Source organism: Curtobacterium sp. MCBD17_013, assembly GCF_003234565.1.
GTDB lineage: Bacteria > Actinomycetota > Actinomycetes > Actinomycetales > Microbacteriaceae > Curtobacterium.
On record NZ_QKTU01000004.1, the window covers coordinates 227,157 to 269,032 of the forward strand.

General features: G+C 68.1%; 44 protein-coding genes (1 of these 44 only partly in view). 1 reads left to right on the top strand and 43 read right to left on the bottom strand.

The window, feature by feature from the left end:
* From secY to DEI81_RS07350, 40 genes are all read right to left on the bottom strand, one after another.
* Positions 1–603: the 5' end (the start) of a preprotein translocase subunit SecY gene (secY, locus tag DEI81_RS07155; protein WP_111009829.1), read on the bottom strand. 720 nt of this gene lie to the left of the window's left edge; 603 of the gene's 1,323 nt are visible here — the first part of the coding sequence; it begins with the start codon at positions 601–603; the stop codon falls past the left edge of the window.
* A gap of 100 nt (positions 604–703) precedes the next feature.
* Entirely contained in the window at positions 704–1,195 is a 492-nt protein-coding gene (rplO, locus tag DEI81_RS07160) for a 50S ribosomal protein L15 (protein ID WP_111009830.1), read from the bottom strand.
* Entirely contained in the window at positions 1,192–1,380 is a 189-nt protein-coding gene (gene rpmD, locus DEI81_RS07165) for a 50S ribosomal protein L30 (RefSeq protein ID WP_111009831.1), read from the bottom strand. The genes rplO and rpmD overlap by 4 nt, the downstream gene beginning before the upstream one ends.
* Positions 1,380–2,093, bottom strand: coding sequence for a 30S ribosomal protein S5 (rpsE, locus tag DEI81_RS07170; protein ID WP_111009832.1), 714 nt, complete (start codon positions 2,091–2,093; stop codon positions 1,380–1,382). The genes rpmD and rpsE overlap by 1 nt, the downstream gene beginning before the upstream one ends.
* The gene (gene rplR / locus DEI81_RS07175) at positions 2,090–2,461 is read right to left on the bottom strand and encodes a 50S ribosomal protein L18 (protein ID WP_111009833.1); all 372 of its coding nucleotides are present in this window, start codon (positions 2,459–2,461) and stop codon (positions 2,090–2,092) included. Before rplR ends, rpsE begins: the two co-directional genes overlap by 4 nt.
* Positions 2,462–2,463: 2 nt before the next feature.
* A complete protein-coding gene (gene rplF / locus DEI81_RS07180; RefSeq protein ID WP_111009834.1) occupies positions 2,464–3,000 on the bottom strand; it encodes a 50S ribosomal protein L6 in 537 nt (178 codons plus the stop codon).
* 6 nt (positions 3,001–3,006) lie between these two features.
* On the bottom strand, positions 3,007–3,405 hold the full coding sequence (rpsH, locus tag DEI81_RS07185; protein WP_111009835.1) for a 30S ribosomal protein S8: 399 nt from the start codon (positions 3,403–3,405) through the stop codon (positions 3,007–3,009).
* A 152-nt stretch (positions 3,406–3,557) separates the two neighbouring features.
* On the bottom strand, positions 3,558–4,163 hold the full coding sequence (rplE, locus tag DEI81_RS07190) for a 50S ribosomal protein L5 (RefSeq protein WP_111009836.1): 606 nt from the start codon (positions 4,161–4,163) through the stop codon (positions 3,558–3,560).
* Positions 4,163–4,522, bottom strand: a complete 360-nt coding sequence (gene rplX, locus DEI81_RS07195; protein ID WP_111009837.1) for a 50S ribosomal protein L24 — start codon at positions 4,520–4,522, stop codon at positions 4,163–4,165. Before rplX ends, rplE begins: the two co-directional genes overlap by 1 nt.
* Positions 4,523–4,524: 2 nt before the next feature.
* Entirely contained in the window at positions 4,525–4,893 is a 369-nt protein-coding gene (rplN, locus tag DEI81_RS07200) for a 50S ribosomal protein L14 (protein ID WP_066517778.1), read from the bottom strand.
* A gap of 34 nt (positions 4,894–4,927) precedes the next feature.
* Positions 4,928–5,224 (bottom strand): 30S ribosomal protein S17, encoded by a 297-nt coding sequence (gene rpsQ / locus DEI81_RS07205; RefSeq protein ID WP_111009838.1) that lies wholly within the window; start codon positions 5,222–5,224, stop codon positions 4,928–4,930.
* Entirely contained in the window at positions 5,224–5,562 is a 339-nt protein-coding gene (gene rpmC / locus DEI81_RS16660; protein ID WP_111009839.1) for a 50S ribosomal protein L29, read from the bottom strand. Before rpmC ends, rpsQ begins: the two co-directional genes overlap by 1 nt.
* Positions 5,562–5,981: a 50S ribosomal protein L16 gene (rplP, locus tag DEI81_RS07215; protein ID WP_111009840.1), complete on the bottom strand. Its 420-nt coding sequence runs from the start codon at positions 5,979–5,981 to the stop codon at positions 5,562–5,564. Before rplP ends, rpmC begins: the two co-directional genes overlap by 1 nt.
* A 2-nt stretch (positions 5,982–5,983) precedes the next feature.
* Positions 5,984–6,784 (bottom strand): 30S ribosomal protein S3, encoded by an 801-nt coding sequence (rpsC, locus tag DEI81_RS07220; RefSeq protein WP_111009841.1) that lies wholly within the window; start codon positions 6,782–6,784, stop codon positions 5,984–5,986.
* Positions 6,784–7,176, bottom strand: coding sequence for a 50S ribosomal protein L22 (gene rplV / locus DEI81_RS07225; protein ID WP_111009843.1), 393 nt, complete (start codon positions 7,174–7,176; stop codon positions 6,784–6,786). The genes rpsC and rplV overlap by 1 nt, the downstream gene beginning before the upstream one ends.
* Before the next feature lie 26 nt (positions 7,177–7,202).
* Positions 7,203–7,484, bottom strand: a complete 282-nt coding sequence (gene rpsS, locus DEI81_RS07230) for a 30S ribosomal protein S19 (RefSeq protein WP_111009845.1) — start codon at positions 7,482–7,484, stop codon at positions 7,203–7,205.
* A gap of 12 nt (positions 7,485–7,496) precedes the next feature.
* A complete protein-coding gene (gene rplB, locus DEI81_RS07235; RefSeq protein WP_111009847.1) occupies positions 7,497–8,336 on the bottom strand; it encodes a 50S ribosomal protein L2 in 840 nt (279 codons plus the stop codon).
* Between the two features lie 19 nt (positions 8,337–8,355).
* On the bottom strand, positions 8,356–8,655 hold the full coding sequence (rplW, locus tag DEI81_RS07240; protein ID WP_111009849.1) for a 50S ribosomal protein L23: 300 nt from the start codon (positions 8,653–8,655) through the stop codon (positions 8,356–8,358).
* On the bottom strand, positions 8,652–9,311 hold the full coding sequence (rplD, locus tag DEI81_RS07245) for a 50S ribosomal protein L4 (protein ID WP_111009851.1): 660 nt from the start codon (positions 9,309–9,311) through the stop codon (positions 8,652–8,654). The genes rplW and rplD overlap by 4 nt, the downstream gene beginning before the upstream one ends.
* Positions 9,312–9,313: 2 nt before the next feature.
* Positions 9,314–9,967: a 50S ribosomal protein L3 gene (gene rplC / locus DEI81_RS07250; RefSeq protein ID WP_111009852.1), complete on the bottom strand. Its 654-nt coding sequence runs from the start codon at positions 9,965–9,967 to the stop codon at positions 9,314–9,316.
* Between the two features lie 13 nt (positions 9,968–9,980).
* The gene (rpsJ, locus tag DEI81_RS07255) at positions 9,981–10,289 is read right to left on the bottom strand and encodes a 30S ribosomal protein S10 (protein ID WP_111009854.1); all 309 of its coding nucleotides are present in this window, start codon (positions 10,287–10,289) and stop codon (positions 9,981–9,983) included.
* A 524-nt stretch (positions 10,290–10,813) separates the two neighbouring features.
* A complete protein-coding gene (locus tag DEI81_RS07260; RefSeq protein WP_111009856.1) occupies positions 10,814–11,626 on the bottom strand; it encodes a DarT ssDNA thymidine ADP-ribosyltransferase family protein in 813 nt (270 codons plus the stop codon).
* A gap of 57 nt (positions 11,627–11,683) precedes the next feature.
* The gene (locus tag DEI81_RS07265; RefSeq protein WP_111009909.1) at positions 11,684–12,661 is read right to left on the bottom strand and encodes a DNA topoisomerase IB; all 978 of its coding nucleotides are present in this window, start codon (positions 12,659–12,661) and stop codon (positions 11,684–11,686) included.
* Positions 12,662–12,936: 275 nt separating this feature from the next.
* On the bottom strand, positions 12,937–14,127 hold the full coding sequence (tuf, locus tag DEI81_RS07270) for an elongation factor Tu (RefSeq protein ID WP_111009858.1): 1,191 nt from the start codon (positions 14,125–14,127) through the stop codon (positions 12,937–12,939).
* Positions 14,128–14,264: 137 nt separating this feature from the next.
* Entirely contained in the window at positions 14,265–16,379 is a 2,115-nt protein-coding gene (gene fusA, locus DEI81_RS07275; RefSeq protein ID WP_111009860.1) for an elongation factor G, read from the bottom strand.
* 88 nt (positions 16,380–16,467) lie between these two features.
* A complete protein-coding gene (gene rpsG, locus DEI81_RS07280) occupies positions 16,468–16,938 on the bottom strand; it encodes a 30S ribosomal protein S7 (RefSeq protein WP_111009862.1) in 471 nt (156 codons plus the stop codon).
* Positions 16,939–16,943: 5 nt separating this feature from the next.
* Positions 16,944–17,312 carry a 30S ribosomal protein S12 gene (rpsL, locus tag DEI81_RS07285; RefSeq protein WP_111009864.1) on the bottom strand — a complete coding sequence of 123 codons (369 nt, stop codon included), beginning with the start codon at positions 17,310–17,312 and terminating at the stop codon, positions 16,944–16,946.
* Between the two features lie 537 nt (positions 17,313–17,849).
* Positions 17,850–18,305 carry a DUF6121 family protein gene (locus tag DEI81_RS07290; RefSeq protein ID WP_111009866.1) on the bottom strand — a complete coding sequence of 152 codons (456 nt, stop codon included), beginning with the start codon at positions 18,303–18,305 and terminating at the stop codon, positions 17,850–17,852.
* 49 nt (positions 18,306–18,354) lie between these two features.
* Positions 18,355–19,125: a hypothetical protein gene (locus DEI81_RS07295; protein ID WP_111009868.1), complete on the bottom strand. Its 771-nt coding sequence runs from the start codon at positions 19,123–19,125 to the stop codon at positions 18,355–18,357.
* On the bottom strand, positions 19,122–19,922 hold the full coding sequence (locus tag DEI81_RS07300) for a hypothetical protein (RefSeq protein WP_111009870.1): 801 nt from the start codon (positions 19,920–19,922) through the stop codon (positions 19,122–19,124). Before DEI81_RS07300 ends, DEI81_RS07295 begins: the two co-directional genes overlap by 4 nt.
* The gene (gene pilM, locus DEI81_RS07305) at positions 19,919–20,971 is read right to left on the bottom strand and encodes a type IV pilus assembly protein PilM (protein WP_111009871.1); all 1,053 of its coding nucleotides are present in this window, start codon (positions 20,969–20,971) and stop codon (positions 19,919–19,921) included. Before pilM ends, DEI81_RS07300 begins: the two co-directional genes overlap by 4 nt.
* Before the next feature lie 27 nt (positions 20,972–20,998).
* Positions 20,999–21,838: an A24 family peptidase gene (locus DEI81_RS07310; RefSeq protein WP_111009910.1), complete on the bottom strand. Its 840-nt coding sequence runs from the start codon at positions 21,836–21,838 to the stop codon at positions 20,999–21,001.
* Complete coding sequence (locus DEI81_RS07315; RefSeq protein WP_111009872.1) at positions 21,835–23,694, bottom strand: hypothetical protein; 1,860 nt, start codon at positions 23,692–23,694, stop codon at positions 21,835–21,837. Before DEI81_RS07315 ends, DEI81_RS07310 begins: the two co-directional genes overlap by 4 nt.
* Positions 23,691–24,383, bottom strand: a complete 693-nt coding sequence (locus tag DEI81_RS16190; RefSeq protein WP_181435340.1) for a PilW family protein — start codon at positions 24,381–24,383, stop codon at positions 23,691–23,693. The genes DEI81_RS07315 and DEI81_RS16190 overlap by 4 nt, the downstream gene beginning before the upstream one ends.
* Positions 24,380–25,792: a prepilin-type N-terminal cleavage/methylation domain-containing protein gene (locus tag DEI81_RS07325; RefSeq protein WP_111009874.1), complete on the bottom strand. Its 1,413-nt coding sequence runs from the start codon at positions 25,790–25,792 to the stop codon at positions 24,380–24,382. Before DEI81_RS07325 ends, DEI81_RS16190 begins: the two co-directional genes overlap by 4 nt.
* Positions 25,793–25,887: 95 nt before the next feature.
* Positions 25,888–26,388, bottom strand: coding sequence for a type II secretion system protein (locus DEI81_RS16665; RefSeq protein WP_284183582.1), 501 nt, complete (start codon positions 26,386–26,388; stop codon positions 25,888–25,890).
* 192 nt (positions 26,389–26,580) lie between these two features.
* On the bottom strand, positions 26,581–27,804 hold the full coding sequence (locus DEI81_RS07335; RefSeq protein ID WP_111009876.1) for a type II secretion system F family protein: 1,224 nt from the start codon (positions 27,802–27,804) through the stop codon (positions 26,581–26,583).
* Positions 27,804–29,423 carry a PilT/PilU family type 4a pilus ATPase gene (locus DEI81_RS07340; protein WP_111009877.1) on the bottom strand — a complete coding sequence of 540 codons (1,620 nt, stop codon included), beginning with the start codon at positions 29,421–29,423 and terminating at the stop codon, positions 27,804–27,806. Before DEI81_RS07340 ends, DEI81_RS07335 begins: the two co-directional genes overlap by 1 nt.
* A gap of 28 nt (positions 29,424–29,451) precedes the next feature.
* Positions 29,452–31,122 carry a GspE/PulE family protein gene (locus tag DEI81_RS07345; protein WP_111009878.1) on the bottom strand — a complete coding sequence of 557 codons (1,671 nt, stop codon included), beginning with the start codon at positions 31,120–31,122 and terminating at the stop codon, positions 29,452–29,454.
* A gap of 189 nt (positions 31,123–31,311) precedes the next feature.
* On the bottom strand, positions 31,312–32,340 hold the full coding sequence (locus DEI81_RS07350; RefSeq protein WP_111009879.1) for a GNAT family N-acetyltransferase: 1,029 nt from the start codon (positions 32,338–32,340) through the stop codon (positions 31,312–31,314).
* A gap of 79 nt (positions 32,341–32,419) precedes the next feature.
* On the opposite strand from DEI81_RS07350, the gene DEI81_RS07355 reads away from it, so the two are divergent.
* Positions 32,420–32,827: a VOC family protein gene (locus tag DEI81_RS07355; RefSeq protein ID WP_111009880.1), complete on the top strand. Its 408-nt coding sequence runs from the start codon at positions 32,420–32,422 to the stop codon at positions 32,825–32,827.
* Between the two features lie 201 nt (positions 32,828–33,028).
* Here DEI81_RS07355 and rpoC read toward each other — a convergent pair whose 3' ends face one another.
* The 3 genes from rpoC to DEI81_RS07370 form a co-directional block, all read right to left on the bottom strand.
* Positions 33,029–36,910 carry a DNA-directed RNA polymerase subunit beta' gene (rpoC, locus tag DEI81_RS07360; protein WP_111009881.1) on the bottom strand — a complete coding sequence of 1,294 codons (3,882 nt, stop codon included), beginning with the start codon at positions 36,908–36,910 and terminating at the stop codon, positions 33,029–33,031.
* 41 nt (positions 36,911–36,951) lie between these two features.
* Positions 36,952–40,443 (bottom strand): DNA-directed RNA polymerase subunit beta, encoded by a 3,492-nt coding sequence (rpoB, locus tag DEI81_RS07365; protein ID WP_111009882.1) that lies wholly within the window; start codon positions 40,441–40,443, stop codon positions 36,952–36,954.
* Positions 40,444–40,832: 389 nt separating this feature from the next.
* On the bottom strand, positions 40,833–41,804 hold the full coding sequence (locus DEI81_RS07370; protein WP_111009883.1) for an aldo/keto reductase: 972 nt from the start codon (positions 41,802–41,804) through the stop codon (positions 40,833–40,835).
* Positions 41,805–41,876: the final 72 nt, after the last annotated feature.

Below are 41,876 nucleotides of genomic sequence, written 5' to 3' on the forward strand. Positions count from 1 at the left end.
CGCGATGGACGTGAAGATGAGGAGCGACATACCGTTGCCGACGCCGCGCTCGGTGACGAGCTCGCCCATCCACATGATGAGTCCGGTGCCAGCCGTCAGCGTGACCACCATGAGGAGGATCGCGTACCAGCTGTCGTTCGAGATGATCGACGTGCAGGAGGTCGACGCCGAGCTGCCGAAGAGGGCACCCGAACGCGCGACCGTGATGAGCGTCGTCGACTGCAAGACGCCGAGCGCGATCGTGAGGTACCGCGTGTACTGCGTCAGCTTGGCCTGACCCGCCTGGCCCTCCTTGTAGAGGGCGTCGAAGTGCGGGATCACGACGCGCAGCAGCTGCACGATGATCGACGACGTGATGTACGGCATGATGCCGAGCGCGAAGACCGAGAGCTTCAGCAGCGCGCCGCCGGAGAACAGGTTCACGAGCCCGTACAGGCTCCCCTGGGATGAAGCGCTCGCGAGGCACGACTGCACGCTGGCGTAGTCGACGAACGGCGCGGGGATGTAGGACCCCAGGCGGAACAGCGCGATGATCGCGAGGGTGAAGCCGATCTTCTTGCGAAGGTCGGGGGTGCGCAAGATCCGCGCGACCGCTCTGAACACGAGTTCTCCGTACTTCGTTCAGTGCGACCCGAGCATCTCGGATCGCGTCAAGCGATGCCGAACCGGCGGCCCGAGCTGTGCTCGGACCGCCGGTCAGGTACTACTTGGAGACGGTGCCGCCCGCCGCCACGATCTTCTCCTCGGCGGAGCCGGAGACCTTGTCGACCGTGATGTTGAGCGCCACGCTGATGTCGCCCTGGCCGAGGACCTTGACCTTCTCGTTCTTGCGGACCGCACCCTTGGCGACGAGGTCACTCACGGTGACGTCACCGCCCTGCGGGTAGAGCTCGCCGAGCTTGTCGAGGTTCACGACCTGGTACTCCACGCGGAACGGGTTCTTGAACCCGCGGAGCTTCGGGGTGCGCATGTGCAGCGGCATCTGCCCACCCTCGAACCCGGCCTTGACCGAGTAGCGGGCCTTCGTGCCCTTGGTGCCACGTCCGGCCGTCTTGCCCTTCGAGCCCTCACCGCGTCCGACGCGGGTCCGGTCCTTCTTCGAGCCAGCAGCGGGACGGAGGTGGTGGACCTTGAGGACCTGCACGCGGCCCTCGGTGTTGCCGGCCTGTCCGGCCTTGGGCGTTTCGTCGCTCATGCGTTGATCTCCTCGACCTTCACGAGGTGCGCGACCGTCGCGACGTACCCGCGGTTCTGGGCGTTGTCCTCACGCTCGACCGACTGGCCGATGCGCTTGAGGCCCAGGCTGCGCAGGGTCTCGCGCTGGTACTGCTTCTCGCTGATAACGGACTTGATCTGGGTGACCTTGATCTTGCCGGCCATCAGGCACCTGCCTTCTCGGTCGCAGCCGTGCGGGCGGCGGCCTCGGCACGCAGCAGACGACCCGGGACGACCCGGTCGACGTCGAGGCCACGGCGGCTTGCGACCGCACGGGGCTCCTCGAGCTGCTGCAGCGCCGTGACGGTCGCGTGCACGATGTTGATGGTGTTGGACGACCCGAGCGACTTGCTCAGGACGTCGTGGATGCCGGCGCACTCCAGGACGGCGCGCACCGGACCACCGGCGATGACGCCGGTACCGGCAGCGGCCGGGCGGAGGAGCACGACGCCAGCGGCGGCCTCACCCTGCACGGGGTGCGGGATCGTGTTGCCGACGCGCGGGACGCGGAAGAAGTTCTTCTTCGCCTCCTCGACGCCCTTGGAGATCGCGGTCGGGACCTCGCGGGCCTTGCCGTAGCCGACGCCGACGAGTCCGTTGCCGTCACCCACCACGACGAGCGCGGTGAAGCTGAAGCGACGACCACCCTTGACGACCTTCGACACACGGTTGATCGTCACGACGCGCTCGAGGAACTGGCTCTCGGCGGCGCGGTTGTTGCGGTCGCCGCGACCACCCTGCTGGCGGTCACGACCCCCACCACGGCGTCCGCGCTCGGGGCCCGTGTTCTCGCGGTTCGCCGACGCGGAGCCGGCTGCGGTCTCGACCGGCTTCTCGACCGGTGCTTCCTGATTGGTGCTGCTCGCGGTGTCGCTCACAGGTTCAGCCCTCCTTCACGGGCGCCTTCGGCGATCGCGGCGACGCGACCGGCGTACTTGCTGCCACCGCGGTCGAACACGACCGCCTCGACACCCGCGGCCTTCGCGCGCTCGGCGACGAGCTCGCCGACGCGACGCGACTTCGCGGTCTTGTCGCCATCCAGGCTGCGGAGGTCCGCCTCCATGGTCGACGCGCTGGCGACGGTGTGGCCCTTGGTGTCGTCGATGACCTGCACGAACACGTGACGCGACGAGCGGGTGACGACCAGACGCGGACGCGTCTCGGTGCCGGTGATCTTCTTGCGGAGGCGGCTGTGACGGCGCGCCTTGGCGGCCGACTTGCTCGCTCCTCGAGTTCCGAGAGCCATGATCACTTACCTGACTTTCCGGCCTTGCGGCGGACGACCTCGCCGGCGTAGCGAACGCCCTTGCCCTTGTACGGCTCGGGCTTGCGAAGCTTGCGGATGTTTGCGGCGACCTCACCGACGGCCTGCTTGTCGATGCCGTTCACGGTGAGTCGGTTGTTGCCCTCGACGGTGAAGCTGATGCCCGCGGGCGGCTCGACCGTGATGGGGTGCGAGTAGCCGAGTGCGAACTCGACGCTCGTGCCGCGTGCCTGGACGCGGTAGCCGGTCCCGACGACCTCGAGGCCCTTGGAGTAGCCCTGGGTCACGCCGGTGATCTGGTTGGCGATCAGCGTCCGGGTCAGGCCGTGCAGCGAACGCGAGGTGCGCTCGTCGTCCGGGCGGGTGACGAGGATCTGGTTGTCCTCGATCGCGACCGCGATGGGGCTGGCGACGGTGAGCGCGAGCTCACCCTTCGGCCCCTTGACGGCGACGTTCGCGCCGTCGACCGTCACGGTGACGCCGGCGGGGATGTCGATGGGAAGACGTCCGATACGAGACATGGTCGATCACCACACGTAGGCGAGGACTTCCCCACCCACGCCCTTCTGCTCGGCCTCGCGGTCCGTGAGGAGACCGGAGGAGGTCGACAGGATCGCCACGCCGAGGCCACCGAGGACCTGGGGGATCTCCGTCGACTTGGCGTAGACCCGGAGACCGGGCTTGGAGACGCGCTTGATGCCGGCGATGGAGCGCTCGCGCTCGGGGCCGTACTTGAGGTCGATGGTGAGGGTCTGCCCCACGCGGGCATCCTCCACACGCCACTCGCTGATGTAACCCTCGCGCTTGAGGATCTCGGCGATGTGGGTCTTCAGCTTCGAGCTGGGCAGCGAGACGGCGTCGTGGTGCGCCGAGTTCGCGTTGCGCAATCTCGTCAGCATGTCTGCGACCGGATCGGTCATCGTCATGGTTGGTTCATCCTGTTCTCACCCGGTTTCGACACCCGTTCCACGGATGCCGACCTGTGTGATCGGGCGACGTCAGGGCGATTCCCCGACGTCTCGGTGCTCGTGCGGCGGGCCGGAGGGGGCGCCCCTCCGGCCCGGCCGTCCGAACGATCTTAGACCGTCTGCTCGGTGGAACGGAACGGGAAGCCGAGCTGGCGGAGCAGCGCGCGGCCCTCGTCGTCCGTCTTGGCCGTGGTGACGACGGTGATGTCGAAGCCACGGACGCGGTCGATGCGGTCCTGGTCGATCTCGTGGAACACGCTCTGCTCCGTGAGACCGAAGGTGTAGTTGCCGTTGCCGTCGAACTGGCGGTCGCTCAGACCGCGGAAGTCGCGGATGCGAGGCAGTGCCAGCGACAGCAGGCGGTCGAGGAACTCCCACGCGCGGTCACCGCGGAGGGTGACGTGCGCGCCGATGGGCTGGCCCTCGCGCAGCTTGAACTGCGCGATGGACTTGCGGGCCTTCGTGACCTGCGGCTTCTGGCCGGTGATGGCCGTGAGGTCGCGCACCGCACCGTCGATGACCTTCGAGTCACGAGCGGCCTCGCCGACACCGGTGTTCACGACGACCTTGACCAGGCCGGGGACCTGGTGGACGTTCGTGTAGCCGAACTGCTCGGTGAGCGCCGCGGCGATCTCGTTCTTGTACTTCTGCTTCAGCCGCGGCTGGACCTTCTCGCTGGACGCGGCCTCGGCCGGCGCCGTAGTGGTGTCGCTCATCAGAGGTCCTCCCCCGACTTCTTGGCGTAACGGACGCGGACGGTCTTGGTGACGCCGTCCTTCTCGACCGTCTCGGTGCGGTGACCGACACGGGTCGGCTTCTTGGTCTTCGGGTCGACCACGGCCACGTTGGACACGTGGATCGGGGCCTCGTGGGTCTCGATGCCACCGGTCTTCGAGCCGCGCTGGGTCTGACCGACGCGGACGTGCTTCTTGACGAAGTTCACGCCCTCGACGACGACACGCTGCTCGTCGGGGAGCACCTCGATGACCTTGCCCTGCTTGCCGCGGTCGCCGCCGCGCGCCTGCGACGGGCCCGAGATCACCTGGACCAGGTCGCCCTTCTTGATGTTCGCCATGACTAGATGACCTCCGGTGCCAGCGAGATGATCTTCATGAACTTCTTGTCGCGGAGCTCGCGACCGACCGGCCCGAAGATGCGGGTGCCCCGGGGGTCGCCGTCCGCCTTGAGGATCACCGCGGCGTTCTCGTCGAACTTGATGTAGGAGCCGTCCTGACGACGGGTCTCCTTCTTGGTGCGAACGATGACGGCCTTGACGACGTCACCCTTCTTGACGTTGCCGCCCGGGATCGCGTCCTTCACGGTCGCGACGATCACGTCACCGAGGCCGGCATAGCGACGACCCGAGCCACCGAGCACGCGGATGGCCAGGATCTCCTTGGCTCCGGTGTTGTCGGCGACCTTCAGGCGGGATTCCTGCTGAATCACTGCTGTCTCCTATTCCGCAAGTAGGCCCGGGGGCTTACTTGGCCTTCTCGAGGATCTCGACCAGGCGCCAGCGCTTGGTGGCGCTGAGGGGACGGGTCTCGCTGATGAGGACCAGGTCGCCGATGCCGGCGGCGCCCTGCTCGTCGTGGGCCTTCACCTTGGAGGTGCGACGGATGACCTTGCCGTAGAGGGGGTGCTTCACGCGGTCCTCGACCTCGACGACGATCGTCTTGTCCATCTTGTCGCTCGTGACGTAGCCACGACGCGTCTTGCGGTAGCCGCGCGCGGTGGTCGCGGCGTCGACCTCGGTGGCCTGCTTCTCGGTGGCCATCACTTCTCCTCGGTGCTGGTCGATGCAGCGGTGTCGGTCGTCGTGGCCTCGGCCGCGTCGGCCTTCTTGCGGGACGACTTCTTGGTCGTGGTGGTGCTCGCCTCGACCGGGGTCGGGGTGGCACGGATGCCGAGCTCGCGCTCGCGCAGCACCGTGTAGATGCGGGCGATGTCGCGCTTGACGGCACGGAGGCGGCCGTGGCTCTCGAGCTGGCCGGTGGCCGACTGGAAGCGCAGGTTGAACAGCTCTTCCTTGGCCTTCTTCAGCTCGTCAGCGAGACGCTCGTCCTCGAAGGTGTCGAGCTCCGACGGACGGAGCTCCTTGGAACCGATCGCCATTATGCGTCGCCCTCCTCGCGCTTGATGATGCGTGCCTTGAGGGGCAGCTTGTGGATTGCACGGGTCATCGCCTCGCGGGCGATGTCCTCGCTCACGCCGGAGAGCTCGAAGAGCACGCGTCCCGGCTTGACGTTCGCGACCCACCACTCGGGCGAACCCTTACCGGAACCCATGCGGGTCTCGGCGGGCTTCTTCGTGAGCGGACGGTCCGGGTAGATGTTGATCCACACCTTGCCGCCACGCTTGATGTGACGCGTCATGGCGATACGAGCGGACTCGATCTGGCGGTTCGTCACGTAGGCGGGGGTCAGGGCCTGGATACCGAAGTCACCGAACGACACCTTGGTGCCGCCGGTCGCCTGGCCGCGACGCGTGGGGTGGTGCTGCTTGCGGTGCTTGACTCGACGGGGGATAAGCATGGTTACGCCTCAACTCCTGCGCCGGCCGGCGCCTCCTGCGGAGCCTGCTGCTCGCGACGGTCGCCGCGGGGGGCGCCGTCACGGCCGCCACGACCGCCACGGCCGCCGTCACGACGCTCCGGGCGCGACGAACGCTGGTTCGCCTGCTCGCGAGCGAGCTCCTTGTTGGTGATGTCGCCCTTGTAGATCCAGACCTTCACACCGATCCGACCGAAGGTCGTGCGGGCCTCGTAGAAGCCGTAGTCGATGTTGGCGCGGAGCGTGTGCAGGGGCACGCGGCCCTCGCGGTAGAACTCCGAACGGCTCATCTCGGCGCCGCCGAGACGACCCGACACCTGGATCCGGACGCCCTTGGCGCCAGCGCGCTGGGCGCCCTGGAGGCCCTTGCGCATGGCGCGACGGAACGCGACACGAGCGCTGAGCTGCTCCGCGATGCCCTGGGCGACGAGCTGCGCCTCGGTCTCGGGGTTCTTGACCTCGAGGATGTTCAGCTGGATCTGCTTGCCCGTGAGCTTCTCGAGGTCGCCGCGGATGCGCTCGGCCTCGGCGCCACGGCGGCCGATGACGATGCCAGGACGGGCCGTGTGGATGTCCACGCGGACGCGGTCACGGGTGCGCTCGAGCTCGATGCGGGCGACGCCGGCGCGGTCGAGGGACTTGGTCAGCATCTGACGGATGCGGACGTCCTCGGCGACGTAGTCGCTGTACCGCTGGCCCTTCTTGGTGCTGTCCGAGAACCAGTGCGACACGTGATCCGTCGTGATCCCGAGACGGAAGCCGTACGGGTTGACCTTCTGGCCCATTACTTGCTCGCCTTCTTGCTGGTAGCGGCCGCCTCGACCTCGTCCGGCGTCGCGAGGACGACCGTGATGTGGCTGGTGCGCTTGTTGATGCGGAAGGCTCGCCCCTGGGCACGCGGCTGGAACCGCTTCAGGGTCGTGCCCTCGTCGACGAAGACGCGGCTCACGTAGAGGTCGCGCTCGTCGAGGAAGCTGTTCGTCTGGTCCGCCTTGACCCGGGCGTTCGCGATCGCCGAGGCGACCAGCTTGTAGACCGGCTCGGAAGCGCCCTGCGGGGCGAACTTCAGGATGGCGAGGGCCTCGTGGGCCTGCTTGCCGCGGATCAGCTCGATGACGCGACGGGCCTTCTGAGGCGTGACGCGGATGTGTCGCACGCGTGCGATCGACTCCACCATTTCGTTCCTCCTTCAGCGTCCCCGCGTTAGCGGCGACGGCCCTTCTTGTCGTCCTTCACGTGACCACGGAAGGTGCGGGTCGGCGCGAACTCGCCGAGCTTGTGACCGACCATCGACTCGGTGACGAACACCGGGATGTGCTTGCGGCCGTCGTGCACGGCGATCGTGTGCCCGAGCATGTTCGGAACGATCATCGAGCGACGCGACCACGTGCGGATCACGTTCTTCGTGTTGGCCTCGTTCTGGACGACCACCTTGCGAAGCAGGTGCTCGTCGACGAAGGGGCCCTTCTTCAGACTGCGTGGCATCTTCTACAACTCCTACTTGCGCTTCTTACCGGCGGTGCGGCGACGGACGATGAGCTGGTCGCTCGGCTTGTTCGGCTTGCGCGTCCGGCCCTCCGGCTGGCCCCACGGGCTGACCGGGTGGCGACCACCGGAGGTCTTGCCCTCACCACCACCGTGCGGGTGGTCGATCGGGTTCATCGCGACACCACGCACGGTCGGGCGGACGCCCTTCCAGCGCATGCGGCCGGCCTTGCCCCAGTTGATGTTCGACTGCTCGGCGTTGCCGACCTCGCCGATCGTCGCGCGGCAGCGCGCGTCGACGTTGCGGACCTCGCCCGACGGCAGGCGGAGCTGCGCGTAGGGGCCGTCCTTCGCCACGAGGCGCACCGAGGCACCCGCGGAACGGGCGAGCTTGGCGCCACCACCCGGACGGAGCTCGATCGCGTGCACGACCGTACCGACGGGGATGTTGCGGAGCGGCAGGTTGTTGCCCGGCTTGATGTCGGCGCCGGCACCCGACTCGACGACGTCGCCCTGCTTCAGGCGGTTCGGCGCGAGGATGTAGCGCTTGGTGCCGTCCACGAAGTGCAGCAGCGCGATGCGCGCGGTGCGGTTCGGGTCGTACTCGATGTGCGCGACCTTGGCGTCGACGCCGTCCTTGTCGTTCCGACGGAAGTCGATGACCCGGTACTGGCGCTTGTGGCCACCACCGATGTGACGCGTCGTGATCCGGCCGGAGCTGTTGCGGCCACCGGTCTTCGGGAGCGGACGCAGGAGCGACTTCTCCGGGGTCGAACGCGTGATCTCGGCGAAGTCGGCGACGGAGGAGCCGCGACGACCCGGGGTCGTGGGCTTGTAGTTACGAATAGCCATGATGTATCCCTTCCGGTCCTCAGCCGACAGCCGTGAAGATGTCGATCGAACCGGACTTGAGCGTGACGATGGCGCGCTTGGTGTCCTTGCGCTTGCCGATGCCGAACCGCGTACGACGAGTCTTGCCCGGACGGTTCAGGGTGTTGATGCCCGCGACCTTGACGTCGAAGATCTTCTCGATGGCGAGCTTGATCTCGGTCTTGTTCGCGCGCGGGTCCACGAGGAACGTGTACTTGCCCTGGTCGATGAGGCCGTAGCTCTTCTCCGACACGACCGGCGCGATGATGATGTCGCGCGGGTCCTTGTTGAAGCCGCTCATGCGTTGTTCTCCTTCGCGGTCTTCGACGCGACGAAGGCGTCGAGGGCGCTCTTGCTGAAGACCACGTCGTCGCTCACGAGGACGTCGTAGGCGTTCAGCTGGCCGTACGTGAGCGCGTGGACGTTGGGCAGGTTCCGGACGCTCTTGAGCGCGACCTCGTCCGTCGACTCGAGCACGACGAGGACGTGCTTCGACGGGGCGATCTTCGCGAGGAGCGTGCGGACGCTCTTGGTCGAGGGGACCTCGGCGTCGAGGAAGGCCTCGACCGCGTGGATCCGCCCACCGCGAGCGCGGTCCGAGAGCGAACCGAGCAGCGCCTTGGCGATCATCTTCTTGGGGGTGCGCTGCGCGTAGTCGCGCGGCACGGGTCCGTGGACGATCCCACCGCCGGTCATCTGCGGGGCGCGGATCGAGCCCTGACGCGCGCGGCCGGTGCCCTTCTGCTTGAAGGGCTTGCGGCCGGCACCGGAGACCTCGCCGCGGCGCTTGGTCTTGTGGGTGCCCTGACGCGCGGCGGCGAGCTGCGCGACGACGACCTGGTGGATCAGCGGGACGTTGGTCTCGACGTCGAAGATCTCGGCGGGGAGCTCGACCGTGCCGGCCTGGGCGCCCGACGCGTCGAGCACGTCGATCGTGGTTGCAGTCGTGGTGGCCATGCTCACTTACCCTTCACGGCGGTGCGGACGAAGACGATGCGACCGCGAGCACCGGGGACCGCGCCCTTGACGAGCAGCAGGTTCTTCTCGGCGTCCACGGCGTGCACCGTGAGGTTGAGGACGGTGACGCGCTCCCCACCCATGCGACCGGCCATGCGCATGCCCTTGAAGACGCGCGACGGGGTCGACGAAGCACCGATCGAACCGGGCTTGCGGTGGTTGCGGTGCGCACCGTGCGAGGCGGAGACACCCTTGAAGTTGTGGCGCTTCATGACACCGGCGAAGCCCTTGCCCTTGCTGGTGCCGACGACGTCGACCTTCTGGCCGGCCTCGAACATGTCGACGGCGAGCTCCTGGCCGAGCGCGTACTCGCCGGCGTCAGCGGTGCGGATCTCGGTGAGGTGGCGGCGCGGCGTGACACCGGCGGCCTCGAAGTGCCCGGCGGAGGGCTTGTTGACCTTGCGGGGGTCGATCGCGCCAGCGGCGATCTGGACGGCCTGGTAGCCGTCCTTCTCGGCGGTGCGGATCTGGGTCACGACGTTCGGGGTGATCTCGACGACGGTGACGGGGATGAGCTTGTTGTTCTCGTCCCACACCTGGGTCATGCCGAGCTTCTTGCCGAGCAGGCCCTTGACGGTCTTGGTTGCGATGGCCATCGTTGTCGCCCCCTTACAGCTTGATCTCGATGTTGACGTCTGCGGGCAGGTCGAGACGCATGAGCGAGTCGACGGCCTTCGGCGTCGGGTCGATGATGTCGATGACCCGCTTGTGCGTGCGCTTCTCGAAGTGCTCGCGCGAGTCCTTGTACTTGTGGGGAGAACGGATCACGACGACCACGTTCTTCTCGGTGGGGAGCGGCACCGGGCCGACCACGGTCGCACCGGCACGGGTCACCGTGTCGACGATCTTCCGGGCCGACGTGTCGATGACCTCGTGGTCGTACGACTTGAGCCGGATGCGGATCTTCTGTCCCGCCATGTCTCTCTCGTTCCTCTCTGCGCCGCGCACCGCGTGGGCCGCCTGACGCCGCCTGCCTCGTCGGGCAGGCTGTTTGCCTAGATCACCGGCACGTCACCGTCGGGATCACTCCCGCCGGCCATGACCGCTGTTCTCCTGTCAACTGCCCTCCCGGGCCGGTCGAGAACCCACTCCGCAGGAGGGGGATTTCGACCGTTCCGGTCGGACCCGTATCGCCTCCGCGGAGCACACGGGTGTCCCGTGCGTTCCAGGTGTGGAGTCGATGTGGTGTTCTTGCTGCCTGCGGCCCAGGCGCAGCCACCCGGAGGGCGGGGCCTGTGCACTGCCTGGGCAGTGACCCGGCGGACACGTGTGTCCGCGGAATTTGGAACCGGACAAGTCTCGCATGTCCTCCGCACTCGTGCAACCCGGGCGTGTCGCGTGCGATCCACGCCGTCGGGGGGCTCGAGGAGCGGCGGACGGGCGGTCCGGGGCGACCTGGTGACGGGCCTCCCGTCGGGAGTCCGGCGACCGCCCGCCGGACGTCAGACGGTCGGACGGAACCAGGGCGGGAACACCGCGACGCGCGGGGCGTGGCCGCCGGCCTCCGCCAGGACCGAGCGGACGTCGTCGCGGACGCGGTCGTTCGGCACGCCGACGACCGCGACGGCCGAGAACGGCACACGCGGACCCGCCAGCAGCTCGACGCGCTGCAACTCGGGGTCCTGGAGCGAAGCGCGTCGGAGCAGGGTGCCCGCGGCCTCCGGGCCGACGGCCGAGCGCGCCGCGGGGTCCTCCGCGTCGAGATCCGTCACGATGACCGACGCCCCGAACGCGACGGTCGGCACGACCAGCATGACGTAGTCGACCGGACGACTGCGACGTGCCGCGTCGGACCACCGGTCGTCCTCGGCGCCGGTGCGCAGCGACTGCCAGGTCAGGGCCTCCGGGGTGAGCACGAAGGGGACGTGGTCCGCGACGGACCCGCCGTCCGGGGTGGCCGCGGCCGCTCGGGCCGCGCGGACCTCCGCCGCGCTGACGTCGAACTCGGGGACCACCGACGACGCGGCCAGCAGCGCACCCTCGGCGACGATGGCCGCGAGGTTGTCGCGATGGGTCCAGTGGTGCGCGCGCATCGACGCGAACGGGCGGACCTGGGGCTCCGCCGCCACCGGGGCCGCGGTCCGGGTCGCACTCCGGGAGGCCCGGGGCGCGTCCGACGGACCGTCCGACCGGAGCGAGACCGGACGGGCACGCCGCGGGGCGCGGGTCGGTGCGACGACCGGTTCCGCCCGCTGCCGTGGGGTGCAGATGTCACAGAGCTCGACGGGGAAACCGTGGATGCACTCGTCGGTCACGCTGGCCTCTCCGTGCCGACGCCCGAACGGTCGGCACGTGCATCAACGGTACGTCATTCAGTCGCGGTAGAGCAGCGCGCGGACCTCGGACTCCGCAGAGGCCAACCGGGCGGGATCGATCGTCTCGCCGTGGTTGTACGCGTCGATCACGCGCGGGTCGATGTAGCTTTGCCGCGCCACGGTCGGGGTGTTGCCGAGCACGTCGGACGCGGCCTTCACCGCATGCGATATCGCCTTCTTGCGCTTGGCGTCGGACGACTGGGGCCCCGTCTTCGCCAGGTCCACGGCCGCGGCGACCGTACCGTGCAGCGTCCGGAAGTCCTTCGCCGTGAAGTCGTCGCCGGCGCGCTCCTTGACGTACTCGTTGATGAGCTCGGCCGACAGCGGACGCCACTCGGCACCGGGCTCGTCGCGGAACGAGAGCAGTCGCGCGTTCCCGCCCCGACGCTTCATGCCGACGAGCACCCGCGCGAGGTCGTGGTCGTGGATGGTGGAAGACCACTCCTGCCCGCTCTTGCCCGGGAACCCGAGCTCGATGTCGTCGCCCGAGATGTGCGCGTGGGAACACAGCAGCGTCGACAGGCCGTGGCTCCCGTGCTCGAGCGCGTACCGCTCCGAGCCGACCCGGAGCGACCCCTGGTCGAGCATCCGGAAGGCCGCGGCCTGCGCACGTCGGAGGTCCGGGTCCGGTCGGCGGAGGTCCATGGTCACCATCCGTCGAGCGGACGGGAGCGACTCGGCGAGGGCGAGCGCCCGGTCGTACTTGATCTTGTCCATCCGCTCGCGCCAACCCGGGTGGTACATGTACTGGCGCCGACCGGCGCCGTCGATGCCCGTCGCGAGGATGTGTCCGTTCTCGTACGGCGAGATCCACACGTCGTTCCACGCGGGCGGGATCACCAGCTCGTCGAACCGGTGGCGGAGGTCGGCGTCGTGGACGGTACCACCGTCGGGATCGCGGTAGGAGAACCCCTTGCCGGATCGGACCCGGTGGAATCCGCGTCCCGTCGTCCTCGAACGGCGCAGACGTGTCATGCGACCAGTCAACACCGGCATCCCCGCCGATGACCCACCGAGGTGCCCACGGTCCTCCCGGCTCGCGGTGGGCTCGCGCACGTCGCGCCCTGCCTCGTCCCGCCCCGTCATGCCCAGGGACGCCACGTCCCGCCCAGGGACCGCCACGTCACGCCCCCGGGGACGCCACGTCCCGCCCGGGGACACCACGTCCCGCCCGGGGACACCACGTCCCGTCCGGGAACGACGAAAGGGGCCGGACCCGAAGGTCCGACCCCTTGTCGCAGCAACCGGAGTTACTTGATGATCTTCTCGACCGTACCGGCGCCGACCGTACGACCACCCTCACGGATGGCGAAGCGGAGGCCCTCCTCCATGGCGATCGGCTGGATCAGCTCGACCGTGATGGAGGTGGTGTCGCCGGGCATGACCATCTCGGTGCCCTCGGGCAGCGTGATGACGCCGGTGACGTCCGTGGTGCGGAAGTAGAACTGCGGGCGGTAGTTCCCGTAGAACGGGTTGTGACGACCACCCTCGTCCTTCGACAGGATGTAGACGTTCGCGGAGAACTCGGTGTGCGGCGTGACCGAACCCGGCTTCACGACGACCTGGCCGCGCTCGACGTCCTCGCGCTTGGTGCCGCGGAGGAGCAGACCCGTGTTGTCACCGGCCTCGGCGGAGTCGAGCAGCTTGCGGAACATCTCGATGCCCGTGACGGTGGTCTTCTGCGTCGCGCGGATGCCGACGATCTCGACCTCCTCGTTCACCTTGAGCGTGCCACGCTCGACACGACCGGTGACGACGGTGCCACGACCGGTGATCGTGAAGACGTCCTCGATCGGCATCAGGAACGGCTGGTCGGTGGCGCGCACCGGGTCCGGCACGTTCTCGTCGACGGCGTCCATGAGGTCGGCGACCGTCGCGGCCCACTTCTCGTCACCCTCGAGCGCCTGGAGCGCCGAGACGCGGACGATCGGGGCGTTGTCGCCGTCGAACTCCTGGCTCGAGAGGAGCTCGCGGACCTCGAGCTCGACGAGCTCCAGGATCTCCTCGTCGTCCACCATGTCGGCCTTGTTGAGGGCCACGACGATGTAGGGGACACCGACCTGACGGGCGAGCAGCACGTGCTCACGCGTCTGCGGCATCGGGCCGTCGGTGGCGGCGACCACGAGGATCGCGCCGTCCATCTGCGCCGCACCCGTGATCATGTTCTTCACGTAGTCCGCGTGGCCCGGGGCGTCGACGTGCGCGTAGTGGCGCTTCTCGGTCTGGTACTCGACGTGCGAGATGTTGATCGTGATACCGCGCTGCTTCTCCTCAGGCGCGTTGTCGATCTGGTCGAACGCCGAGGCCGTGTTCAGCTCCGGGTACTTGTCGTGCAGGACCTTGGTGATCGCCGCGGTGAGCGTCGTCTTGCCGTGGTCGACGTGCCCGATGGTTCCGATGTTGACGTGCGGCTTGGTCCGCTCGAACTTGGCCTTAGCCACTGTGGGTCCTCCTCAGGACTCGGATGCAGGACCCCCGGTTCACGTCCGGCGGCGCTGCGTGTTGGTGTGGAACTACTGTACTTGGTGGCGAGGGGGCCGCTGCCGACCCCCTCGCCTGGGGAGTCACGCCGAGGGCGTCACTCCCCCTTGCTCTTCTGCACGATCTCGTCCGCCACGGCCCGGGGGACCTCGGCGTAGGAGTCGAACACCATCGAGTAGACGGCGCGGCCCGACGTCTTCGACCGGAGGTCGCCGACGTAGCCGAACATCTCGGACAGCGGCACGCTCGCGCGGACCACCTTGACGCCCGAGGCGTCCTCCATCGACGAGATCTGCCCACGACGGGAGTTCAGGTCGCCGATGACGTCGCCCATGTACTCCTCGGGGGTGCGGACCTCGACGGCCATGAGCGGCTCGAGCAGGACGGGGTTCGCCTTGCGCGCAGCCTCCTTGTAGGCCATCGAACCGGCGATCTTGAACGCCATCTCGGACGAGTCGACGTCGTGCGCGGCACCGTCGAGGAGCGTCGCCTTGACGCCGACCGTCGGGAAGCCCGCGAGGATGCCGACCTGCATGGCGTCCTGGATGCCGGCGTCGACCGAGGGGATGTACTCGCGGGGAACGCGGCCACCCGTGACCTTGTTCTCGAACTCGTAGACCTTCTCGGCCGTGACCTCCATCGGCTCGAGCGCGATCTGCACCTTCGCGAACTGGCCGGAACCACCGGTCTGCTTCTTGTGGGTGTAGTCGTACCGCTCGACCGGCTTGCGCAGGGTCTCGCGGTACGCGACCTGCGGCTTGCCGACGTTCGCCTCGACCTTGAACTCGCGCTTCATGCGGTCGACGAGGATGTCGAGGTGGAGCTCGCCCATGCCCTTGATGACCGTCTGACCGGTCTCCGCGTTGAGCTCGACCCGGAACGTCGGGTCCTCCTCCGCCAGCTTCTGAATGGCGGTGGAGAGCTTCTCCTGGTCCTGCTTGGTCTTCGGCTCGATCGCGACCTCGATGACCGGCTCCGGGAACGTCATCGACTCGAGGACGATCTGGTTGTCCGGGTCGCACAGGGTGTCACCGGTCGTCGTGTCCTTGAGGCCGATCACCGCGTAGATGTGGCCCGCGGTCACGCTGTCGACCGGGTTCTCCTTGTTGGAGTGCATCTGGAAGATCTTGCCGATGCGCTCCTTCTTGCCCTTGGTCGAGTTGATGACCTGCGACCCGGACTCGATGGAGCCCGAGTACACGCGGACGTAGGTGAGGCGACCGAAGAACGGGTGCACCGCGACCTTGAACGCGAGGGCGGAGAAGGGCTCGGTCGAGTCGGCGTGACGGGTGAGGATGGTCTCCTCGTTCTTCACGTCGTGGCCCTCGACCGCCGGGACGTCGAGCGGGCTCGGCAGGTAGTCGATGACCGCGTCGAGCATCGGCTGCACACCGCGGTTCTTGAACGCCGAACCACAGAGGACCGGGTAGACCTCGCTGTTGACCGTGAGCTTGCGGATGGCGCCCTTGATCTCGTCGACGGAGAGGTCCTCGCCACCGAAGTACTTCTCGAGCAGGGCGTCGTCGGTCTCGGCGACGCGCTCGATCAGCTTCGCGCGGTACTCGTCGGCCTTGTCCTTGAGGTCGGCCGGGATCTCCTCGATCTCGTAGTGCGCGCCCATCTGGACGTCACCCTTGGCGTCACCGCGCCAGGTGAGCGCCCGCATCTCGACGAGGTCCACGACACCCTCGAACGTGCTCTCGGCACCGATCGGGAGCTGGATCACGAGCGGCTCCGCGCCGAGGCGGTTGATGATCGTGTCCACCGTGAAGTAGAAGTCCGCGCCGAGCTTGTCCATCTTGTTGACGAAGCAGATGCGGGGCACGTCGTACTTGTCGGCCTGACGCCAGACGGTCTCCGACTGGGGCTCGACGCCCTCCTTGCCGTCGAACACGGCGACGGCGCCGTCGAGGACGCGGAGCGAACGCTCCACCTCGACGGTGAAGTCGACGTGACCAGGCGTGTCGATGATGTTGATCTGGTTCTTGTTCCAGAAGCACGTCGTCGCGGCCGACGTGATCGTGATGCCGCGCTCCTGCTCCTGCGCCATCCAGTCCATCGTGGCGGCCCCGTCGTGGACCTCCCCGATCTTGTGGGTGATGCCCGTGTAGAACAGGATGCGCTCGGTGGTGGTGGTCTTGCCGGCATCGATGTGCGCCATGATGCCGATGTTGCGGACCTTGTTCAGGTCGGTGAGCACGTCCTGTGCCACAGGGTTCCTCCGAGTAGTTGTGGGAGTCGACAGCGCCCATGGGGGCGCCGGGATCATGTCGCCGGCACCCCCGATGGGGCCGGGAGTGTTACCAGCGGTAGTGCGCGAAGGCCTTGTTCGACTCGGCCATCTTGTGGGTGTCCTCGCGGCGCTTGACCGCGGCACCCAGACCGTTCGACGCGTCGAGGATCTCGTTCATGAGACGCTCGGTCATCGTCTTCTCGCGACGGGCCTTGGCGTACGAGGTGAGCCAGCGGAGCGCGAGCGTGTTCGCACGGTGCGGCTTGACCTCGACCGGCACCTGGTAGGTCGAACCACCGACGCGGCGGCTGCGGACCTCGAGGGTCGGGCGGACGTTGTCGAGGGCCTTCTTGAGCGTCGCGACGGCGTCCTGCTGGTTCTTGGCGGCGACGCCTTCGAGTGCACCGTAGACGATGCGCTCGGCGAGGCCCTTCTTGCCGTCGAGCAGGATCTTGTTGACGAGCTGGCTGACAACCGGAGCGCCGTAGACCGGATCGGCGACGACGGGGCGCTTGGGGGCGGGTCCCTTACGAGGCATCTATCTCAACCCTTCTTCGCGCCGTAGCGGCTGCGGGCCTGCTTACGGTTCTTGACGGCCTGGGTGTCGAGCGCACCACGGACGATCTTGTAGCGGACACCGGGGAGGTCCTTCACACGACCACCACGGACGAGCACCATCGAGTGCTCCTGGAGGTTGTGGCCCTCACCGGGGATGTACGCGGTGACCTCGGTGCCGTTCGAGAGCTTGACACGAGCGACCTTGCGCAGTGCCGAGTTCGGCTTCTTCGGGGTGGTGGTGTAGACGCGGGTGCACACACCACGCTGCTGGGGGTTCGCCTTGAGGGCGGGCGCCTTGGTCTTGACGACCTTCGGCGCGCGGCCCTTGCGAACCAGCTGCTGAATCGTAGGCAACTGCTGCTCCTGGTTCCTGCTCGATTCCCTGGCCGACGTGATCCGTCGGCTTCCTCGTCCCGCGGCCGGACGGCGCCCGACACGGTGATCCGTGTCGCTTCCCGTACAACCCCGACACCGGGCCGACGATTCCAACGTCGGACCACGGCGGGCGACCGCTCTCGCGGTACCGCCTGGGACGGACATGTCCTGTACCGCTCCGTGAGCGTTCGGACTTCCGGGCACGCCGCTGTCGGCGCACACCGGAACAAGATTACTCGGCGTGACAGAGGCGGTCAATCCCGCTCAGGAGGCCGTGCCCGCGTCGGTGCCGTTCGTCACCGTCGGTCGGCACACCGCTCCCGCGTCCGTGACGCCCGTGACGACACCGTCCGCGGGGAACGCGAACCGGACCCGCACTCGCGTTGCCCGGTCCGGCCGGACTCGCGAACGTCGCCGAGAACGAGCGCTCCCGGGCGAGGCCGACCGGAGCGGCCGTCATGGCACCGGGGATCGGGACGGGCGGGACGGTGTGGGCGGCGGCGGCCTCCTCGGTCGTCACGACCGCCCGGTACCGAAGCCGGGCCCGCCCTCCTGGCGGCGGCGGTCCTCGTGGCGGGCCAGGAGCACCGCCGCGATCACGACCACGAGCGCGATGACGACCGTGCCCACGACGAAGGGGCCGAGCGCGTAGCCGGCGGGGAACACCACGAGCTGCGCGGCGTCACCGTGGACCAACGCGTAGCCGACCGACCCGACGCCGAGCATGACGAGGTACGCCGTGGCCGCACACACCAGCCCGGACATCGCCGGACTGCCGCTCCGCGCGCCCACCGCCGTGCCTGCGAACACCACGATCGCGACGCCCGTCACCATCGCCGGGCCGAGGTACGGGGTGGCGTCGGGTTGGCGGATGACCTCGAGGCCGGAGAACAGGCTCTCGAACCCCGTGACCGCGATGACGAGCGCGAAGAACAGCACCGTCGTCATCGTCGCGAGGAGCCACCGGGACATGGGACGAGCGTAGTGCCGGGGGCGAGGGGAGGTCAGGCCGCCGCTCGATTCACCCAGCCGCCTGTGTCGAGGTGGCATCGGTCGACGACGAGGACGCGGACGACGCCTTGAGGACGTAGATCTCGCCACCGAGCGACCAGTTCTGCCCGCCGGACCCGCCGCTCGAGGTGTCCGAGAGGGACTGTGAGACGGTGTCGACGAGGAACAGCCGGGACCCGTTCTGCAGGGCCTTGGTGAAGGCGAGCGCCTGCTGGTACGAACCCGTCACCGCGACCGTCACGGGGACGACCGTGAAGTCCGCACTCGTGATCGACGAGTCGGTCGTGGGGCCGCCAGGGGCGGGCGTCGCCGCTGGTGCGGCCGCGGGGGCCGCCGTCGCCGTCGCGCTCGGTGACGGGGTGGCCGACGCGCTGGCCGTCGGCGAACCGGTGCTCGTGCCCGTCGTGGTGGCACCGGCCCCGGCGGCGGCCGGCGGCGCGTACGCGACGGGGGTGTCGAACTGCACCGAGGAGATCCCGACGCCGCTCGTGGTCGCGGCGGTGTTGATCTCACGCGTGAAGCCCGTGGTGTCGGCCTTCGCAGGGACCGATTCCTGGAGGTCGGCGAACGTCGTCTTCATCGTGCCGAGCTTCTGGTACTGCTCCTCGAGGCGCGTCAGCTCCGCACGGTTCGAGGCGTTCGTCTCGTCGATGCTCTCGCGCTGGAGGTCGTTCGCGGACGCGGTCGCGAGCTGCGGCTGCACCCCGAGGAACCAGCCACCGGCGATGATCACGAGCGCGGCGACGCCCGCGAGGACGAGTGAGAGCTTGTGCTTGTTCATCGGTTGCTCCCCGTGTACTTGCCGTCGTAGGCCTTCTCGTCCAGGTCGACCGAGATGGACGCCGTGTACGCGTCGCCGTCGGACGCGTGGTCGATCGACCCGATCGAGGAGTCGACGTAGCCCTTGAGCTTCGAGAGCCGGTCGGTCCAGTCCGGGACCGACGGCACGGAGGTGCTCGACACCGAGACCTGGATGGCTGCGACCCGCGACCCGTCGAGTGGCGAGGTGCTCTGCGCGAACGGCGCCGTCGCGTTCGCCGACGTGATCGTCATGCTCGTGATCGTGACGCCGCTCGGGAGGTACGACGCGAGGTTCCCGAGCATCGAGGACCAGTCGATCTCGGTCGATCCGCCGACGGTCTGACCCGCTTCGAGCAGTGCGATCTGCCCCTCGAGCGTGCGGACCTCGGCGTACTTCTGCTGCTCGAGGAGGAGTGAGGTCGTCTCGTTCTGAGCGGTCGCGAGATCGGTTCGCGACCGGATGGCATCGACCGTCGCTCCGCCCGCGACGAGGAGCACCACGACGGCGAGCACGACGACACCGAGCCACGCGCGTCGCGCGACCGCGCGCTCGCGTCGGTCGAGGTGCACCTCGGTGGGCAGGAGGTCGACACGGGGCTCACGGCCGACGAGGGAGGACGCGACCGCCGCCCGCGTCGCCGGCGCCGCCGAGCCTCCCGTCGTCGCGGTACCGCCCTTGACCCGGGACTGCTTGCCGGTGCGCGGCGCCTTGGCGCCGCCGATCACCGAGGTGCGCTGCTTCTGCTCCTTGCGGATGTCCGCCTCGACCTTGCTCATGCTGCCCTGCTTCCGACGGCGAGCCCGAAGGCCACCGTGATCGCGTCGCCGCGCTCTGCGACGTCCTGCTCCGAGATCGATCCGGCGAGCGCCACTCCGCCGAACGCCTGCCCGTACGACACGGGGATCCGGGTGTAGTCGGCGAGTGCCTCCCGGAAGCCGCGCATCCGCGCGCCTCCGCCTGCGATGAGGATGTGGCCGACGGGTTGGTCCGGGTGGGTGTTGACGAAGTAGTTGATCGTGTTACGGAGGCTCGCGAGGACCTCGGTGATCGTCTCGTGCGTGACCGCGATCGCGCGACGGTCGTCCGCGGTCTGGGCGACGGCCGCGATCCCGAGGTGGCGCTTGACCGCCTCGGCGTCGTCCGCCGCGATGTCGAGCTGTCCGCTGAGGGCGCGTGTGACGTCGGCACCGCCTGCTGGGATGATGCGCACGAACTGCGGGACGCCGTCCGTCGCGATGACGACGCTCGTCGTGTCGGCCCCGATCTCGATGAGCGCCACCGTCCCGACCAGACCCGGTCGTGAGACGAGGGCGCGGGTCAAGGCGAACGGGATCAGGTCGACGCCCGCCGGGTTCAGGCCCGCGAGTTGCACCGCTTTGACGTTCGCCAGCACGGCGTCCTTGATCGCGGCGATGAGCAGACCCCGGACGACCGGTCCGTTCTCCCCCATCCCCTCGGAGGTCGGGTAGAAGTCGAGGATCGCGTCGATGACCGGCACGGGGAGCATGTCCTGGACCTGGAACGGCAACGACTCGCGGATCTGCTCGATGGGCGCGAGCGGCACGGTCAGGTCACGCGACAGCACACGCTGGTTCCCCATGCCGAGCACGACGTCCCGGGAGCGGAACTTGCCGAGGGACCACAACTGCTTCAACGCGCCGGCCACCGTGTTCGCCTCGAGGACCTCACCCCGGCTCACCGATCCTTCCGGCGTGGGGACCTCGGCGAACCGGACGACGGTCGGACGGCCGCGGTCGGCCGAGGCGACCTCGACCGCGCGGATCGAGGCGGCCGCGATGTCCAGGCCGACGATGCTCTTCGCCATGGGTGTGTTCTCCGTAGGGGGCGGCGCTCAGGCCAGACCGATGAGGTGCAGGTAGGCGTGCGACGCGGGCGCGCCGACGAGGACGCCGATCCAGGCTCCGGTGAGCATGGACGGGCCGAAGGGGATCCCTCCGCGCCACTTCGCTCGGCGCGCGGCGACGAGGACGAGCGCGAAGATACCCCCGACGAGGAAGGCGCCGAAAGCACCCACTGCGAGGGGTCCCCATCCGAGGTACGCGAGCGCGAGGCCCAGGATCCCGGCGAGTTTGACGTCGCCGAGCCCCATGCCGCCGGGCACCGCGATGGCGAGCACGAGGTACAGGACCCCGAGCGCAGCGGCACCGATGACGCCCCGCACGAACGCTGCCCAGTCGCCCGACAGTGCCGATGCACCGGCCAGGAGCACCGCGAGCACGACGGACGACGGGTAGGTGATGGCGTTCGGCAACGTGTGCGTGTCGACGTCGATCAGAGCCAGGGCCACGCTGATCGCCATGAGGTAGAGGAACGCCAGCAGCAGGACGACGTGCGCGGCGAGCACCCGGTCCCCCGCGGTGGTCGCCGGCCAGAACCGGAGCGCCACCACGACGAACAGGAGGCCCGTGGCGAGCTCGACGAGTGGGTACCGCGACGAGATGGGCGCGCCGCAGTCGCGACACCTGCCGCGCAACACGAGCCACGAGAGCACCGGGACGTTGTCGTACCCGCGGATCGGATGGTTGCACCGCGGGCACGCGCTCGGCGGCGACATGATCGACACGTGCGCCGGCACCCGGTACACGACGACGTTGAGGAACGAGCCGATGAGCAGCCCGAACACCCCGCCGAGGGTCGCGACGAGCGGGCCGAGGTCGAGCGCGGTCGTCATCGGCACTTCCCCCCGGTCGTCGCGCACGAGCCGTCCGGGTTGTAGGCCGGCTGGACCTCGACCTGCGTCGTGACGCCGTAGGACGTCGACACGGGCTGCAGGAACTTCGGCGGCGCGGTCGTGAGCAGCCGGTTGTCGTAGATGTAGTTCTTCGTGAAGCCGGTGCTCACCTTGCCGTTGCCGCTGTTCGAGGTCGCGACCGTGCCGCGGTACTTCTGGGCGATCGAGCCCTTCACCGTCAGGGTGCCGAGCGCGCTCCCCTGGTCGTAGTTCTGCACGTAGAACGTGCCGTTGTTGCTGGCGATGGCCGCGTCGATCGTCAGGTTGGCGCCAGCGGATCGGACGAGCTGGACGTTGCGGCACGTGACGTAGTTGCCGTAGCCCTGGTAGTAGACCGACTGGTAGTTCCAGCACGTCATCGGGTTGTAGACCTCGACCGCGTTCTGCCCGACCAGGCCGAGGATGTCGTCGTTCGGGTCGGTGTAGGTGATGTCACCGGTCACCCAGACCGTGCCCGCCGATGCGATCGTCATGTGCCCCGAGAACCTGCCGCTGACGAAGACGTCGCCGGCGGTGCAGCTGTAGACGGACGACGCCGTCCCGGGTGTCGAGTCGGTGCCGATCCACTCGTTCGACGTCGGGTAGCCGACCCCGTTACTGAACGTCTGGTTGTCGCTGTAGCTGACCGAGTTGCCACTGACGGTCACCTTGGTCGTGCAGTACGTGTTGGTGTAGCGCTGCGGGTACGACGAGCCCCAGTAGTTCGGGTCGGACTTCGTGGTGGGCACGCCCTGCACGTACATGAGGTTCGTCGGGAGCGTCGGGATCGTCGCACCGCTCGCGCTCTGGAGCGCGGCGCTGCTGCCACACAGTGCATCCGCTGCTGCCGCGTCCGAGGAGTGGCTCGTCGCGGTCACCTGCGTGAACCGCGTCCACGGGGACCAGATCGTCATGGTGCCGCCGCTGTTGAACTGCACCTTCGTCGGTCCGGTGTACAGGCACCCGGGGCGCGGGACGGTCGTCGGCAGGTCCGTGCGGGCCTCCTGGGCCATGTTCGTGTTGAGCGACGGCAGGCCGAGGTAGGCGGCGGCGCTCGGCTGGCCGCCGTTGTACTTGGGCGTCGTCGTGCAACCGCTCGGCGCGAGGACCTTGCCGCTGTGGTCCTCGACGGAGGAGTTGAACGTCGACCCGCAGGCGGTGAAGTCGTCGTCGGAGCGGATGGCACCGTTGAGCACGTCGCCACTGGCGAACTGCACGGGGTCGCAGGTCCTGCTCCTCGCCTGCCACTGGTAGTCGTTCGTGCAGTTGTCGCCCGTGATGTCGTTGTCCGCCGACTCGTACTGGGTGAAGTACAGGTAGTTGATGAAGCCGTCGCCGCGGAGGTCGGCCACGAGCGACCGGGTCTTCGTCCCGCTCTTGCCCGTCACCCGGACGCGGAGGAAGCCCTGTGACGCGTACTTCGAGTTGTCGACCTCGTACCGGAAGAACTCGTCGGTCGTTCCGACCACCGGAGCCCACGTCGAACCGCTGCTCGTGAACGCGACGTTGCCGTTGTCGCCCTGGAACACCGAGCCGCTGTCCTTGCTGAACTGCGCGTCCTTGTTGCCGTACGTCGCGTAGCCGTTGTCGTTCGAGATCTTCGCCTGGTAGTCGGCGAGCCCCGCGTACGCTGCCGCCGCCGCGTTCTGGTAGTTGCGGTCGTTCCCGGACTTGAGCGACCCAGCTGTCGAGAGCGCGACCATCGCGGCGACGATCATCGTGACGATCATGCCGAAGATGATGACGTTTGCGAGGACGAACCCCTGCTCGTCACCGCGGTCGACGCTCCGCATCACGCGGACGATGCGGTTCATCATGGCGCCGGACTCGCAGTGCTCGTGCTGTACCCGACGTTGAACAGGTACAGGGTGTTCTGGATGTGGGTGTTCGAGGCGGTGCCGGCCTTGGTGGAGCCGAGCTCGAGGTTCACCTGGATCGCACGGACCGCGCTGGGGTTCGCCATCGGACTCGCGATCTTCGCACCGCTCGCGTCGAGGTACGTGAAGAGGTCCGTGCCGTCGCTCGTCGGCGACGCGACGGGACCCCCCAGCGTCACCGTCCGTGCGGCTGCGCCGGTGGTCGTGAAGCTGTAGTAGCCCTTGGTATCGGCCGAGCCGTCCCACTGCTTCTCGACCAGGTTGCCCGTCGCGGTGTCGATCTTGAACTCGACGTACTCCGGCTGGTCCACCGTGCCGTTCGTCAGGTTGACGTACGAGTAGAAGGCGAGGTCTGTTGCCGTTGCGGTGGTGATCGCGTTCGCGTACGTGCCGTCCGGCTTCGGCAGGACCGTCGCGGCGTGGATGTACTGGGTCAGCGCGTTCATGACGTTGGACGCCTGCCGCGTGTTCGTCTCGGCCGTGCTGCCCGTCTTGCTCGCGTGCAGCGATGCGGCGAAGAAGCCGCCGACCGCGGTGAGGACGATCATCGAGACGGACATGGCGACGATGAGCTCGATCAGGGTGATGCCGCGCTGACCGCGGTGGAGCTGCCGGATGTCGCCGATCACTTCGTCTGTCCTCGCGGGTCGACGAGCACGGTGTTGCCGGTGACCGAACCGGGCGTGACGTTCTTGATGTTCGCGCCAGCGACGGTGCCGGTCACAGCACCGGACGCTCCCGATGTCGTGGAGATCGACCAGGTCCCGAAGGGCAACGCGAGCGTTGCGGTCGAACTCGTGGTCTTCGGGAAGTTCAGCGTCATGCCGGCCGAGCACCCGGGATCGTCGGCGGTGGTTCTCGACGCCGTCGTCGCCCTGAGGTACGAGCCGCTCGCGACCGACACCTGGATGACGCCGAGTGCCACGTTCTGCGGAGGCGACACGGTCTGCCCTGGGCTGACGCTGACGACCGGCACCGGCACACTGGTCCCGACGGCGCCTGCCGAGGTCGGGGTCGTCCACTTCGTCGGGTTGGTGTCGATGCAGCTGCTCGCACCCGAGCTGCTGTTGAACGTCCCCCCGTACATCTGGTAGCCGTCGGAGAAGGGGAAGACGTTCATCGACACCTTCGTCGACGACGTCACGGTGGCGCTGGTCGACCACGGGGTCATCGTGTCGAGGCCGCCGGAGTTGCTCGACAGGGTCGTCGTCATGTTCGTCGCCATGGTCGCGCTGTACGTCTGCGCGTAGTTGACGGGGATCGTCGCGGCTTGGTCGTACGAGATCGGTTGATACGCACTCGCGCCTGCGATGACGGGGATGGTCCAGGTGGACGTCGCAGCCTGGTTGGAATCGATCCCCCCGGTCGTGCTCGCGGTCAGCGTGTACGTGCCCGGCTGCACGTCCGTTGCGTACCAGCAGCCCGCCGCGTCGGTCGTGGTGGGGGCGGTGGTGATCGCCGCGCCGGTTCCCCCGCTCACGGGCGCCGCCGACACGCTGACGCCCGCATTCGCCGCGCCAGCAGCGTCCCTGACGGAGACGATGATCGTTCCATCACCGGGATCGGTGACAGCGGCGGACGGCGCGATGGCCGAGGTCACGGTCGTCGACAGCTTGCCGGGGCCATGCGGGTTGTTCCAGCTGACCGTCTCGGCGACGCTCTTGTACGCCAACGTGCCGTTGCTCGATCCGCAGGCTCCGGTGGCACCGTCACTCTGGACCCAGTTGGCGGTGCGCGTGACGGTGTACGTGACACCGCCGATGCTCTTGGTGGTGGAGGCGCTCAGGACGCTGAAGATGCCGTTCGTCGTCGCCGCGGCGGTCTGTCGCATCGTGTCGATGTCCTGCGACGCGAGCGACACGGCCATGTCCCGGCCGCGGCTCGCTTGCGTGGTCTGCAGGGAGTTCGTGATGCCGTAGGCGAGGCCCACGCTGATGATCGCGAAGACCATCATCGCGACCATGACCTCGATGACCGTGAAGCCCTCCTCGCGGCCGGTCAGCGCGCGGTCGAGGGCGCGGCGCATGTGTCGCAGCATTGCCTCGTCCTTCCGGGAAGAGCTGATGCGGTGGGGCGGGAGAGCAAGTCGAGCCCGTGCGGACGAGCAGTCCGCACGGGCTCGATCGGCACTGCTTACGGGCAGGCGGTGATGGCGCCGCTGGCCTTGGTCACACCCTTCGAGTCAGTTGCGTAGAAGTAGGTGCTGTTGACGCTCTGGCCGATGATGCAGAACGAGCTACCGCTCGACGACACGAGCTTCAACGAGGTGGTGTTCGAGGACCCGGTGACACCCGCGCTCGACCAGCTCTGCGTGGTGGTGGCGGTGCTTCCGCTGGGAGCAGCGGGAGGGGTGCTCGACACGGCACCACTCGTCACGAGCGTGGCCGGAGCAGGGGCGACGCCCATGTCGGTCTGAATGCTCACGACCGCCGTCTTCGCGTTCGACACGTCGGACTGCGTGGCACTGTCCTGCGCGTTCTTCTGCACGCCGAGGTACACCGGAATCGCGATCGCCGCGAGGATGCCGATGATGATCACGACGACGAGGAGCTCGATCAGGGTGAAGCCCTTCTCGTTCTCCTCGAGCAGGTTCTGCCGGCGAGCGTTGAGCTTGCCCATGAGGCGGAAGTACATGAGATTTCCATTCTTTCGGGAATGTGAGGGGAGAATTGGATCCGGCGTGTGCTCGCCGCCGGGGACCAGCGTATTCAGGGCACTCGCTCGGGAGAATCCCGAGAACGGGGGTGATCGGGCAAGCGAAATGCCCCCAGAAACGGGGGCAGTTCGCGGGCGAACCACCCCCGCACGGGGGCATTCCGGTCAGATTCAGTGGATGAGCGTGGTGATCTGGAAGATCGGCAGGTACAGCGCGACGATCATCCCGCCGACCACGACGCCGAGGAACGCGATGAGCAGCGGCTCGATCAAGGAGGTGAGGGCTTCGGTGGTCGACTCGACCTCGGCGTCGTAGAACACCGCGATCTTCTCGAGCATGACCTCCATGGAACCGGCGTCCTCGCCGACCGCGACCATTTGACTCACCATTTGCGGAAAGACACTCTCCCGCGCCAGTGGAGCGGCGATCGATTCACCTTTTCGGACGGATTCGGCGACGCGGTCCAGGGCCCTCTCCACCACGAAGTTGTTCGACACTTCGCCGACGATCTTCAACGCTTGCAGGATGGGCACGCCGGCGCCGATCATGTTCGCGAAATTGCGGGCGAACCGGGCGATCACGATCTTGGTGCTCAATTGCCCGAACACCGGCAACTTGAGCCGGATCGGGTCGAGGAACCCACGCACCCGGTCGGTGTTCTTGTTGGCGCGGTACCAGAGCCATCCGACGATGATCAGCACCGCCAGGACCGGACCGAGCCAGACCATGGCATGCGATGCGTACACGAGCATCATCGTCGGCAACGGGAGCTTGCCGCCGAGACTCGCGAACATGTTCTGGAAGATCGGCACGATGAAGATGAGCATGATCACGACGCTGGCCAGCGACATGATCAGCACGACGGTCGGGTAGGTCATCGCGGACTTGATCGTCGAGCGGAGCTTGTGCTCCTTCTCGAAGTTCATCGCGATCGAGTCCATCGCCTGGTCGAGGAACCCGCCGGTCTCACCCGCACGGATCATGTTGATCATGATCGGCGGGAACTCGACGGGGTACTTCGACACGGCGTCCGAGAACGAGACGCCCTGCTCGACCTCGTCGCGGACCTTGCCGAGGATCTCCTTGAGCTTCTTCGACTCAGTCTGGTCGGCCAGGATCGTCAGTGCGCGGAGCAGCGACAGGCCGGATGAGAGCATGGTGGACGCCTGACGCGCCATGATGGCGAGGTCCTTGAGCCCGACGCCCTTCTGGAACCCCGGGATCTTGATCTCGGCCTGGAGGCCCGTGCCCGGCTTGGCCTCGTCGAGCGCGATCGGCGAGATGCCCATGGTGCGGAGCCTCGCGACGGCGGCACCCTCACTCGCGGCGTCGAGCTTGCCCTTGACGAGCTTGCCTGCGGTGTCACGCCCGCGGTAGTCGAACGCCAGGGTCATCAGTAGCCTCCCGAGTACTTGTCGCCGAAGTCGATCTCGCTCGCGGCGATGGCGGCGGCGGACGAGTCGGACGGCGACTCGACGCGCTGGACGAGGCGACCGAAGCCCTCTTCGTCGTGCACCTTCTCGAGCGCGGCCCGGCGCGTGATGGTGCCCACGTTGACGAGTTCGGCGAGGTCCTGGTCCATCGTGTGCATGCCGGCGTCACCGCCGGCCTGCATGGCCGAGACGATCTGGTACGTCTTGCCCTCACGCACGAGGTTCGCGATGGCGGGCGTGGTCACCATGACCTCGGTCGCCACGACGCGGCCCGAACCGTTCGCCTTGGGCACGAGGGTCTGGCAGACGACACCCTGCAGGGTCGCGGCGAGCTGGGTCCGGATCTGCCCCTGCTGGTGCGGCGGGAAGACGTCGATGACACGGTCGATGGTGCCGGGCGCACTCTGCGTGTGCAGGGTCGCGAACACCAGGTGGCCGGTCTCGGCCGCGGTGAGCGCGACCGAGATGGTCTCGAGGTCGCGGAGCTCGCCGATGAGGATGACGTCCGGGTCCTGGCGGAGCACGTGCTTGAGCGCCTGCGCGAACGAGCGGGTGTCGGCCCCGACCTCGCGCTGGTTGATGATCGCCTTCTTGTGCTCGTGCATGAACTCGATCGGGTCCTCGACCGTCACGATGTGGTCGGCGCGAGTCTCGTTGACGAGGTCGATGAGCGCGGCGAGGGTCGTCGACTTGCCGGACCCCGTCGGGCCGGTGACGAGCACGAGCCCACGGGGCAACTTGGCGAACTCGCCGATGTGCTCCGGGATGCCCAGCTGCTTGAGGCTCTTGATCCTGGTGGGGATGATGCGGAAGGCCGCGCCCCAGTTCCCGCGCTGCTGGTAGAAGTTCACGCGGAACCGCGACTCGGTCGACAGCGAGTACGCGAAGTCGAGTTCCTGCTCCGACTCGAACTGCCGCAGCTGCTCCGGGCTGAGCAGTGTCGTGAGCGCGTTGATGACCTTGTCGCGCGACCACGGGCCTCCCGGCACGGCGGGACGGAGCGAACCGTCGACGCGCACGGTCGGTGCCGCGTCCGCGGTGACGTGGAGGTCCGACGCGCCCTGGTACACGACCTGCGAGAGGGCGACGACGAGGTCCGGGTCGGCGACCTCACGCGCGTGTCGCGTGTACTCGATGACGACCGCGTCGTCGTCGGTGGGGACCGCCGCGGCGACGTGCGCGGGGGGCGCCGGCACGAACGCAGGGGTCGGGAGGACCGTGGTCGGCGGGGCGGGTTGTACCGGCACCTGGGCGGTCGCGACCTCGGACGGAGCGGCATAGGCGACGGAGGAGGCGACGGGGTACTGCGGTGCCGGCGGTGTCGCCGGGACGCTGCCGTCGGGCGAGGCGTACACCGGCTCCGAGTACGGGGACGACACCGACGCCGTGTTCGCCGCGGCCCACGCAGCATCCTCCGACAGGTCGAACACACGCCCGGTGCCCGCGACGACCGGCTGCTGGCCGGTCTCCGCGAGCCGCGCCGCGCGCCGTCCACCGACGACGTTGCCCGCGGAGCCGGGGTGCCATCCGGCGACGGGCTCGTCCGAGCCGGCACCGAGGTCGTAGACCGAATCACTCATGCGATGACCTGTTCGTTCGTTCTCTGGGCTACGCGACGACGCGCAGGATCTCCTCGACGCTGGTGAGGCCGAGCTTGACCTTCTCCCAGCCGTCCTGGCGGAGCGTGAGCATGCCCTGGGCCTGGGCGACCCGGCTGATCTCGACGCTCGAGCTGCGGGAGACGGCGAGGCGTTCGATCTCCTCGGATACCGTCATGACCTCGTGCAGGGCGATGCGGCCGCGGTACCCGGTGTTCGAGCACACGGCGCAGCCGACCGGTGCGTACACGGTCGGCAGGGGCTGCGCCACGTCGTCGATGAAGCGGAGGTCCTGGAGTCGCTCCATGGTGTGGTTCGCCGGTGCCTTGCAGCGGTCGCAGAGCTTGCGGGCGAGGCGCTGCGCGACGACGCAGTCGAGGGCAGAGCCGACGAGGAACGGCTCGATGCCCATCTCGGTGAGGCGGGTGACCGCGCTCGGGGCGTCGTTCGTGTGGAGGGTCGAGAGCACGAGGTGACCGGTGAGCGACGCCTCGATGGCGATCTGGGCCGTCTCGTGGTCGCGGATCTCACCGAGCAGGACCACGTCGGGGTCGGACCGGAGGATGCTCCGCAGCGCCGAGGCGAACGTCAGGCCCGCCTTCGGGTTGACCTGCACCTGGTTGACGCCCGGCATCCGGTACTCCACCGGGTCCTCGACGGTGATGACGTTGATCTCGGGCTTCGCGACGGCGTTCAACGTCGTGTACAGCGTGGTCGACTTACCGGAACCCGTCGGGCCCGTGACGAGGATCATGCCGTACGGCTTGGAGTAGGAGCGCTTGTACGCCTCGGCGTTGCGCTCGAGCAGGTTGAGGTCGCGCAGGGACATCGACGTGTTCGAGTTGTCGAGGATCCGCATGACGACCTTCTCGCCCCACACGGTGGGGAGCGTCGCGACGCGGAGGTCGATCTGCCGGCCGCCGTGCCGCACGGACATGCGGCCGTCCTGCGGCTTCCGTCGCTCGGCGATGTCGATGTCGCTCATGATCTTGAGCCGGCTGATGACACCGTTCTGGATGTTCTTCGGCGCCGGCGTCATCTCGTGCAGCACGCCGTCGATGCGGTAGCGGACCCGGACGTCGTGCTCGCCGGGCTCGATGTGGATGTCGGACGCGTGGTCCTGGATCGCCTGCGACACGAGCAGGTTCACGAACCGGACGATCGGGACGTCGTCGAGGCCACCGTCGCCGATGTCGACCTGCTCGTCGTGGTGCACACCAGCTTCCTCCTCGAGCGAGGAGGTCAGGTCGTTGAGTTCGTCGTCCGCACGGAGGTACCGGTCGAGTGCGGCGACCATGTCGCGCTCGTCCACCTGCAGCGGCTTGATGACCCGACCGGACGCGGCACGGGCGTCGTCGAGGGCGAGCACGTTCGCCGGGTTCACCATCGCGAGGACGAGGGCCTCGCCCTCGAACCCGACGCCGAGGATCCCGTGCCGACGACACAGGGCGGCCGGGAGCATGGACACCGCGGTGCCGTCGACGGGGTAGTCGGTGAGCGGCACGGACTTCGAGTTGTTCGACGCCGCACGCGCCGTGACGAACTGGGCCTCGCTCACGACGCCCTGGTCGACGAGGGACCGGATCGCCCGCTCGTCCACCTGCTCGTCGCCGGTGAGGGTGTCGAGGTGCTCGATCGGCAGCGCGCCGTTGAGGATGAGGATCTCCGAGAGGGTCGCCATGGCGCTCCTCACCTCCTTGTTCTCGCACGATCAGGGGACGCGGCACGGCAGGGATGACCGAGACCTCGTCGATGCGGCCGGAACGCGATGCGGATCGGACCCGGGACGCCGCGTTCTCGGACGTTGACCCACGCTAATTCGTGCGCATGATCCGGGCGCAGTCCCAGAAAGAGGGGGGACCGCGCTGGATCAGAACAGCGCTGCGTGGCTGACGGTCGTGCGCGCCCGTACGAACCCCATCCGCTCGTAGAGGCCGAGCGCCCCGGAGGGGTTCTCCGCGTCGACGTCGAGCACGACGTGGTCGAGGCCGGCCCGCTGGGCTGCCCGCATGGTCGCGCCGAGCACGAGCGGGGCGAGTCCCCGCCCTCGGTGGTCGCGCACGACCCCCACGTAGTCGACGTAGGCGTGAGATCCACCCCGGGCGGCGAAGGCGTCGGGATCGACCTCGGTGACCGAGAACGCGACCACGACTCCCGACCCGTCGACGACGACGTACGAGAGGTCGAAGCGGAAGGTGTCCTCGTGGAACCGGCGCGCCCAGTCCTCGGCCGGGGTCGACTGCGATCCCCAGTGGTCGCGGAAGGCGTCGTTCCGGGCGATGCGGATCGCCTCGACGTCGGACTCGACGGACGGCCGGAGCACGAACCCGTCCGGGACGACGCGCTCGGGGATCGGATCGGCGAGGTCACGTTCGAGCTCGAGCCAGTACCGGAGCGGCACGAGACCGGCGCGTGCGGCGAGGCGCAGCGGTCCCGAGCCCTCGGCCGCGACGAGTTCGAGCATGCCCGGCACCGTGAGCTCCGAGGCCGCGAGGAGCTGCCGACCGCGACCGAGTTGCCAGGCGAGGACGCGTCGGCCGATCCCCTGCCCGCGGACGTCGGGGTGCACGGCGCCGAGGAGCAGGACGCGGAGCATGGTCTCGCGTCCGGGGACCGCGAGGTCGAGCGCTGCAGCCATGACATGCCCACCAACATCGACGCCGACGAGGCCGTCCCGCTGCGGATCGACGCCACTTGTGGAGAACCAGTGGGCGATCTCGCCTCGGGAGGGCCGCCACGTCGGGGCGTCGACCGCGGCAGCGGCGACGATGAGCTGGTGCACGGCCTCGAGGTCACGCTGCTCGAGCGGCCGGAACGACAGCCCGGCGATCGACGTGGGCAGCGACAGGGCCGCCGGAGCGGTCACCCGCTCGGCGAGGGACGTGGTGCTCGTGCTCATGCCGCCAGTCTCCCAGGAACCGTCCGTCCGGCGCGGCGGGGATCTCGACGGGCACAGCGCCGGTGTCGCAAGATGGACCATGGACATCACGAGCGTGACCGTCGGGCTCCCCGTCACCGACATCGAGGCGTCGTGCCTCTGGTACGGCGCGGTGTTCGAGCGCGCCGAGCCCGACCTCGAGCCCGCCGACGGCGTCGCCGAGTACGAGGTCAGCGGCATCTGGATCCAGCTGTACGAGGACGAGCACGCCGAGGAGCAGTGCGTGGCCGTCCGGTTCGGCGTCGATGACGTCGCCGCCCAGCACGCGCGGATCGGCGCCCTCGGCATCGACGTCGGCCCGATCGCCCGGGTCCCCGGCGCCGTCGAGTACTTCGACTTCCGCGATCCCGACGGCAACGTGTTGAGCCTCTACTCGCTCATCGACGAGACGGGTCGTGACGAGTCCGGGCGCGACAGCGACGCCGGTCGCGCGCCCGGCAAGGGCTGACGCCGGTCGGGAGGAACGGGGCGGCCGCCCACCGCCCCTCCCGGCCGCGGCCGGCCACAGAGCACCGGCGAGATCGCAGTGGTTGTCGCTCCGACCCCGGTCGGAACGGCGACGACTGCGATCTCCCGAAGGGACCGGAGGGGGGAACGCGGAAGGGCCCCGCATCGATGATCGGTGCGGGGCCCTTCGTGGTCACCTGACTCAGTTGTAGGTACCCGGCGTGAAGTCGTCCGACGAGAAGCTGTCGAAGTCGACGAAGCTCAGGTCGGCGTCCGAGAACGAGGAGTCGTCGGCGAAGATGCGGTTGGGGTACCGCTCCGCCTTGGCTTCCTCGGTGGCCTGGACGTCCACGTTCCGGTACCGGCTGAGGCCCGTCCCCGCGGGGATGAGCTTGCCGATGATGACGTTCTCCTTGAGACCGACGAGCTGGTCCTGCTTGCCCTCCATGGCCGCCTGCGTCAGGACGCGGGTGGTCTCCTGGAAGGACGCGGCGGACAGCCACGACTCGGTCGCGAGGGACGCCTTGGTGATGCCCATGACCTCCTGGCGGGCGGAAGCGGTCTTCTTGCCCTCCTGGAGCGCCGCACGGTTGATCTCGTTGTACCGCGAACGGTCGACGAGCTCACCCGGGAGCAGCTCGGTGTCGGCGTGGTCGACGACCGTCACCTTGCGGAGCATCTGGCGGACGATGACCTCGATGTGCTTGTCGTGGATCGGCACACCCTGCGAGCGGTACACGTCCTGCACGCCGCCCACCAGGTGCTTCTGCACCTCGCGGACACCCTTGACCCGGAGGACCTCCTTCGGGTCGACCGTGCCGGCGATGAACTGCTCGCCGAGCTCGACGTGCTGGCCGTCCTCGACGAGGAGGGTCGCACGCTTGAGCACCGGGTAGACGAACGGCTCGTCACCGTTGTCCGGCGTCAGGATGACCCGACGCTGCTTGTCCGTGTCCTCGATCGTCACGCGACCGGCGGCCTCCGCGATGGGCGACGCACCCTTCGGGGTGCGTGCCTCGAAGAGCTCCGTCACGCGGGGCAGACCCTGCGTGATGTCGTCCGCCGACGCCGAACCACCCGTGTGGAACGTGCGCATCGTGAGCTGCGTGCCGGGCTCGCCGATCGACTGGGCCGCGATGATGCCGACGGCCTCGCCGATGTCCACCAGGTTGCCCGTGGCGAGCGAGCGGCCGTAGCACTTCGCGCAGACGCCGACCGCCGACTCGCACGTCAGGACCGAGCGCACCTTGATGCTCTCGACACCCGCCGCGACGAGCTTGTCGATGAGGACGTCACCGACGTCCTCACCGGCCTCGGCGAGGACCGTGCCCTGCTCGTCCGTGACCGCGGTCGCGAGCGTGCGGGAGTACACGGTGTTCTCGACCGTGGCGTCGCGGTGCATCGTGCCGTCCGCGTCCTTGGTCGCGATCGGCAGCTCGAGTCCACGCGTCGTCCCGCAGTCGTCCTCACGGATGATGACGTCCTGCGACACGTCGACGAGACGACGGGTGAGGTACCCGGAGTCCGCCGTGCGGAGCGCGGTGTCGGCGAGGCCCTTGCGGGCACCGTGCGTGGCGATGAAGTACTCCGCCACGGTCAGGCCCTCCCGGTAGGAGTTGATGATCGGGCGGGCGATGATCTCGCCCTTCGGGTTGTTCACCAGACCACGCATACCGGCGATGTTCCGGACCTGGAGCCAGTTACCACGAGCACCCGAGGACACCATGCGGTTGATGGTGTTGTCCTTCGGGAAGTTGTCGCGCATCTCCTGCGCGATCTCGTTCGTGGCTTCGGTCCAGATCTTGATCAGGTCCGCGCGACGCTCGGCGTCGGTGATCAGACCCTTGTCGAACTCGCCCTGGACCTTCGCCGCCTGCGTCTCGTAGCCGGCGATGATCTCCTTCTTGCGGGGCGGGGTCACGACGTCCGACAGCGCCACCGTGACGCCCGAGCGGGTGCCCCAGTAGAAGCCGGCGTCCTTGATCCGGTCGAGCGCCGCAGCGACCTCGACCTTGGGGTACCGCTCCGCGAGGTCGTTCACGATCGACGACAGGGTGCCCTTGTCCGCGACCTTCTGGACGAACGGGTAGTCCGCCGGGAGGGTCTCGTTGAAGAGCGCGCGACCGAGCGTCGTCTCGAGGATGAACGGCTGACCGGCCTCGAAGCCCTCGGGGGCCTCGCCCTCGGCGAAGTGGAGGTCCGACATGCGGATCTTCACGAGCGCGTTGAGGTGCAGCGAGCCCTGGTCCTTCGCGAGGATCGCCTCGGCGACGGACGAGAACGCACGGCCCTCGCCGACGGCACCCTCGGTGACGGTCGTCAGGTGGTGCAGACCGATGATCATGTCCTGCGCGGGCAGGGTCACCGGGCGGCCGTCCGACGGCTTGAGGATGTTGTTCGAGGCGAGCATCAGGATGCGAGCCTCGGCCTGGGCCTCGACCGACAGCGGCAGGTGCACGGCCATCTGGTCACCGTCGAAGTCCGCGTTGAACGCGGCACACACGAGCGGGTGGAGCTGGATCGCCTTGCCCTCGACGAGCTGCGGCTCGAAGGCCTGGATGCCGAGGCGGTGCAGCGTGGGCGCGCGGTTGAGCAGCACGGGGCGCTCGCGGATGATCTCCTCGAGGACGTCCCACACCTGCGCGCGTGACCGCTCGACCATGCGCTTGGCGGCCTTGATGTTCTGTGCGTGCGACAGGTCGATCAGGCGCTTGATGACGAACGGCTTGAACAGCTCGAGCGCCATCTGCTTCGGGAGACCGCACTGGTGGAGCTTGAGCTGCGGGCCCACGATGATGACCGAACGACCGGAGTAGTCGACGCGCTTGCCGAGCAGGTTCTGGCGGAAGCGACCCTGCTTGCCCTTGAGCATGTCGCTCAGGGACTTGAGGGCGCGGTTGCCGGTACCCGTGACCGGACGACCACGGCGACCGTTGTCGAACAGCGCGTCCACGGCCTCCTGCAGCATGCGCTTCTCGTTGTTCACGATGATCTCGGGTGCACCGAGGTCGAGCAGGCGGCGGAGACGGTTGTTGCGGTTGATCACACGACGGTAGAGGTCGTTGAGGTCACTCGTGGCGAAGCGGCCACCGTCGAGCTGCACCATCGGGCGCAGCTCCGGCGGGATCACCGGCACGACGTCGAGGACCATCGCCGCCGGCGAGTTGCCGGTGATGAGGAAGGAGTTCACGACGCGGAGACGCTTGATCGCGCGGATCTTCTTCTGGCCCTTGCCCTCGGCGATCTGCAGGTGCAGCGCCTCGGCCTCGGCGTTCAGGTCGAAGCCCTCGAGCCGGAGCTTGATCGCCTCGGCGCCCATGTAGGCGTCGAAGTAGATCCCGTACCGGTCCTGGAGCTCGTGGAACACGGCGTCCTCGGGCTTGAGGTCGCCGACCTTGAGGTTGCGGAAGTCCTCCCACACCCGCTCGAGGCGCGTGATGTCCTCGTCGAAGGACTTGCGGACCTGCGACATCTCCTTCTCGGCGCCGTCCTTGGTGCGACGCTTCTGGTCGCTCTTGGCGCCCTCTTCCTCGAGCGCCGCGAGGTCGTCCTCGAGCTTCTTGAGGCGGTCGGCGATGATCGAGTCGCGCTGGTTCTCGAGGTTCTTGATCTCGAGGCGCATCTCGTTCTCGAGGCCGGGCATGTCGGCGTGACGGCCCTCCTCGTCGATGTCGATGATCATGTACGCCGCGAAGTAGATGACCTTCTCGAGGTCCTTCGGCGCCATGTCGAGCAGGTACCCGAGGCGCGACGGGACGCCCTTGAAGTACCAGATGTGCGTGACGGGCGCGGCAAGCTCGATGTGGCCCATGCGGTCGCGGCGGACCGAGGACTTGGTGACCTCGACACCGCAGCGCTCGCAGACGATGCCCTTGAACCGGACGCGCTTGTACTTGCCGCAGGCGCACTCCCAGTCGCGGGAGGGACCGAAGATCTGCTCGCCGAACAGACCGTCCTTCTCGGGCTTGAGGGTGCGGTAGTTGATGGTCTCCGGCTTCTTGACCTCGCCGTACGACCACTGACGGATGTCGTCGGCCGTGGCGAGGCCGATCCGCAGTGCGTCAAAGGAAGTTGCTTCGAGCAATGTTCTTCTCTCTTGCTGGATCTGACGTGTGTCGGGCGGGATCAGATGTCGTCGATCGTGGACGACTCGAACCGCGAGGAGATGTTGATGCCGAGCTCTTCAGCGGCGCGGAAGACCTCGTCGTCCGTGTCGCGGAGGCTGACCGCGGTGCCGTCGGCCGAGAGGACCTCGACGTTCAGGCAGAGCGACTGCATCTCCTTCATGAGGACCTTGAAGCTCTCCGGGATGCCGGGCTCCTGGATGTTCTCGCCCTTGACGATCGCCTCGTACACCTTGACGCGGCCGAGGATGTCGTCGGACTTGATCGTGAGGAGCTCCTGGAGGGCGTACGCGGCGCCGTAGGCCTCGAGGGCCCAGACCTCCATCTCGCCGAAGCGCTGACCGCCGAACTGCGCCTTCCCACCCAGCGGCTGCTGCGTGATCATCGAGTACGGACCGGTCGAGCGGGCGTGGATCTTGTCGTCCACCAGGTGGTGCAGCTTCAGGATGTACATGTAGCCGACCGAGACGGGCTCCGGGAACGGCTCGCCGGAGCGACCGTCGAAGAGCTGCGCCTTGCCCGAGGAGCCGATCAGCCGCTCACCGTCGCGGTTCGGGAGGGTCGAGTCGAGGAGTCCCTCGATCTCGCGCTCCGCCGCGCCGTCGAACACCGGGGTCGCGACCTTCGTGCCCGGAGCCGCGGTGCGCGCGGCCTCCGGCAGGTTCTCGGCCCACTCCTGGATGCCCTCGACGTTCCAGCCCTGCTTGGCGAGCCACCCGAGGTGGATCTCGAGGACCTGGCCGAAGTTCATGCGGCCGGGGACGCCGAGCGGGTTGAGGACGATGTCGACCGGCGTGCCGTCGGCGAGGAACGGCATGTCCTCGACCGGGAGGATCGTCGAGATGACGCCCTTGTTCCCGTGGCGGCCGGCGAGCTTGTCACCCGCGGTGATCTTGCGCTTCTGGGCGATGTAGACGACCACGCGCTGGTTGACGCCCGAGCCGAGCTCGTCGTCGCCGTCCTGCGCGTCGAACACCTTGACGCCGATGATCGTGCCCTCTTCACCGTGCGGCACCTTGAGCGAGGTGTCACGGACCTCGCGCGACTTCTCGTTGAAGATCGCGCGGAGCAGGCGCTCCTCGGCGCTGAGCTCGGTCTCGCCCTTCGGCGTGACCTTGCCGACCAGGATGTCGCCGGGGCGGACCTCGGCACCGATGCGGATGATGCCGCGCTCGTCGAGGTCGGCCAGGAGGTCCGGGCTGACGTTCGGCAGGTCGCGGGTGATCTCCTCCTTGCCCAGCTTGGTGTCGCGGGCGTCGACCTCGTACTCCTCGATGTGGATCGAGGAGAGGACGTCGTCCTTCACGAGGTTCTGCGACAGGATCATCGCGTCCTCGTAGTTGTAGCCCTCCCACGGCATGAACGCGACGAGGAGGTTCTTGCCGAGCGCGAGCTCGCCGTTCTCCGTCGCGGGGCCGTCGGCGATGACCTCGCCGGCCTCGATGCGCTCACCGGCGTTGACGATCACGCGGTGGTTGTAGCTCGTGCCCTGGTTCGAGCGGTCGAACTTGCGCAGGTAGTAGGTCTGCGTCCCGCCCTCGTCGAGCTGGACGGTGACCGCGTCGGCCGAGACCTCGGACACGACACCAGCGGCGTCGGCGGTGACGACGTCACCGGCGTCGATCGCGGTGTAGCCCTCCATGCCGGTGCCGACGAGCGGCGACTCGGAGCGGAGGAGCGGCACGGCCTGGCGCTGCATGTTCGCACCCATGAGGGCGCGGTTCGCGTCGTCGTGCTCGAGGAACGGGATGAGCGAGGTCGCGACCGACACCATCTGGCGCGGCGAGACGTCCATGTAGTCGACCTCGGCCTTGTCGACGAGCTCGACCTCGCCGCCCTTCTTGCGGACGAGCACCTTGTCGTCGACGAAGTTGAAGTCGCTCGTCAGCGGGGCGTTCGCCTGGGCGACGACGTAGTCGTCCTCTTCCGAGGCGGTGAGGTAGTCGATGTTCGTCGTGACCTGACCGTTGACCACTCGGCGGTACGGCGTCTCGATGAACCCGAAGGAGTTGATCCGGGCGAACGAGGCGAGCGAACCGATGAGGCCGATGTTCGGGCCTTCCGGGGTCTCGATCGGGCACATGCGGCCGTAGTGCGACGGGTGGACGTCACGGACCTCGACGCCGGCACGCTCACGCGACAGACCACCCGGACCGAGGGCCGACAGACGACGCTTGTGCGTCAGGCCCGCGAGCGGGTTGTTCTGGTCCATGAACTGCGACAGCTGGCTGGTCCCGAAGAACTCCTTGATCGCGGCCACGACGGGGCGGACGTTGATCAGGGTCTGCGGCGTGATCGCCTCGATGTCCTGCGTGGTCATGCGCTCGCGGACGACGCGCTCCATGCGGGACAGACCGGTACGGACCTGGTTCTGGATGAGCTCGCCGACGGCGCGGATGCGACGGTTGCCGAAGTGGTCGATGTCGTCGACGTCGAGGCGGAGCTGGACCGGCTCGCCGTCGCGGACGCCGTTCAGCGTCTTCTGCTCGGCGTGGAGCGCGACGAGGTACTTGATGGTCGCGACGATGTCGGCGACGGTCAGGACCGAGTCGGACAGCGGCGCGTCGATGCCGAGCTTGCGGTTGATCTTGTAGCGACCCACCTTGGCCAGGTCGTACCGCTTCGGGTTGAAGTAGAAGTTGTCGAGGAGCGCACGCGCGGCCTCGGCAGCGACCTGCTCGCCCGGACGGAGCTTGCGGTAGATGTCCTTGAGCGCCTCCTCCTTGGTGAGGATGGCGTCCTTCTCGAGGGTGGCCTCGATCGACGCGAAGCCCTTGAACTCGTCGAGGATCTCCTCGCTCGTCAGGCCGAGCGCCTTGAGGAAGACCGTGACGGACTGCTTGCGCTTGCGGTCGATGCGGACACCGACCTGGTCGCGCTTGTCGATCTCGAACTCGAGCCAGGCACCGCGCGACGGGATGACGCGAGCGGAGTAGATGTCCTTGTCGGACGTCTTCTCCTGGGCGCGCTCGAAGTACACACCGGGCGAACGGACGAGCTGCGAGACGACGACGCGCTCGGTGCCGTTGATGATGAACGTGCCGCGCTCGGTCATGAGCGGGAAGTCGCCCATGAACACGGTCTGCGTCTTGATCTCACCGGTCATGTGGTTCATGAACTCGGCGTTGACGTACAGCGGCGCGGCGTAGGTCTTGCCGCGCTCCTTGCACTCGTCGATCGAGTACTTGGGGTCCTCGAGCTCGGGGGCCGTGAACGAGAGCTGCATGGTCTCGCCCAGGTCCTCGATCGGGGAGATCTCCTCGAAGATCTCCTCGAGCCCGGAGTGGAGCGCGAGGTCCGTGCGACCCTGCTCCTGCCCCTCGGCGAGGCGGGCCTTCCAGGTGTCGTTGCCGACGAGCCAGTCGAAGCTCTCGGTCTGGAGGGCGAGGAGATCGGGGACGGTGAGCGTGTCCTTGATCTTGGCGAACGAGAGCCGCTGGTGAGCGCGGCCGTTCTTGGGTGAGTTGGTGGATGCGTTGGGCGCAGCAGCCAAGGGGGTAACCTCCGGATGGCCCCGTCGGGCCGATACTGACGGGCAGTATGTAGGTGGATGGACTGATCGCTCGGCGACCCCGGGTGGGCACCCCGCACCGTGTCGGACCTGGGTCCGATGAGTCGGTGTGGGATGATCAGGCGAGCTGCTCCGTCACCCCCGCCGCCATATACGGGGTAGAGCCGGAGCGCTGCACCAGGGGCCTTGGTCGACCGCAATATGACGACACCGATGCCAGGGAGCGCGAACCTCTATCATAGGTCGCCGGTTTCGGTGCTGTCCAGTCCGTAGTTGACCGGAATCCGCACCGGAGTGTATAAGCGGGCAGCGCCTCCCGGCATTCCCACTGCCAGGAGGCGCTGCCCGCGTCCGTCCGTCGGGGCGCGTCCTCAGATGTTGAGGCCCGACATGTCCGGGTAGCGGTCGCCCGCGGCCGGCTCGAGCCGGTCGAGCGCGGCCATCTGCTCGGGCGTCAGCACGAGGTCGTCGGCCGCGAGGTTCTCCTCGAGCCGCTCGATGCGCTTCGTCCCGGGGATGGGCGCCATGTCGTCGCCCTTGGCGAGCACCCACGCGAGCGCGATCTGCGCCGGGGTCGCGTCGACCTCGCGGGCGATGCGCTCGACCTCGTCGACGATCGCCAGGTTCTGCTGGAGCGCCTCGCCCTGGAACCGCGGGTTGTTCCGACGGAAGTCGTCGGCGTCGAGCTTCGAGGGGTCACGGAGCGCGCCGGTGAGGAACCCGCGGCCGAGCGGCGAGTACGGCACGAAGCCGATGCCGAGTTCGCGGAGGACGGGGATGACGGCCTCCTCCGGGTCCCGCGTCCACAGCGAGTACTCCGACTGCACGGCGGTGACCGGGTGCACGGCGTGCGCGGCTCGGATCCGCTCGGGCGCCGCCTCGGACAGGCCGTAGTGCAGGATCTTGCCCTGCTCGATGAGCTCCGCGAACGCGCCGACCGTGTCCTCGATCGGGGTGTCCGGGTCCATGCGGTGCTGGTAGTAGAGGTCGATGTGGTCGGTGCCGAGGCGCTGCAGCGAGCCCTCGACGGCGATGCGGATGTTCTCGGGGCTGCCGTCCGTGCCGCGCTGGCCGTCGCCGCGGTGCCGGATGTTGCCGCCCTTCGTGGCGATGACGACCTCGTCGCGGTGCTCGCGGAGGGCCGCGCCGACGAGTTCCTCGTTCGTGTAGGGGCCGTAGATCTCGGCGGTGTCGAAGAACGTGACGCCGAGTTCGACGGCGCGGTGGATCGTGGCGGTCGACGCGGCGTCGTCGGCGGCGGCACCGGAGTAGAAGGCGCTCATGCCCATGCAGCCGAGACCGAGTCGGCCGACGTCGAGGGTTCCGAGGGTGACGTGACGCATGCAGGTGCTCCTGTCGGGTCGGGGTGGGGGGACGAGCGGAGGCTACGCTCCGCACCGGGGGGCGGCTCGGAT

What these genes read in the sequence shown, in the direction of transcription:
- rplO (WP_111009830.1), bottom strand. Translation starts at nt 1,195, where the DNA reads ATGAGCGACGAAACGCCCAAGGCCGGACAGGCCGGCAACACCGAGGGC.
- rpmD (WP_111009831.1), bottom strand. Translation starts at nt 1,380, where the DNA reads ATGGCCGGCAAGATCAAGGTCACCCAGATCAAGTCCGTTATCAGCGAG.
- rplR (WP_111009833.1), bottom strand. Translation starts at nt 2,461, where the DNA reads ATGGCTCTCGGAACTCGAGGAGCGAGCAAGTCGGCCGCCAAGGCGCGC.
- rplF (WP_111009834.1), bottom strand. Translation starts at nt 3,000, where the DNA reads ATGTCTCGTATCGGACGTCTTCCCATCGACATCCCCGCCGGCGTCACC.
- rpsH (WP_111009835.1), bottom strand. Translation starts at nt 3,405, where the DNA reads ATGACGATGACCGATCCGGTCGCAGACATGCTGACGAGATTGCGCAAC.
- rplE (WP_111009836.1), bottom strand. Translation starts at nt 4,163, where the DNA reads ATGAGCGACACCACTACGGCGCCGGCCGAGGCCGCGTCCAGCGAGAAG.
- rplX (WP_111009837.1), bottom strand. Translation starts at nt 4,522, where the DNA reads ATGGCGAACATCAAGAAGGGCGACCTGGTCCAGGTGATCTCGGGCCCG.
- rpsQ (WP_111009838.1), bottom strand. Translation starts at nt 5,224, where the DNA reads ATGGCCACCGAGAAGCAGGCCACCGAGGTCGACGCCGCGACCACCGCG.
- rpmC (WP_111009839.1), bottom strand. Translation starts at nt 5,562, where the DNA reads ATGGCGATCGGTTCCAAGGAGCTCCGTCCGTCGGAGCTCGACACCTTC.
- rplP (WP_111009840.1), bottom strand. Translation starts at nt 5,981, where the DNA reads ATGCTTATCCCCCGTCGAGTCAAGCACCGCAAGCAGCACCACCCCACG.
- rpsC (WP_111009841.1), bottom strand. Translation starts at nt 6,784, where the DNA reads ATGGGCCAGAAGGTCAACCCGTACGGCTTCCGTCTCGGGATCACGACG.
- rplV (WP_111009843.1), bottom strand. Translation starts at nt 7,176, where the DNA reads ATGGTGGAGTCGATCGCACGCGTGCGACACATCCGCGTCACGCCTCAG.
- rpsS (WP_111009845.1), bottom strand. Translation starts at nt 7,484, where the DNA reads ATGCCACGCAGTCTGAAGAAGGGCCCCTTCGTCGACGAGCACCTGCTT.
- rplB (WP_111009847.1), bottom strand. Translation starts at nt 8,336, where the DNA reads ATGGCTATTCGTAACTACAAGCCCACGACCCCGGGTCGTCGCGGCTCC.
- rplW (WP_111009849.1), bottom strand. Translation starts at nt 8,655, where the DNA reads ATGAGCGGCTTCAACAAGGACCCGCGCGACATCATCATCGCGCCGGTC.
- rplD (WP_111009851.1), bottom strand. Translation starts at nt 9,311, where the DNA reads ATGGCCACCACGACTGCAACCACGATCGACGTGCTCGACGCGTCGGGC.
- rplC (WP_111009852.1), bottom strand. Translation starts at nt 9,967, where the DNA reads ATGGCCATCGCAACCAAGACCGTCAAGGGCCTGCTCGGCAAGAAGCTC.
- rpsJ (WP_111009854.1), bottom strand. Translation starts at nt 10,289, where the DNA reads ATGGCGGGACAGAAGATCCGCATCCGGCTCAAGTCGTACGACCACGAG.
- DEI81_RS07265 (WP_111009909.1), bottom strand. Translation starts at nt 12,661, where the DNA reads ATGACACGTCTGCGCCGTTCGAGGACGACGGGACGCGGATTCCACCGG.
- rpsG (WP_111009862.1), bottom strand. Translation starts at nt 16,938, where the DNA reads ATGCCTCGTAAGGGACCCGCCCCCAAGCGCCCCGTCGTCGCCGATCCG.
- DEI81_RS07290 (WP_111009866.1), bottom strand. Translation starts at nt 18,305, where the DNA reads ATGTCCCGGTGGCTCCTCGCGACGATGACGACGGTGCTGTTCTTCGCG.
- DEI81_RS07295 (WP_111009868.1), bottom strand. Translation starts at nt 19,125, where the DNA reads ATGAACAAGCACAAGCTCTCACTCGTCCTCGCGGGCGTCGCCGCGCTC.
- DEI81_RS07300 (WP_111009870.1), bottom strand. Translation starts at nt 19,922, where the DNA reads ATGAGCAAGGTCGAGGCGGACATCCGCAAGGAGCAGAAGCAGCGCACC.
- pilM (WP_111009871.1), bottom strand. Translation starts at nt 20,971, where the DNA reads ATGGCGAAGAGCATCGTCGGCCTGGACATCGCGGCCGCCTCGATCCGC.
- DEI81_RS07310 (WP_111009910.1), bottom strand. Translation starts at nt 21,838, where the DNA reads ATGACGACCGCGCTCGACCTCGGCCCGCTCGTCGCGACCCTCGGCGGG.
- DEI81_RS07315 (WP_111009872.1), bottom strand. Translation starts at nt 23,694, where the DNA reads ATGATGAACCGCATCGTCCGCGTGATGCGGAGCGTCGACCGCGGTGAC.
- DEI81_RS07325 (WP_111009874.1), bottom strand. Translation starts at nt 25,792, where the DNA reads ATGCTGCGACACATGCGCCGCGCCCTCGACCGCGCGCTGACCGGCCGC.
- DEI81_RS16665 (WP_284183582.1), bottom strand. Translation starts at nt 26,388, where the DNA reads ATGTACTTCCGCCTCATGGGCAAGCTCAACGCTCGCCGGCAGAACCTG.
- DEI81_RS07335 (WP_111009876.1), bottom strand. Translation starts at nt 27,804, where the DNA reads ATGACCCTGGCGTTCGACTACCGCGGGCGTGACACCGCAGGCAAGCTC.
- DEI81_RS07340 (WP_111009877.1), bottom strand. Translation starts at nt 29,423, where the DNA reads ATGAGTGATTCGGTCTACGACCTCGGTGCCGGCTCGGACGAGCCCGTC.
- DEI81_RS07345 (WP_111009878.1), bottom strand. Translation starts at nt 31,122, where the DNA reads ATGGCGACCCTCTCGGAGATCCTCATCCTCAACGGCGCGCTGCCGATC.
- DEI81_RS07350 (WP_111009879.1), bottom strand. Translation starts at nt 32,340, where the DNA reads ATGAGCACGAGCACCACGTCCCTCGCCGAGCGGGTGACCGCTCCGGCG.
- DEI81_RS07355 (WP_111009880.1), top strand. Translation starts at nt 32,420, where the DNA reads ATGGACATCACGAGCGTGACCGTCGGGCTCCCCGTCACCGACATCGAG.
- DEI81_RS07370 (WP_111009883.1), bottom strand. Translation starts at nt 41,804, where the DNA reads ATGCGTCACGTCACCCTCGGAACCCTCGACGTCGGCCGACTCGGTCTC.